Below are 55,708 nucleotides of genomic sequence, written 5' to 3'. Positions count from 1 at the left end.
AGCGTGTTTCGCGGCCATGCCCTGGTAGAGCGATTTGCGCCGGTATCGCTCGGCCGTGGCGGCGCCAGGACCCACCGTATACGCGGCGGTAACGTGACGCCGCTGGGTGAGTTTAGAATTAATCGATTTAATTTCGAAAGCCAGTGGCATATCTTCATTGGTATCGATTATCCTACGCCACCTCACGCGCGCATGGCGCTCGAAAAAGGCATCTACTCCCAGGCGGACTACGAGGCCTATTTCGACCACTATCGCCGTTACGGCTCCCCACCGCAGGATACCGCGCTGGGGGGAGCCATTGGGATTCACGGCATTGGCCGAGGAGACCCCGATATCCATGGCAACTTCCACTGGACCCAAGGGTGTGTGGCAGTGACCAATGAGCAAATCGAGCGGGTTGCCGAGCTAGTAGGAGTTGGCACACGCGTGGTGATCCGCTAGGCTTATGTTGTTGAAGGAAGTTCCAGGTTTTTGGACACGCGACTATAGACAACCGCTGTGGTCTATTATAAAACAGCGTTTGACTTGCGTACCCTACGGGTAACCCTGGTACAAGTCGGTGAAAAGAACCTGCATCGCAGGTAGACAAATCTAAGCTAATAATTTAGCTTTATTTTTTGTCATACCCTTAAACGTAGTACCCAAGGAAGACTCAAGGAGAACATCATGACTCTTAAGACTGCTCTGAAAATGACCGCCGCTGCCGCTTCTCTGGCAATCCTGGCTGGCTGTGCTTCTACCAGCGCTCTGGAAGAAGTTCGCATGACTGCTGAATCTGCACAGGCTGACGCTGCAGAAGCTCGCAGCATGGCTTCACAGGCTCTGAACACTGCAAACCAGGCTCAGCGCGACGCGCAAGCTGCCCTGCAGATGTCTGAGCAGAACCGTGAAGAAATGAACCGCATGTTCCAGCGTTCCATGCAGAAGTAATTCTGCCTGGGCCGTCAGGTTCGTCAAGAACCCAACGGCTGCTGTTGGATGTGAAAAAACCCCGCCATCTGGCGGGGTTTTTTTGCGTGATCAGCAGAGGGCTGGGCCGTCAGAGACGGCCCGTGAGGCGTTAAGCGTCGCCTTCGATGCGAACCACGGTAGACAGTTCGATATCCCCCAGAATGCCTTCCAGCTGAGGCTGCTGGGCTTCGGGCTGTGGCTCTTCAGCGGCGGCTTGCGGGCCGTAGAGCGCAACGAAGCGACCGTCAGGCTCGGCGATGGCACGCTGGATCTGGGCTTCGTCGATATCCACCTGGTCTTCCACCAGGGCGTTCAAACGCTCCATGGCCTCGCGCAGGGGCTCTGAGCCTTCGACGTTCTCCTCCAGCTGTGGGTACGACTGCACGAACAGCGTGCCGTCAGCCCCCCAGCCTGCCTTGAAGGGAGCATCCATCAGGTTGACCTGAGTGCCGCTGGGCAGACGCTCGTAGAGCGACTCGATATCTTCCGGGTACATGCGAATGCAGCCACGGCTGGCACGCATGCCGACGCCGTCAGGGCGATTGGTGCCGTGGATCAGGTAGCTCGGCATGGCCAGCAGGATGGCGTGGCGACCCAGCGGGTTATCAGGGCCAGGCGGCACGATGGCCGGGGCGGGCTCGCCACGGGCGGCGGCTTCGCGGCGCATGGAGGCGGGTGGTGCCCAGGCGGGGTCCTTGACCTTGACGGTGGTGCGGGTAATGCCGACCGGGGTGGCGAAACCGTCACGACCGACGCTGACCGGGTAGGTCTCTACGATGCCGGGGTTGTTGGCCGGATAGTAGTACAGGCGCAGTTCCGACAGGTTCACCACCACTCCTTCACGCGGCGCGGGGGGCAGGATGTACTGGGCGGGAATGACGATTTCCGTGCCTTCGCCGGGTACCCACATGCTGACGCCAGGGTTCGCCATACGGATCTCTTCGTAGCCGATGTTGTGGCGACGAGCGATGTCGATCAGGGTGTCTTCGGGGTTGTCCACCGTTACCGTGTAGTACTCACCGATGATGTCACCCTGCTCGGGCAGGCGAAAATGCCCGCGTGGCAGTTCCTGGCGTGCCTCGGCGACCTGTTCGGCACCGGCAGTGGCTTCACTGCTGACCGCAGCCTGCTCTGAAGCAGGCTGGGCATAAGCAGGGCCGGTCAAGCTGGCGGCCAGCAGGACCGCCAGACTGGTGGGGCCCCAACGGTTGATGATCTTGCGAGTCTTCATGGTCGTTCCTAATCAAGTATGCACTGCAGAGACGCCTGGCGGTGGTTGGCCATGCGTTGGCAGGGTTGTCTGCTTAATGACAAGTTTGCCCCAAGGTTCACGCCTTCGCTACTTTTTGATTAAGGGTGTTTAACAGTGTTTCAACCTTCTCAAAGCGTTGTTCGGCGGTTTCCATCGTAAATTCAAATCGTAAGGTATCGGAGCCGTCCAGGCGGTAGTGCTGCGGGGAGGTCTGGATCAGCGTCACCAGGGTCAATGGGTCGACCTGGGTAGAGCCGTCGAACAGCACTCGACCCCGGGATTCACCGGCCTCGATGCGAGCAATGCCGAGCTGTTCGGCGCGCTGGCGCAGCCGCGTCTGGCGAATCAGGTTCTTCAACGGCTGGGGCAGTAGGCCGAAACGGTCGATCAGCTCCACCTGCAGCTCTTTGAGTTCACCATCCGATTGGGTATTGGCAATACGCTTGTACATCACCAGGCGCTGCTGCACGTCGTGCAGATAGTCGTCGGGGATCAGCGCGGGTAAGTTGAGGCTGATTTCCACGCCGGTGTTGAAGGGGGCGTCGATGTTGGGCGTCTTGCCTGCCCGAATGGCCTTCACGGCGCGGTCGAGCATCTCCATATAGAGTGAGTAGCCGATGGTTTCCATCTGGCCGCTCTGCTCGTCGCCCAGCAGCTCCCCGGCACCGCGAATTTCCATGTCGTGGCTGGCCAGGGTAAAGCCCGCGCCCAGGTCGTCGGAGGCGCTGATGGCTTCCAGGCGTTTGACGGCATCCCGGGTCATTGCCTTCGGCGAAGGCGTGAGCAGATAGGCGTAGGCCTGGTGGTGGCTGCGGCCCACGCGCCCCCGCAGCTGGTGCAGCTGGGCCATGCCGAACTTGTCGGCACGCTCGATCAGAATGGTGTTGGCGCTCGGCACGTCGATGCCGGTTTCGATGATGGTCGAACACACCAGCACGTTGAAGCGCCGATGATAAAAGTCGGACATCACGCGTTCCAGGCTACGCTCTGGCAGCTGGCCGTGGGCCACCGCCACTCGCGCTTCCGGCACCAGCTCGCGAATCTGTTCGGCGGCGTTTTCGATGGTCTTGACTTCGTTGTGCAGGAAGTAGACTTGGCCGCCGCGCAGAATTTCCCGCAGCAGGGCCTCCTTGATCACGCTGTCGTCGCGCTGCTGGACGAAGGTTTTGACCGATAGGCGCCGGGCGGGTGGCGTCGCGATGATGGAGAGGTCGCGAATGCCGCTCATCGCCATGTTCAGCGTTCTCGGGATGGGCGTGGCGGTCAGCGTGAGAATGTCGATCTCGGCCCGCAGGGTCTTGAGCTTCTCCTTCTGGGCGACGCCAAAACGGTGCTCCTCATCGATGATCAGTAGCCCCATTTTGGGCAGCTCGACGCTCTTGGACAGCAGTTTGTGGGTGCCGATGACGATATCGGCCTGCCCGCTCTTGATACTTTCCAGTGTCTGCGTCATCTCTTTGCCGCCGGTAAAGCGCGAGATCAGGCTGATGTTCACCGCGGTGTCGGCAAAGCGGTCACGAAAGTTTTCGAAATGCTGGCGTGCCAGCAGGGTAGTGGGCACCAGGACCACCACCTGCCTGCCCGACTGAACGGCCAGGAACGCTGCGCGCATGGCGACTTCGGTCTTGCCGAAGCCCACGTCGCCGCACACCACGCGGTCCATGGGCTGGGGCGATACCATGTCGCTGATCACCGCTTCGATGGCGGCCTGTTGGTCGGGAGTCTCCTCGAAGGGGAAGCTGGCCGCGAAGCGCGCGTACTCCTCGCCGGGGGCTTCGTAGACCACCCCTTGCTGGGCCTCGCGCCGGGCGTAAATGTCGAGCAGTTCGGCGGCGGTATCGCGAATCTTCTCGGCGGCCTTGCGGCGGGCCTTCTCCCATTGGTCGGAGCCCAGTTTGTGCAGCGGTGCCAGCTCGTCGTCGGCACCGCTATAGCGAGAAATCAGGTGCAGGCTGTCCACCGGCACGTACAGCTTGGCGCCATCGGCATAGGAGAGCGCCAGAAACTCGTTGGCCTGGCCCCCGGCTTCCAGGGTTTCCAGGCCCAGATAGCGGCCCACCCCGTGGGCCTGGTGGACCACCGGCGCCCCCTCGCGGAGTTCCGACAGATGACGCACGGCCGGTTCGTTGTCATCGGTGGCTTTCTCGCGGCGGCGGCTCTGTCGTACTACGTCGCCGAACAGCTCGGTTTCGCTGATCACCGCCAGGTCGGGCGTTTCCAGCCACAGGCCGCTGGCCACCAGGCTTTCGGTGATGGCCAGCGGCTGGTCACCTTTCAGGAAGGCGTGGAAGTTCTCCACGTGGGGTAGCGAGAGCTTGAGCGGCGCCAGCACTTCCTCCAGTGCTTCTCGGCGACCACGAGATTCCGCCACGAACAGCAGGCGCGTACCGGGTTGCGCCGCCATGAAGCTTGCCAGCTCGGCCAGCGGCTGTTTGGCTCGCGCATTGATGGCCAGCGAGGGCAGGGCACGGGCCTGGGGTGCCAGCGCATGGCGCTGCTGCTCGTCCTCGGTGAACTCCACTCTGGGCCGTGCCTTGATGGCGGCAAACACGTCGCTGACCGGAAAGAACGCACGATGGGGCGGCAGTAGGGGGCGTGTCGGGTCGACGCCCAGATTGACGTAGCGCGCTTCGATGGCCTGCCAGTGCTGTTCGGCGGCAGCGAAGACGCCCGGCAGCAGGGCGATCCGAGTGTCGTCTGTCACGTGGTCGAACAGCGAGGCGGTTTCGTCGAAGAACAGCGGCAGGTACTGCTCCAGTCCCGGTGAAGGAATGGCCTTCAGGGCGTCGTTGTAGAGTGGGCACTGGCGCGGGTCGACGTCGAACAGGGTCTCGAACTGCTCGCGGAAGCAGGCAATGGCGCTGCGGCTCAGCGAGTACTCGTGGGCGGGCAGCAGTTCGATGCCGTCGATTTTGCCGGTAGAGCGCTGGCTGCCCGGGTCGAAGTGGCGCAGGGTGTCGATCTCGTCATCGAACAGGTCGATACGAATCGGCTCGTCCATGCCCATGGCGAACAGGTCGATGATGGCCCCGCGCATGGCGTATTCGCCCGGCTCGTAGACCGTTTCCACCGCGCGATAGCCCGCCCGTGAAAGCGATTCGCGGAAGCTCTCCCGGTCGAGCCTGGCGCCGGACTGCAAGGTCATGACGCGGCCTGCAATGTAGGACACCGGTGGCAGACGCTGCATCAGTGTATTGATGGGAACCAGCACGATGCCGCGCGCGCCGTCCTGTAGCTGCCTCAGCGTGCGCAGGCGGGCGGAGATAATATCCTGGTGCGGTGAAAAACTGTCGTAAGGCAGCGTTTCCCAGTCGGGGAGCGGCAGGACCGGCACGCTGCTGTAAAAAGCCAGGTCCTGCTCCAGGCGTTGAGCGCTGGCAGTATTGGGGGTGATCACCAGTAACGGGGCTTTGGTGGCTACCTGGGCCAGTGCCAGCGCGGTGGCGCTGCCCGGCGGCGCTTTCAGGTAGAGCGTATCGCGTATCCCTTGCGGCTGAGGCGGTTCGAGCAGAGAAAAAGAGGTCATGGAGTCGGCTTCGTTTTGCGCTGGAACGGAACCAGAATCATACACGAACGACACTTTTACGCAGCGCCTTTTGGCCCGTGGGCCGGGCGGGGTCGTCATCGCGCGTTGCATCATGGGTGTTTGTAGTCAATGCCCTATTTCTGTAATACCCCTACATCCTGTGCGACTATCCATTCATTGCGGCCACGCCGCTGGCTCCGGATAATGCCCCCTGAAAATCCCCTTCACTACCTATGAGGCCGCCCGTGAGTCAGCAAACTCTCGACAACGTTTTCCAGGATTGGCAGAGCAACGAAGCTCTGGCTGAGCAAATGATCCCGCTGGTCGGGAAGCTGTATCGCCAGAACAACGTTGTCGCCACCATGTTCGGACGTTCTCTGATCAAGCGGTCGGTGATTCGGATTCTTAAAGACCATCGTTTCGTGCGCAAGATCGAGGGCACCGAGCTGTCCGTGGAAGATACCTTCCCAATCGTCGAGGCCATGAGCGAGATGAACCTGGGGCCGGCCCACGTCGATGTAGGCAAGCTGGCGGTGATGTTCAAGCGCCAAGGCGGCGGTGACCTGAACGCCTTCCTGCGCGGTGAGCTGAGCGATATCATCGATGGCTACCAGCCCGGTGCCAGTACCGGCGAGCCCCAGGACGTGGTGCTTTACGGGTTTGGCCGCATTGGCCGTCTGCTGGCTCGTGTCATGGTCGAAAAAGCCGGTGGCGGTAACCTGTTGCGTTTGCGTGCCATCGTCGTGCGTGGTCGTGGTGATGTGAGCAAGGACCTCGAAAAGCGCGCCAGTCTGCTGCGTCGTGACTCTGTCCATGGCCCCTTCGATGGCACCATCAGCGTTGATGCCGAAGCACGCACACTGACCATCAACGGTAACGTGGTTCAGGTGATCTACGCCGATTCGCCCAGCGAGATCGACTACACCGCTTACGGTATCGATAACGCCGTGGTGGTGGACAACACTGGTATCTGGCGTGACGAAGCGGGCCTGGGCCAGCATCTGGAGTGCAAGGGCGCGGCCAAGGCGCTGCTTACGGCGCCGGGCAAAGGCGATATCAAGAACGTCGTGTTTGGCATCAACCACGAAACCATCGGCGAAAGCGACCGCATCGTATCGGCGGCGTCGTGCACCACCAACGCTATCGTGCCGGTGTTGAAAGTGCTCAACGATGAGTTCGGTGTGGTAAACGGCCATGTAGAAACCGTGCATGCCTACACCAATGACCAGAACCTGATCGACAACTACCACAAGGGTGACCGTCGCGGACGCAGCGCTGCCCTGAACATGGTATTGACCGAGACCGGTGCGGCCAAGGCCGTCGCCAAGGCGCTGCCCGAGCTGGAAGGCAAACTGACCGGCAACGCCATCCGCGTACCCACGCCCAACGTCTCCATGGCAATTCTGAATCTGACCCTGGAGAAGGGCACCGATGCGGTGGCGCTCAACGACTACCTGCGTCGTATGTCCATCGATTCGTCCTATCAGAAGCAGATCGACTTCGTCGATTCGGCCGAAGTGGTCTCGTCCGATTTCGTCGGTAACCGCCATGCCGGTATCGTGGACGCCAAGGCGACCATCGCCAACGGCAACCACGCCGTGGTCTACGTCTGGTACGACAACGAATTCGGCTATAGCTGCCAGGTCATCCGCATTCTTCAGCATATGTCCAACGTGCAGTTCCTGAAGCTGCCGCGTCAGGCCAGCTGAGCGGTCGGGCGGGGTGTTCGGCTAATACAGCGTTAGCTGAAACAGTACGCCTTGCAAGCGCCACCTTCGGGTGGCGTTTTTGTATATAGCACTTTCGGAGGCGGTCATGGATGTGGTCATTGGCCGCGCTTATCTTTATAATACGAGGGATTTTTTCGGGGTGGTCCAAGCTTGCTTGGGCCGGACTGGTAACAATCTGAACAGAAAACAAGAATTCGCTGAGCAGAAATTAAGCAATCGAACCCCTTACCTTCGTATATCCGATCCATCAACTGGGCGAGACTATGATCGAAGTCAAAAAAGGCCTGGATCTCCCCATCACGGGAGCGCCTGAGCAGCGTATTGAAGATGCGCAGCTTGTGCGTCACGTGGCAATCCTGGGCACCGACTACGTTGGCATGAAGCCAACGATGGAAGTTCAGGAAGGGGATAAGGTCAAACTAGGCCAACTGCTCTTCACCGACAAGAAAGTCGACGGCGTGCGCTTCACCGCACCCGCCGCTGGTGAAGTAGTCGCTATCAACCGTGGCGAAAAACGTCGTTTGCTGTCTGTGGTCATTAAAGTCGACGAAAATGAAGAAGCGATGACATTCGCTTCCCATGATCGTGGCACTTTAGGACAGTTGGATCGTCAGACCGTTGTCGATCAACTGGTCGAGTCGGGTCTCTGGACTGCCTTGCGCACCCGTCCCTTCTCGCGCACGCCTGCCATCGACAGCGTTCCTGCCGATATCTTCGTCACCGCCGTGGATACCCATCCGCTCAGCGCTGACCCGGCACTCATCATCAATGAGAACTCCCAGGCATTCGAAGACGGCCTCAAGGTGCTAACCCGCCTGACCGAGGGCAACGTTTTTCTGTGCACGGGTGCCAACGCATCACTGCCCGGCAGCGATGTCAGCGGCGTCAAGACCGAAAGCTTTGCCGGGCCGCACCCTGCAGGCCTAGTCGGTACGCACATTCACTACCTGTCGCCTGTCGCGCTGCACAAGAAAGTGTGGCACATCGGCTACCAGGACGTGATTGCGTTCGGCAAACTGTTCGTGGAAGGCAAGCTGGACGTCACCCGCATCGTCGCGGTCGGCGGCCCACGCGCTGAGAAACCTCGTCTGCTGCGCACCCGCGTCGGCGCCAGCACCCAGGAACTCCTGGCAGGCGAAGTGATCCAACCGGACGACACTCGTGTCATTTCCGGTTCGGTATTTTCAGGCTTTGCCGCCGAGGGCAATATCACCTATCTGGGTCGCTTCCATAACCAGCTCAGTTTGTTGGAAGAGGGTAACAAGCGCGCCTTTATGGGATGGCTCTCAATGGGTGCGAACCGTCACTCCATCATGGGCATCTACCTGTCCAAGTTCAAAGGCCTGAGCAACTACGCGCCAACCACTTCCACCAATGGCTCCGAGCGTGCCATGGTGCCGGTGGGCAACTACGAGCGCGTCATGCCGTTGGATGTCATGCCGACGCAGCTGCTGCGTTCGCTGATTGTGGGCGACATTGAGGTTGCCATGCAGCTCGGGTGTCTGGAGCTGGACGAAGAGGATCTGGCGCTGTGTACCTACGTTTGCCCCGGCAAATACGAGTACGGCCCCATCCTGCGTGACAATCTCACCATGATCGAGAAAGAGGCCTGATGATGGGTATTCGACAAACACTCGATAATCTCGAGCCGCATTTCCACAAGGGTGGCAAGTACGAGAAGTTCTATCCGCTGTACGAAGCGGTAGACACCATCTTCTACTCACCCCCGAGTGTTGCCAAGACCACTGCCCACGTTCGTGATGGCGTCGATCTGAAACGCATCATGATCACCGTGTGGATGTGTACTTTCCCGGCCATGTTCTTTGGTATGTGGAACGCTGGTTGGCAAGCCAATACCGCCATCGAAGCAGGCTATGCTTCCATGGGGGGCTGGCGCGAAGCGATCATGATGACCCTGGCGAGTGGCCATGATCCGGGTAGCCTGTGGGCCAACTTCGTCCTCGGTGCCACCTACTTCCTGCCCATCTATCTGGTGACCTTCGCGGTCGGGGGTTTCTGGGAAGTCCTGTTCGCGGTCAAGCGTGGCCATGAAGTCAACGAAGGCTTCTTCGTCACTTCCGTGCTGTTCGCACTGATCCTTCCGGCGACCATTCCGCTCTGGCAGGTGGCTCTGGGTATCACCTTCGGTGTGGTAATCGGTAAGGAAATCTTCGGCGGTACCGGCAAGAACTTCCTGAACCCCGCGCTGACCGGTCGTGCGTTCCTCTACTTCGCTTACCCGGCGCAGATATCCGGTGACGCAGTATGGGTTGCCGCCGACGGTTACACCGGTGCCACGGCGCTGTCCATCGCTTTCCAGGACGGCATGAGCGCGCTGACCAGCGCCTACACCTGGTGGGATGCCTTCATTGGCTACGTACCGGGCTCCGTGGGTGAAGTGTCGACCCTGGCAATTCTGATCGGTGCTGCGGTGCTACTGTGGACCAAGATTGCCAACTGGCGAATCATGCTGGGCGTGTTCCTGGGTATGGTGATCACCAGTACGCTGTTCAATCTGATCGGCTCCGACACCAACGCCATGTTCGCGATGCCCTGGTACTGGCACCTGGTAGTGGGTGGTTTTGCCTTCGGGATGGTGTTCATGGCAACCGACCCCGTGTCGGCAGCGATGACCAACCAAGGTCGCCTGCTGTTCGGTGCGCTGATCGGTGTCATGACCGTGCTGATCCGCGTGGTGAACCCGGCCTTCCCGGAAGGCATCATGCTGGCCATCCTGTTCGCCAACCTGTTCGCGCCGCTGATTGACCACATGTTCGTCCAGGCCAACGTCAAGCGCCGTCTCAAGCGCACTGGCACACCGGCCGAGGAGACTGCCTAATGGCACAAGGTAACAACTCCATCAAGAAAGTACTGGTCGTAGCGTTTTCGCTGTGTATCGTGTGCTCGGTCATCGTTTCGACGGCGGCCGTTGCGCTACGCCCCATGCAGCAGCTCAACCAGGAGCTCGACCGTAAGACCAACATCCTGCGTGTTGCCAATCTTTACGAAAGGGGCATGGACGTCGAAGCCGCTTTCCGTGAAGTAACACCACGTGTGGTGAGCCTCGAGACCGGTGAGTACTCCGACCAGCACGACCCTGAAACCTACGACGGTTTCGAAGCTCGTCGTGATCCGGCGGCCTCGCGCACTCTGTCAGGTCAGCGTGACCCGGCAGGCTTGTCGCGGGTCGAAAACTACGCCACCGTTTATCTGGTGGGTGACCCGGACGACCCGGAGCAGATCATCCTGCCGATCCGTGGCCAGGGCCTGTGGGGCCTAATGCGTGGCTTCCTCGCGGTTGAAGGCGACGGCAACACCATCGTGGGTATCACCTACTTCGAGCACAGCGAAACCCCAGGGCTGGGTGCTGAAGTCAACAACCCGCGTTGGCAGGCCCAGTGGGAAGGCAAGCAAATCTTCGACGAAGATGGCGAGCTGACCCCGGCGATTCGTGTCGTGCAAGGTGGTGGTAGCGGCGACTACGAAGTCGATGGTCTCTCGGGCGCTACCCTGACCGTCAACGGGGTTAACAACATGCTGCAGTTCTGGCTGAGCCCAGAAGGCTTCGGTGAATACCTGGCCAGGTTCCGCAGTGGCGTTGACCAGGAAGACGCTCAGGACGCTGACGTCGAACTCGAAGTGGAAGGAGCTTGATCATGGCGGACGTCAATGCAAAAAGCGTCTTAACGGCGCCAATTTTCAAGAATAACCCCATTGCTCTGCAGATCCTTGGTATCTGTTCGGCGCTGGCGGTAACCACCAGCATGAGCGTATCGCTGGTCATGACGCTGGCGGTCGTGTTCGTGTGTGCGTTCTCGAACCTGTTCGTTTCGTTGATTCGGAACCACATTCCGTCCTCGATCCGTATCATCGTGCAGATGACGATCATCGCCTCGCTGGTTATCGTGGTCGATCAGATTCTTCAGGCATTTGCCTACGAGATGTCCAAGCAGCTGTCGGTCTTCGTTGGTCTGATCATCACCAACTGTATCGTCATGGGGCGTGCAGAAGGCTTTGCGATGTCCAACTCGCCCGGTATGTCCTTCATGGACGGTATCGGTAACGGTTTGGGCTACGGTTTCGTCCTGATGGTCGTGGCATTCTTCCGCGAGCTGCTGGGTGCCGGTAGCGTCTTCGGCTTCACGCTGCTGCCCGCCGTGCAAGATGGTGGCTGGTACGTGCCGAACGGCTTGCTGCTGCTGCCGCCGTCTGCCTTCTTCATCATCGGTCTGTTGATCTGGGCGATTCGTGCCTACAACCCCGAGCAGGTTGAAGACAACGAGTTCAAGATGAAGCACAACACCAAGCCGAAGGAGGCTGTGTAACATGGAACACTATCTAAGCCTTTTCGTTGCTTCGGTTTTCGTCGAGAACCTGGCGCTGGCTTTCTTCCTCGGGATGTGTACTTTCCTGGCGGTTTCCAAGAAGGTCTCGGCGGCATTCGGTCTGGGTATCGCGGTTATCGTGGTATTGACCATTTCCGTACCGGTGAACAACCTGGTATTCAATCTGCTGTTGGCAGAGGGCGCGCTGACTTGGACGGGTATCAGCGGTGCAGAGAACATCGATCTCTCGTTCCTTGGCCTGCTGAGCTACATCGGCGTTATTGCTGCGCTGGTGCAGATCCTGGAGATGTTCCTGGATAAGTACGTACCTGCGCTGTACAACGCGCTGGGCGTATTCCTGCCGCTGATCACCGTAAACTGTGCCATCCTGGGTGGCGTACTGTTCATGGTGGAGCGTAACTATAACTTCGGCGAATCCGTGATGTACGGCTTCGGTTCGGGGGTAGGCTGGGCGCTGGCCATTACCGCGCTGGCCGGTATCCGCGAGAAGCTGAAGTATAGCGACGTGCCTGGCGGCCTGCAGGGTCTGGGTATCACGTTTATCACCGTTGGCTTGATGTCACTGGGCTTCATGTCCTTCTCGGGCATCCAGCTGTAATCGGAGCCGGTTTTCTCGGCAGCCCCCGGGCTGCCGAGGTACAGAAAACCTTCAGCAATAGGAAACCGACATGGTTGATACATCTGTCATCTTGCTCGGTGTTGTCATGTTCACGGTCATCGTCATCAGCTTGACGGGGATCATTCTGGCAGCGCGTAGCAAGCTAGTGAGTAGCGGGGACGTGACCATCGAAGTCAACGGCGACCCCGAGCACACTCTGAAAACTCAGGCCGGCGGTAAGCTGCTCAACACCCTGGCGGCCAACGGCATCTTCCTGTCGTCTGCCTGTGGTGGCGGTGGTTCTTGCGCCCAGTGCAAATGCCGAGTGGAAGAGGGCGGCGGCTCTATCCTGCCCACCGAAGAGTCTCACTTCACCATGCGTGAGAAGAAAGAAGGCTGGCGTCTTTCCTGTCAGGTACCTGTGAAGCAGGACATGAAAGTGGAAGTGCCGGAAGAAGTCTTCGGCGTGAAGAAGTGGGAAACCGAAGTCACCGCCAACCCCAACGTGGCGACCTTCATCAAGGAGCTGAACCTGAAGCTGCCTGAAGGTGAAGAAGTCGCCTTCCGTGCGGGTGGTTACGTGCAGCTGGTGGCACCGCCTTACGATATCAAGTTCTCCGATTTCGACATCGAAGAAGAGTATCGTGGCGACTGGGAAAAATTCGGCCTGTTCGACATTACCCACAAGAGCAACGAGGAAGTGATCCGCGCCTACTCCATGGCGAACTACCCGGAAGAGAAAGGCCTCCTCAAGTTCAACATCCGTATCGCCACGCCGCCTCCGGGCAGCAGCCATCCGCCTGGCCTGATGTCTACCTACGTCTTCAACCTGAAGCCGGGTGACAAAGTGACGGTCATGGGTCCGTTTGGTGAGTTCTTCGCCAAGGACACCGACGCGGAAATGGTCTTCATCGGTGGTGGTGCCGGTATGGCCCCGATGCGTAGCCATATCTTCGACCAGCTCAAGCGACTGAAGTCGGACCGCAAGATTTCGTTCTGGTACGGTGCGCGCTCCTGGCGCGAGACCTTCTACAACGAAGAGTACGACCAGTTGGCCGAAGAGTTCCCGAACTTCCAGTGGCATCTGGCGCTGTCCGATCCACAGCCGGAAGACAACTGGGAAGGCCCGACGGGCTTCATTCACAACGTACTGTACGAAAACTATCTGAAGGACCACCCGGCGCCTGAAGATTGTGAGTACTACATGTGTGGGCCGCCCATGATGAATGCCTCTGTTATCAAGCTGCTGCTTGATATGGGGGTAGAGCCGGAAAACATCCTGCTGGATGACTTCGGCGGCTAAGGTAGCGCAGACGCGCTCCACAGCGGGGCTGACCTTCGGGTCAGCCCCGTTGGCGTTTATGCCTGATCATTTTGTGTTGGCTGAGGTACAATAGGGCCAACTTTCAAGGCACTTATTGACCCAACCGTGGTCGGCAGGTGTGACCATTCAACGATGCTAGCAACACTGCTGGGAGAACATCATGGCAATCTGGCTACTGGTATTTGGCTTCATGGCGCTGGTAATGACCGCAATGGCGGTGGGCGTACTGATGGGACGCAAGCCCATTGCAGGCTCCTGTGGCGGGCTCAACCAGCTCGGTTTGAAGGATGGCTGCGATATCTGCGGCGGTAAGGACGAAGTATGCGAAGAAGAGAACCGCAAGCGTACCAGTGAACGCCGTCGCAGTGACGAAAGCAGTGGTGCCGACCTGGGCTACGACGCCACGCGTCGCTAGGCTCCCGTTTATTTTCAAGGAGAACGAAACCCTATGGCGGTTCACAATTATGATGTCGTGGTAATCGGTACTGGCCCGGCGGGCGAGAGCGCTGCCATCAACGCAGCCAAACATGGCATGCGCGTGGCGATTATCGAAAAGCAGGCGCAGGTAGGGGGCAACTGTACCCACTGGGGCACGATTCCTTCCAAGGCGTTGCGCCATCAGGTCAAGCAGATCATGGCCTTCAACACCAACCGCATGTTCCGCGACATCGGTGAACCCCGCTGGTTCTCGTTTCCCAAAGTGATGGAGCGCTCTCGCGGCACTATCGACAAACAGGTCGAAATGCGCACCACTTTCTATGCGCGTAACCGCATCGACCTGTTCCATGGCGTTGCCCGCTTCAAGGACGAACACACCGTGGTGGTGCGTGACCGCCAGGAAGGCATGGAAGAGCTGGTGGCCAAGAAGATCGTCATTGCCACGGGCTCTCGGCCTTACCGTCCGGCAGACATCAACTTCCGCCACCCGCGCATCTACTGCTCGGATACCATTCTCAGCCTATCGCATACGCCGCGCACGTTGGTGATTTTTGGTGCCGGGGTCATCGGCTGTGAATACGCCTCGATCTTTTCTGGTCTGGGCGTCAAGGTGGATCTGATCAACAACCGCGATAGCCTGCTGTCGTTCCTGGACGACGAGATCAGCGATGCGCTGTCGTATCATCTGCGCAAGCACGGCGTGCTGATTCGTCACAACGAAGAGTACGCCAGTGTCGAAGGCGACGAAGCCGGGGTGGTAGTGCGCCTCAAATCCGGCAAGAAAATCCGCGCCGATGCCTTCCTGTGGGCCAACGGCCGCACCGGCAACACCGATAGCCTGGGGCTGGAAAACATCGGCCTGGAGGCCAACGGTCGCGGCCAGCTGAGCGTGGATGAACACTACCGCACGGGGATTCCGCATATCTATGCCGCAGGCGACGTGATTGGTTGGCCAAGCCTGGCCAGTGCCGCCTACGATCAGGGGCTCAACTCGTGCAACGAGCTGCTTGAGAAGGAGTACCGTTTCGTCAGCGACGTGCCGACCGGTATCTATACCATTCCTGAAATCAGCTCCTTTGGCCCCAACGAGCGCGAGCTGACCGAAGCCAAAGTGCCTTACGAAGTCGGCAAAGCGTTTTTCAAGGATACCGCCCGTGCCCAGATCACCGGTGATACGGTCGGCATGCTGAAGATCCTGTTCCACCAGGACACCCTGGAAATTCTCGGTATCCACTGCTTTGGCGACCAGGCATCGGAGATCCTGCACATCGGCATGGCCATCATGCAGCAGGAGGGCAAGGCCAACACGCTCAAGTACTTCGTCAACACCACCTTCAATTACCCCACCATGGCAGAAGCCTACCGAGTGGCGGCACAAAATGGCCTGAACCGGGTGTTCTAAGCGGTCAGGACGGGCCTTTCTGCAAAGGTTGGCCCTGCCTGTCAGTATCGGTGGGAGGCCGCTTTAGCGGGCGAATGGCGTCGTCAGACGCCTCGGCCAGGCCCCTATCGCGAGCTGAAGCTCCCTCCCACGAGTGCATTTCAGGCTTCACGCTTCTGTGGGAGGCCGCTTCAGCGGGCGAATGGCGCCGTCAGGCGCCCTGGCCAGGCCACTGTCGCGAGCTGAAGCTCCCTCCCACGAGTGCATTTCAGCACCGTCGCGAGTTGAAGCTTCCTCTCACGGCTCTTCAGGGCGACGCTATAGCGTTTCCAAAAGCTGTCTAGCCCGGGGCTGCCATTCGCCTTCAAGGGAAGCGGCTTGGGTAAGCGATGCTCTGGCGTCTGCAAGGCGCGCTTGCTGAAACTGCAGGATGGCCAGGTTGAGCCACGCAGCACCCATCTCTGGGTCGAGGCTCGTGGCCGTCTCGAAGGCGGCCAGGGCGGCTTCGGGCTGGCCATCGGCATACAGGGCATTGCCTAGCGCAAACTGCCCAGTAGGATTTTGCGGGAAGCGTTCACTGAATGCCTGCCAACTGCTCAGCGTTTTCTCTGATCCGTGCTGCTCTTCAAAGGCACTAATGGCCTCTAGCGCATTGCGCGCCGTGACACCTTCGGGCAGCGTGCCGGGCTGGCTGACTACGAACCCCCAGCGCTGGCTGCGCGCCCAGGTGGCATCGAAGCGGCTGAACGACAGGCGGTGGCGCTCGATCTCGCCGCTACGCAGCAACAGCGTTTCATCGGGCAGGTCGTAGCCAATGGCCACCGCGTAGTGCCACATGGGGAAGGCGGGCAGCGCCAGGTTCTGCATGACCACCACCGGGTCACCCGCCGCCAGGTGGCCCAGAAGGGCATCCATGGTGGCGCGAATGGGGATCGCCAGCCGTTCCTGGCGACGCACCGTGGCCAGCATTTCCGGTTGCACGCTGCCATCCCGCCCCGGAATGAACACCTGGGGGATCAGCTCATCGACGCTGGTGTTTACCCCTTCATGGGTCAGCACCATGGCCAGGGTGGCGGGGCCACACTGGTATTCGGTCTGGGCGAAGAACGGCACGTCTTGCAGCTCGGTTTGCGGCGGCAGGTCGCGCTGGGTGCTTTCCAGCAGCACGGGGGCGCGGGCACAGCCACCGAGCAGCAGTACCAACGCTAAAACGCCCGCAGTGCGGGCGTTGAACAAGCGGTGGAGCAGGCCGAGGCGCTTAGCGGGTAAACGGATAGACATCGGTCAACCCAAGAATGTCGGTGATCAGCAGAATGATGAAGACCGCAAACAGGGCTCCGATCACGCCCGCACCGGCCGGCAGTTCTTCCAGCTGTTGGGCCATCTGTTGCGCTTCTGCATCACTCAGCGCCGCCACACGGGCTTCCACATCGGCGGGGTTCACACCCTGCTTTAGCAGTTGATCCTGCACATCGGCACGGGCGAGGATTTCATTGATACGCTCGCGGTCCGCACCGGCACGGTCGCCTGCTAAAACAGACTGCGTCGATACCAGATCCATACCTTGAGGGGCGGTGGGGGCCGCCACGACGGGCAGGCTGGCCAGCACTAACGCAGCAATCAAAAGGGTCGCGAGGTAAGCACGCACTGTTTTCATCGTCTTCTTCCTTAGACTGGTCGGGGAGCAAGCGTTTTTAGCGCTTGAATCAATAGTATAGAAACAAACATCATGAGATTTAAGGCAAAATGGCAAAGTGCTAATTATTTGCACTAATCCGGTAGGTCCAGGGGGTTTCCGAGAGAATGCCCCGGGCACCTGTCATGCTCATGGCCAGATCGTGAAGCCCCGCCCAAAGCGGCACCGGCGAGGCGCCTTTCACGGCCAGGTCGAGCCGCTGGGCCATCAGCAACAGCTTGTGCAGCCGCTTCATGGGCAGCCGCTGAATGGCTTTCTGGTACGCCGGGCGGCGCTTATCGAAAATCATCGGCTTCTGGCTTTTGCAGGCGTGCTCGAAGCTCTGCCCTTGATCCAGATGCTGATGCAGCGAGAGCAGGGTGCGCAGCTCTCGGGTCAGTGCCCACAGCACGATAGGCGCTTCCACGCCTTCGCTTTTCAGGCCGTTGACGATGCGCGAGGCGCGGCTGGGCTCCCCCTTCAGGCAGGCATCCGCCAGGTTGAAGACATCGAAACGCGAGCTGTCTTCCACGCCCTGGGCGATGCTCTCGACCCCCAGGCGGGCCTTGGGCGGGTGCATCAGCGCCAGTTTCTGTAGCTCCTGATCGGCGGCCAGCAGGTTACCTTCGGTACGTTCGCCCAGCAGCCTGGCGGCGTCCAGGTCCAGCTGCAGGCCATGCAGGGCCGCCCGGTCACGCAGCCAGTAGCCCAGCCGCGAGGCATCGACCGGCCAGACCGGTACGAACAGGCCGTGCTTGTCCAGCGCCTTGAACCAGGCCGACTTCTGCTGCTTTGCATCGACCTTGCCCATGCTGATCAACAGCAGGTCATCGCTGCCGTCCATCAGTTCGGCGTACTGGGCCAGCGCCTTGCTGCCATCCTGCCCTAGTTTGTGGCTGCCCAGGCGCAGCTCCAGCAACTTGTTGGATGCGAACAGCGAGAGGTTGCTGGCCGTTTCCAGCAGCCGCCCCCAGGCAAAGTTAGGCTCCACATCGAGCACTTCGCGCTCTTCGATACCGGCCTGTCGCGCCGCTGCACGCACCGCATCGCAGGCGTCGCGGTGCTGCAACGGCTCGTCTCCCGCCACGATCACCGCCTTGGGTAGCTTCTTGGCCAGGGCCGCAGGCAGCTGGTCGGCAAATACCTTCACCGCAGCGCCTCGAGGTTGGCCAACCGCTCGACGATGCGCTGGGCCAGCTGGCGAGTCATGGTCTGCTCGGCTTCCTGGAACAGCGACTCGCGGTTCAGCAGGTCGTCATCGCTGACACGAATCCGCGTGCTGGTACTCAGCGTGGCGTTGTTCAGAGCGTAGGCATTGGTTTCCCGCTGCTGCACCGATAGCGATGTGCTCAGCGTCAGCTCATGCTCACGGCTGGCACGGCCATCGGTCCCGATGCGCCGCTCCTGAAGGGAAGGGGTGCCCAGGGTGACGCGCCAGGGCGCGCCGTTTTCCACCTCGGTGCCCAGCTGCTGTAGGCGGGTGCGCAGCTGTTGGGCGAGGGTGCTGTTGGCATCCCCCTCCAGGGCCAGCGGCGGCAGGCTAGGCATGGAGTCGGTGCCGCGCAGGCGGAACCCGCAGCCGCCCAGCAGCGCCACCGCACAGGCGGCGCTGCCAAGGGTCAGGAAATGACGTCGATTCATCCGCTCACCACGATGTTGACCAGCTTGCCCGGCACCACGATCACTTTACGAACCGTCTTGCCTTCCAGATGGCGCTGGACGTTGTCGCTCTCCATCGCCAGTTTCTCGATGGCGGCTTTGTCGGCGCTGGCCGGGGCTTCCAGGCGAGCGCGCAGTTTACCGTTCACCTGTACTACCAGCTCGATGCTGTCGCGGGTGAGGGCGGCTTCATCCACCGCTGGCCACGGCGCTTCGATGGCAGGCTGGGTGTGGCCCAGCTGCTGCCACAGCGTGTGGCACAGGTGCGGGGTGATCGGGGCCAGCAGCAGTACGCAGGCTTCCAGCGCTTCACGGCTCACCGCCAGGCCCAGCTCAGAGCTGTCGTCGAACTTGGCAACCGCGTTGGAAAGCTCCATCACGGCGGCAATGGCGGTGTTGAAGGTGGTGCGGCGGCCAATGTCGTCGCTGGCTTTCTTGATGGTCTCGTGGGTCTTGCGACGCAGCGCTTTCTGGTCGTCGTTCAGCGCGTCCACGTTCAAGGTGCTAGGGGTGCCCGCCGCCAGATGCTCGGTAACCTGACGCCAGATCCGCTTCAGGAAGCGGTGCGCACCCTCGACGCCGGAATCGGACCACTCCAGCGACTGCTCGGGCGGGGCGGCAAACATCATGAACAGGCGCACGGTGTCGGCCCCGAACTTGTCGATCATCGACTGAGGATCGACGCCGTTGTTCTTCGACTTGGACATTTTCTCGATGCCGCCCATCTCCACCGGCTGGCCGTCGCTCATCAGCACGGCGCTCAGCGGGCGGCCTTTCTCGTCGCGCTGCACTTCCACATCGGCAGGGTTGAACCACTCCTTGCCGCCGTTATCCTTGATGCGGTAGAAGGTTTCGGCGATCACCATGCCCTGGGTAAGCAGCTGCTGGAACGGCTCGTCGGAATCGACCATGCCGAAATCGCGCAGCAGCTTGTGGAAGAAGCGGGCGTAGAGCAGGTGCAGAATGGCGTGCTCGATGCCGCCAATGTAGAGGTCCACCGGCAGCCAGTAGTTGGCGCGCTCGTCCAGCATGGCCTCGTGGTTATCCGCACAGCAGAAGCGAGCGAAGTACCAGGAAGACTCCATGAAGGTGTCGAAGGTGTCGGTTTCACGCACCCAGCCGTCGCCCAGCTCGGAGAACTCGGGCATCTTCTTCAGCGGCGAGCCGGAGGCATCCACGGTGACTTCCATGGGCAGGGCAACCGGCAGCTCATCATCGGAGAGCGGCACGGTCTGGCCTTCCGGGCCGTACTTCACCGGAATCGGCGCGCCCCAGTAGCGCTGGCGGGCAATACCCCAGTCGCGCAGGCGATAGTTGGTTTTCACCTCGCCACGGCCCAGCTCGGCCAGTTTGGCGGCAATGGCATCGAACGCCGCCTGGAACTCCAGACCGTCGAACTCGCCGGAATTGATCAGCGTGCCGTGCTCGGTGTAAGCGCCTTCGGAGATGTCCGGCGTGTTGCCGTGCTCGTCGGCGACCACCGGCTTCAGCTCGACGCCGTACTTGGTGGCAAACTCCCAGTCGCGCTGGTCGTGGGCGGGAACGGCCATCACCGCGCCGGTGCCGAACTCCATGAGCACGAAGTTGGCCACGAACACGGGCACTTCTTCGCCGCTCAGCGGGTGGATGGCCTTGTGGCCGGTGGCCATGCCCAGCTTCTCCTTGGTGGCCATTTCCGCCTCGGAGGTGCCGCCCTTGGCGCACTCTTCGCAGAACGCAGCCATCTCGCTGCTCTGCTCGGCGGCCTGCTTGGCCAGCGGATGGCCAGCGGCCACGGCCACGTAGGTCACGCCCATCAGCGTGTCCGGGCGGGTGGTGTACACCGCTAGCGGCTCGCAGGCGCTGCCATCGGCGGCTTTGATCTCGAAGCTCAGCTCGACGCCACGGGATTTGCCAATCCAGTTGCGCTGCATGGTCTTGACCTGCTCGGGCCACTCGACGTTGTCCAGATCCGCCAGCAGCTCATCGGCGTAGTCGGTGATCTTCAGGAACCACAGCGGGATCTCCTTGCGCTCTACCGGCGCACCGGAACGCCAGCCGCAGCCGTCGATGACCTGCTCGTTGGCCAGCACGGTCTGATCGACCGGGTCCCAGTTCACCGTGGACATCTTCTTGTAGACCAGCCCTTTCTCCACCAGCTTGGTGAAGAACCACTGCTCCCAGCGGTAGTAGCTGGTATCGCAGGTGGCGAATTCACGGCTCCAGTCGTAGGCAAACCCCAGTGCCTTCAACTGGTTGCGCATGTAATCGATGTTCTGGTAGGTCCACTTGGCAGGCGGCACCTGATTCTGGATGGCGGCATTTTCCGCTGGCATGCCGAAGGCATCCCACCCCATGGGCTGCATGACATTTTTGCCCTGCATGCGCTGGAAACGTGAGACAACGTCGCCGATAGTGTAATTACGCACGTGGCCCATGTGCAGCTTGCCGCTGGGGTAGGGGAACATGGATAGGCAGTAGAACTTCTCGCGGTTGGCGTCTTCTACGGCTTTGAAGCACTGGTGCTTTTCCCAGTACTGCTGAGCATCACGTTCGATATCACGGGGGCTGTAGTGTGCGTCCATCGGTGTTTTCAAGGCCTTGGGGTCATTCGCCCAAAAAAGGGCGCAAAGTGAATAGTGGATGACGACTGTCAGATAAGTAACGTCGATTGTATCCTATGCCGGTGTATCCTTGAACGGCTAGCCGATGATAGGCAGCACCTGTGGCAACAAAAGGAGAGGACCCATGGAAAAACATAACGATCATCGCCTTCGTGAAGGCTACGAGCGCCTGCTGGAACGCATGCAGGATGGCGCCAACGAACTCACCTGGGAAAACCTGCAAAAGGATTTGGACGACGCCGTTGCCTTTGAAGCCGAACTGGAAGAGTACACCAAAGACGAGCTGGCCCTGCTGCGCGCCTGGGTAGAGCGCGACCTGAAAGACATGCGCTACTACATGGCCGATACCGGTAAGCAGGTAGCCAGCTGGCTGGGCATCGACCTGGACCGGCTTTCCCGCCGCGTGGCAGAGTCGCTGCTTTCTATTGCCGACCGCAGCATTGTCGAGCGGGAGCGCTTCGAAGACGACCTGGAAGCCGCCCGTGCCGACTACTGCGAAGGCGAAATCGCCGCCCCCGGCCTGATGGCCTGCACCCACTGCGACGCCCAGGTGATGCTCAACGAAGTCGCCCGGCTGGAGCCCTGCCACCAGTGTGGCCACCGCTACTTCCACCGCTTCCCCAACAAGATCATCGAAACCTGAGCTACAGGCCCAACCAGGCGCTCAAGCCTGCGATCGCGCCCAGCGACAGCAGGCTCATGAGCGCCGCATAAGGCAGGTTGTTCTTCATCATCTGGTAGCCACTGACCCCATAACGCCCCTGTAACGAGAGGTTGATACCGGACAGCGGCCCCACGCTGGTACCCACCGCCCAGGCGCTCAACCCCACGAACGCAAACAGGGTTTGCTCCGCACCGCTGAGGTTGAGCACCGAGGCCAGCACCGACACCCCAATGATCGGGTGCAGCCCCACCAGCGCGCTCAGGGCAATGGCTGCAAAGCTGGCCATGGCCTGAGGCGCGCCAAACCGCGCAAACAGCGTCCAGGCATCGCCTGCCGCTGCGGCCACCAGCGTGGAAAGCCCCACGGTCAGCAAGCCCGCCGCCAGAAACAGCGAAATCTCCCCGCGCATGGCCGGTAACCGTGTGACGGTGTGCTGACGCAAACGGCGCAGGGTAAAGCGCGGCCCCGCAGGCAGGTTGCTCAGCAACGCCACGCCGGGAATCAGGAAGGTAATGATGCTGACGATGCTCAGCGCAGGCGTCAGCCAAACATGGAACAGCATGACCAGCGCCGCCATGCCCGCAGGCATGAACAGGCTACGCGGCGACAGCGAAAAGCCATCCACCTCGCGCAAATCGAACCGCCGCCGTAGCTCCCAGGTGGTAAACAGCCCCGCCAGCATGGCCAACGGAAACCCCACCACGGCAATCTGCGCGTACTGCACCTCTGGCGCCAGGGCGATGACCACCGCCATGGAGGCAAAAAACGGCGACCACAACGCCGCGCTGCTCAACCCCCGGTTCAACGCCAACAGCTGCGGCGTAGTCAGCGGCCCGCGCCGAGCCAGCCGGTCGCCCACCATCAGCACCGTGGAAAGGTTCAGAATGGTGCCCAGAAAATGCACCCCCAGCCAGGTACGCAACACGCCCGCCGCCCCCGTCAACCGCCTGCCCGGCGCACGCTTGTTGCCCTGGGTGCCGATCAGGGAAATAAAGCTCACCCCCACCAGCATGGTGGCCACGAACACATTGCCCTGCAGCATGGCAGGCCAATTCACCGCCGCGCCATACACCGAGTGCGCCACCACCAGCATCGTAGCCCCCAGCGCGCTCAACACCCCCGCCTGACGCCGCGAACGCCGAGGAATATCCCGCCACAGCAACACCACCGCCGCCCACAGCAAATAGCTCACCCCCTGCGCCGCCGCAAAAGCCCCGGTAAAGCCCACCACTTGCACCAACAGCCCCAGCAACAACAACCCACCCGCCACCCGCTGCCGCCTCGTCGTCTCTTGCATCGCACACCCTTACTGGTTGAGTTAGCAGGCTAAGCTGCTTTGCAAAAGAAGGCCAGCAGCAAGAGCGAGGGGAGAGGTGAAAGGTGAAAGGTGAAAGGTGAAAGGTGAAAGGTGAAAGGTGAAAGGGGATGCGAGGGAGAGAAGAGGGAAATGAGGGAAATGAGGGAAATGAGGGAAATGAGGGAAATGAGGGAAATGAGGGAAATGAGGGGTGTAGGATGTGTGACGTGGGAGGGCGCTTCAGCGCGCGACGATCAAGCCACCAATCCAACGATAACGCCTCCAACCCAACGATAACGCCACCAACAACGATAACGCCACCAACCCCGTAGCGCGGCGTAACGAGCAAAGCGAGGCACCCGCGAAGCACCGCAACGCGGTGCCGATAAAGCCACCCACGCCAATCACAAAGCAAGAGCCCACTTCAGCCCGCAAAGATCAAACCACCTAGCCAGCCAACCCCGTAGCGCGGCGTAACGAACGAAGTGAGGCACCCGCGAAGCACTGCAGCGCAGTGCCGATCCAGCCACCCAAACCGCGAAAAATTTTCACCAGATAGGTGACCTAAGCAGATTTTATGCATAGAGTATGATTAAGCAGGCAAAACGAGCGGGCACGATAATAGGGGATATGTAGTCTAGCCTAAGGGTGTGGTTTTTAAGATCAATGACTTGGGTGTTTTTTGGGGGCTGTATAACACCAGTGACTGTGACCGCAGAGTTATTGGTGCTGTGTGGTGGGCTATATAATCACTGTTATATTTCTTGAGAGTCACCCAGTAAATCTATGAACAAGCAAAGATTTAAAATAGTTCCAGAGCTTACAGTTAGAAGTAGGAAGTTTGCTTCGAAGCTGGACATGATAATGGGAATTGATCCCTTGACGGGGCAGTTTTATACCACAGATGTAGAGGAGGCATTGCGAGACTTGCAAAGTGCTTTGAGATGTGTCCGTAAAGATGATCACGAACATATCTTTCAAATGCCTGAATATCAAGTCTGGCTAAACCATTTTCCAGAAATACATGAAGGAATATTAGATAACAGGGAGGATGCTGAATATCTGCTTCTTAAAAGCATGCTCTCTAATGTAGATATAGAGGGAGTGCATTATATTTTTCATCCGGAATCACTTTGGGGTGAAGAATGTAGAGAGCATGAAAAAGAACTTCTTGCAAATATTTCCAATAAATATGAAAACGTACGCCAACTCGATCTAGGACTGAGGATTGCATTTCCTTTAACGCACACTATTGGACCAGGTAAGCTCATTGAAGAAGAGTTTGGTTTTTCGTCAAAAATAAAAAAAGGACTGATGATTCATGATCAATCGCCGGCATTAATCGCGAACCATTTAATTCAGAGTAATGGAAGCATTATTGATGATCTGTCACCTCGTCAATTAGAGGAATTGTGTTATACGGTTTTTAGGGAAGTCGGTTGGGATGTGGAGTTAACCCCTAAGAGTAATGATGGTGGTAAAGATGTTGTCGCTAGGAAAGATGAAAACGGGAAACAATATCTCGTATATGTAGAGGCAACGACTGCCAAGAAAGTAAAAAAGCAGAAAGTTCAGGCTTTTGCAGCTGTGTTGGGTAGCGACAGTGCAGATAAAGGATACTTCGTGTCTTCAACGTACTTTTCTAAGGGGATAGATGATTGGTGTGCAAAAAGCAGAAGTAATGTGGCGGATGTTCGTCTTGTAGACAGAGAAAAGATCCTGAAAATTATGACAAAAATCACAAAAGGAAACTCTCTTGTTCAAACATGTAAGATATAACAAGTTGCTGCACGCGGAAAAATTACTCGCTGCGCTCCCAATTTTCCGGTGAGCAAAGCGTTATGTGTTCGGCTTCGGCACAATAAACGAGAAATTCAATGAAAGAGTTATGTAAATACTGTAATGAACGGGAAGCCATAGAAAACTCCCACATTATCCCTTCTTTTGTATATAAATGGCTAAAAGACACATCCCCCACTGGCTACCTAAGAGCTACTAACGAACCAAACAAACGTGAGCAGGATGGTTCAAAATCCCCATTGTTATGTAAAGAATGTGAGGGTGACTTTTCCTCACATGAGAAACTGTTTAAGAAAGAAATTTTCTCAAAGCTGGCGAACTACATAAAGCCATGCCCTGAGGAGCTAGAAATTTCGGAATCCTCACGAATATGCATATATATAATAGCTTGGCGGGTTTTAGCTGAGGCATATTACTTTCCTAAAGATAACCAATACACAAAAGATGAGTTTGATAAGTTCCCTGATTTCCTAGATGAGATAAAGTCTCTAATTAAAGGTAATAAGAGCCAAGAGTTTCAAACCCACCTAATTCCTTGCACTAGAGAAGTTCTAACCAAATTGCAGCTTCCGAAAGTTGATTGGTTTTATTACGAAAGATCGATTGGAGCAGAGCCAAGGATATGGGATAACTGGAAAAGGTTTGTCATATATATAAAAATTCCGTTCGCAATTATATGTTTTGAGATAGTGCCTAATGATGGAGATTGTTGGAAGGGTACGCAAATTGATAGTGTAGATAGAATATTTCTTAGCGCAATAACCTCATGTGCAGGTTATGTTCCCGCTCAAGTTGAGCACTTTTTCAACGCATTCATGAAAAGTAAGGAGCTTGTTTCAGAAAAGCAGATGGAAAAAATGATAAAGGATATGGAAAAGGCTGATCCAAACTGTGGCGCGCTTAAATCAATGAATAAAGAATGGTGAATTGTCCAACACATAATAAGGCCAAGCAGCATCGCGCACTTCGTGCGCTGGACCTCGCTACGCTCGGCCGCTGTTGGCGGCGTTATGCATTCCATGGTTTCTCGGAACGGAGTATCGATGCCAGAGATTAAAATTGATCAAAACTTAGTTGAGTGGGAAGAGCTATCCGAGTTGGAGTGGAAAAACCTGCTTCTTGGAAATGGTTTCAGCATCAATATTTGGAGCCGATTTGGGTATGGAACATTGTTTGAGGTTGCTCAGAGGGAAGATATAGACCATCAACTCACCGCGCAAAGTCTTGCCCTTTTTGAGCATGTTGGCAGCGCTAACTTTGAAGACGTTTTGAGAGTCCTGTATCACGCGAAGCTAGTAGATGAGCAGCTTGGTAGTCCTCAAGATGCGGAGATTACAGCTCTGTATGAAGGCGCTAAGAATTCCTTGGGTTCAGCTGTTAACTTTGCCCATATACCGCCAGCACTTGCTGACGTCGCTGAGATTAATGTAAGGCTTAGGAGTTACAAGAACGTTTTTACCACGAACTATGATCTAATCCCATATTGGGCCATTATGGATTCTGATACATGGAGATTTAAAGATTATTTCTGGGGTGAAGATGGTTGCTTTGACTCATCTGATACAGCTGTTCCTGCAGACAGAACAAAGCTCCATTACCTGCATGGAGCTATCCACCTCGTAGAGCTTCCGAATGGGAGGACTAAAAAGCTAACCGCAAATGGTCTGAACAGGCTATCAGAACTCTTCGATTTGGATCATCCAGAGCAGTTTCCTCTATTTATCACCGAAGGCAGTTCTAAATGGAAATTATCGCGGATCAAACGGAATGACTATCTCCGATTTTGTTACGAAAAGCTTGCGAGCAGCAAGAATGGATTGGTGGTAATTGGGCACTCTTTACATAAAGATTATGACCAACACATTATTGAAGCGATCCTGCAGAGCGAGTCCAGTAAAATAGCAATCGGCGTATGGCCGCACCAAGATGGAGAGGAAATTATCGCCCTGAAATCTCGGCTAACCATCGACTTGAAAGGTAAGGAACTATATTTCTTCAATTCGGAAAGCCATCCCCTTGCTTCAGCAGGCCTCAATGTTCAAGACGAAGATGCATAACAATCGCCAGCACGGTGACAAAGTTTACGCTACGCTTCAACTTTGCCCGTGTGGCGGGCGTTGAGACTGTAGAAAAACTCCTTTGACAACCAAGTTTTGGTAGGATCGGGAAAACAGATGGGGAGTGGTATGCATGCCGCGCTGCAAGGTTTACAACTACGATCAGAACGCCATGGTGGTGATCAACTATCAGCTCAAGCCAGGCATTTTCGAGCATGCAGTGCATTACCTGATCAAGCGTAAACTCGAATTGTCGGTTTTCAAACATGGATATCGCAACGACACAACAGGATGGTCATGATCCGTCCATCCTGTTGAAAATCATACTGTTTGCTGACTTAAAAAAACATCAGCTCATCCCAAGCCCCCTTCAACCACCCACAAAGGAAGCACATGCCCTACGAACTCGATAACCGTCTGGTCATTGGCGTTGCCTCCAGTGCGGTCTTTGATCTGAGCGAATCCGATGCCGTCTTTCGCCGCGAGGGGGAGGAGCAGTACCGCGAATATCAGGAAAAGAATCTTGAGGTTCCGCTCCCCAAGGGCATCGCGTTTCCGTTTATCAAGCGGCTGCTGGCGTTGAACGACTTGAGCCCCAGCCCGGAAGACCCGCTGGTGGAGGTGGTGCTGCTGTCACGCAACGACCCGGATACCGGCTTGCGGGTCATGAAAACCATCAAGCACTACGGGCTGGGCATTACCCGGGCGATCTTCATGCAGGGGCGTTCGCCCTATGAGTACATTCCCGCGTTGAACATTGCGCTATTTTTGTCTGGCCACAAGCCGGACGTGGAGGCCGCCATTGGCAGCGGGCATCCGGCGGGGCAGGTGCTGGATTCCATGTTTGACGACGATGAAGACGACCAGACACTGCGCATCGCTTTTGACTTTGATGGCGTGCTGGCGGGTGACGAATCCGAGTCGGTCATGCAGGCATCAGGACTCACGGCCTTCCACGATCATGAAGTAAAGAACGTGATGCAGCCCCACCATCCTGGGCCACTAAAAGAGTTCCTGGTACGCATTTCAAGAATCCAGTCGGCGGAAGAAGCGTACAAGCAGCAGCACCCGGAGTATGAAAACCGTATACGCGTTTCGATTGTCACCGCCCGCAATGCGCCTTCCCATGAGCGCGCCTTGAAGACGCTGAAAAGCTGGGGCGTCATGGCCAACGATGCGTTCTTCCTCGGCGGCATCGAGAAGGGCAGAGTGCTGGGTGTGTTGAAGCCGCACATCTTCTTCGATGATCAGTCTGGCCATTTGCAGTCCGCCAGTGCGGTGGTGCCTTCTGTTCATATTCCGTTTGGTGTCACCAACCAGCCCAGGGCGAAGGCAGATGAGCCTGGTGCCGGGAGCTGACCCTATTCACTTTACAAGGTGGGAACCGACATGACCCTGATGACGCTCCTGTTATTCATACCTGCATGTTTTGCCCTGAACATGGCCCCCGGCACCAACAATCTGCTCTCCATGGCGAATGCCAAGCGGTACGGCATACGGGTGGCCTGCTATGCGGGGATGGGTCGGTTGGTGGCCTTTGTGGGCATGATTACATTGGCCGCTACCGGGTTGGCCACCGTGCTGCATACCTCCGAAAAGGTGTTTCTCGCCGTCAAAATCGCCGGTGGGCTGTACCTCCTCTGGCTGGCGTATCAGCTCTGGAACGCAGACCCGGCAGAAGGCGATAGCGAGGCGCTGGGCGGCAAGAATCTGCTTCAACTGGCGAGGCAGGAATTCCTGCTGGCAGCGGGCAACCCCAAAGCCATCCTGATCTTTACCGCGTTCCTGCCCCAGTTTGTCGACCCCGCGGGTTCCGTAGGGCTTCAGTTCCTGATACTCGGGGCGCTATTTCTGTTGCTAGAGTGGGTTGCCATCGCCGGTTACGCGTTCTTCGGCAAGGCATTGCGCCACTGGTTCTCGCGCCCCTCCATGCGGCGCCTGTTCAATCGAGTGTGTGCCGGGTTATTGGGAAGTGCGGGGGCAGGGCTGCTGTTGGCCCGCCGTGAGTGACAATGTTGCTGGGTGCATTTCGCTCAGCTCGGTGGCGCGGCCTCGCGGGTGCCTCGCTGATCGCTCGTTACCACGCGCTACAGGGGTGGCTGCCCTTGGTGGCGCGCAGTGTGCGGCTTTGTTCCGGCGCGATGCCAGGGGGGTGAGTTGACGGACTTGGTGATAGTAGCCAGCCAGTGCTAGATATGGAAATGGAGTGCTGATATTGAAAGGATTATTTTTCCCCGTGATTGAAACCGCGCGGTTGATACTTAAACCCTTGGCCATCAATGACTCGGATAGCCTGCTGGAAATCTTTTCTGATCATGAGGTCATGCGGTATTGGAACACTGCACCTTGGGCAACGATTCAGGACGCGATTGATTTCATCAATGGAAGTCATGAGTCGATGCGCCGTGAAGAGTCGCTGGTGCTCGGCGTGTATCTGAAGTCGACAGGTGAGTTGGCTGGCAAGTGTATGCTGTTCAGCTACGATCAAGCATCCAAACGGGCTGAAATCGGGTTTGGGTTGGGCCGTTCATGCTGGGGGCAGGGATATATTCATGAGGCAGGCGAGGCGTTGATTCAGTACGGGTTCAACTCATTGGGGCTCCGGCGGATTGAAGCAGAGATTGATCCAGAGAACCTGGCGTCAGCGAAAGCACTAGGTAAGCTCGGGTTTTCTCAAGAGGGGCTGCTAAGGCAGCGCTGGGAAGTCAATGGCGTTGTCTCTGACTCGGCAATGTATGGGCGCTTGGTCAGTGATCTTCCCGCATAGCGAATGGCGGTGTCCACCCGCTGGTGGAGCCTGGATGGCTGCCTACTTTTCTATTGGTGGCGCGGCCTCGCGGGTGCCTCGCTGATCGCTCGTTACCACGCGCTACATGGTGATTCGAGTTGGGGGCGTAAAATGGCTAAATATGGCGATGTTGCTTTACAGGCTGTTCGCTTGGCAGGGGAAGGTGTTTCTCCTGTAGAAGCGTGGAATTTGGCCGCCGCATCCATGTTTCCTGATCAGCATGCTGCTCGTGTTAAAGGCTGTCCACGGTCTGCATTTTTGGGGTTATGCGAAGAAGGCTATGTCGAGGGAATAGAGGCTGGTAAGTACACCACCTCTGTTTCCAACAAAAAATACGCGATTGACTTGCTTAAGCTTCTTCACGAAAAACCGCACTTGGCCGATTTGCCCAGAAAACAACTTTGGGGAATTGTCGTCCAAGGGGCACCGAAACAGCATAACCAGCAAGTCGAAGTGGTACTTGCGCTGTGGCGTGCTGGGTTGCTGAGCATTTGAACCGCGCTGATAGTGTGTTTGATCGCGCCACGTATCACAGTTTTGAGCATCGATAGCTGCTCGGTGGCGCGGCCTCGCGGGTGCCTCGCTGATCGCTCGTTACCACGCGCTACAGGGGTGGCTGCCCTTGGTGGCGCGCAGTGTGCGGCTTTGTTCCGGCGCGATGCCAGGGGGGTGAATTGACGGACTTGGTGATGGTAGCCAGCCAGTGCTAGATATGGAAATGGAGTGCTGATATTGAAAGGATTATTTTTCCCCGTGATTGAAACCGCGCGGTTGATACTCAAACCCGTGGCCATTGATGAGTCGGATAGCCTGCTGGAAATCTTTTCTGATCATGGGGTAATGCGGTATTGGAACACTGCACCTTGGGCAGCGCTTCCCGACCCGATGCAGCGGATTGTAATGGTGCGCCGTTGCCCGTAGTGTCAGGCAACCTACCCATGTCGAACGAACGTCTTCTTTCTTCAGGAGCCTATGGATAATCGGCATATCGTGATATTCGATGGTGTGTGCAACTTCTGCAATGGTGCAGTGAGTTTCATCATCCAGCGAGATCCAGAGGGCGTCTTTGCCTTCACCCCGATGCAGAGTGAGTTGGCCCAGGAGCTGACGGAGCGCTTCAACGTTCCTGATGTGGGCACGGACACTCTGGTGCTGATCAAGGAGGGTGAGTGTTATGTGCTCTCGGATGCCGCCCTTGAGATTGCCAAAGACCTGAAAGGGCCTTGGCGGCTGTGTTATGCACTCAAGGGGGTGCCCAGGCCGATCAGGGACGCGGCTTATAAACTATTCGCGCGGCATCGCTATCGGCTCTTTGGTAAGAAAAATGCCTGTATGGTGCCGTCAGCAAAGGTGAAGTCGCGGTTTGTGGGGGGCGATACCTGATCCGTGAGGCGGATGTATTCAGTCAGGTGATGGTGGGGCGTGGGTTGCTTACCTTTTCTCTCGGTGGCGCGGCCTCGCGGGTGCCTCGCTGCTCGCTCGTTACCACGTGCTACTGTCGTTTGATATCGCGGTAGAAGTTTTCGTGTGAGCCCAGTGCCATCAGCTCAAGCACAAGAACACCCTCATGGAAGCTATAACCCAGTAGGGTCAGTTGCTTGTTCATTTTGAACTTGTGTACTCGCAGGAAAGCCAGGTCGCCTTTCTTCTGTTCTCCCATATAGGGGTCGGCCATTAGCTGCCTGATGACAGAGTCCAGGTCTTTTTTTTGATTTGGCTTGAGTTTTTTGACCGCTTTCTTGAAGGAAGGCGTTTGTAATACGCTGGTAGCGCTAATCAAAATCGTAGGCCTCCAGCTTTCCAGCATCACGTTCTGCCTGTGCGATGATGGCTTGGCGGACAAAGTCGTAGGGCAAATCGGGGTTGTCTTCCATCATCTCGCCGATTTTTGCCCAGTGTTCTATTTGCTTGGGTGTTGTACGGTGTAAAGCCCTTGCCATGATGGCCGCTTTATCCACCAGTTCTTTATCTAAGCGTATGCTTGCAGTAGACATCAGTCACTCCTGTCGTTGGACTTAAAAAATTGTAGCGTGACGCTACACCAGTAGCAAACTGCTGCGTACTAGCTTGACCAGACGTTCACATTTTCAAGAGGTCAATCATGCCCACCACCGCCATCGTTCTTGGTGCCACTGGCGCCATTGGCCAGCACCTCGTGACGCAGCTTTCCCAGCGCGATGAGGTGGAGAGCGTCATCGTCGTGACCCGCCGCGAGCTGGATCTTGCTCGTGAATTTCCCCACGCTAACGCTTCCAGGCTTCAGCCTGCGCTGCTGGATTTCGAACAACTGGAAGCTGAGGTTGCCGAGCTGGTGCCCGCTGGGGCCATGGCGTTTGTAGCGCTGGGCACCACGAAAAAGCAGGCAGGGAGTAAAGAGGCGTTTCGTCGCGTGGACCATGGGTTGGTGCTGGCGTTTGCCCGTGCCTGCAAAGCGGCGGGGGTGAGCCGGTTGGCTGTGGTGACGGCGCACGGTGCCAATGCTCGCTCGTCGATATTTTATAACCGCGTGAAAGGCGAAGTGGAGCGGGATATTCAGGCGCTGGGGTTGCCCTGTGTGTTCTTTGCTCGGCCTTCGCTGTTGTTGGGGCGGCCGCAGGATGGGCGCTTGGCAGAGACGTGGGCGAGCGCGGTGCTGTCACCCGCAGTGCGGTGGCTACCGCTTACCCTGCGGCCTATTTCGGTAGAGGCCGTGGCAGCGGGTATGGTCAAGGTGGCGCTGGAGGAGGTCACGCCCTCCATCGTGCAAAGTAATGCGGCCCTGCATCGCTTGAGCATGGGTAGCTAGTCAGGCTTTCGGCTTGCAGCAAGCAGTGTAGGCAGGTTGTGTTCGATCCAATCGGTTAGCGCTTCGATGTGCTGCCCCAGCTCTTTGCCCGGCGCCGTTAATGAATACTCCACATGCGGCGGCACGACGGGGTGCGCATAGCGTGCTACCAGGCCATCCTCTTCCAGTTGCTGAAGCGTTTGTGCCAGCATTTTCTCACTGACACCCTCGATCTTGCGGCGCAGTTCGCTGAAGCGGTGGGTGCCTTTCATCAACACCAGCAGCACTAAAACCCCCCACTGGCTGGTCACGTGTTTCAAAATCTGCCGTGATGGGCAGGCTTTTGCGAGTACTTCGCCACGGCGCATGGCATTGGCGAGTGCCCCATGGCTGGCGCTTTGATCAGGGGCCGTTGGGTGACGGGTCATGGTACTTACCTTTTTGTGCGTACTTACTAAAAGTTAGTTTAAAGGGTACGCTTCATTTCACCAACCATTGCAGATGAATGAGGTGAAAACATGATCGTAGTAACGGGTGCTACCGGACAGCTAGGCGGCTTGGTGATTGATGCGCTAGTGAAGCGCGTGCCTGCCGAGCACATTGTGGCCGCCGTGCGAAATGTGGAAAAAGCCCAGCCGCTGGCCGAGCTAGGCGTACATGTACGTCAAGCCAATTACGATGACCCCGATAGCTGGCAAGCGGCTTTGCAAGGAGCCGAAAAGGTGCTGCTGATCTCGTCTAGCGAGATTGGCCAGCGTGTCAATCAGCATCGGGCGGTCATCGAGGCTGCGAAGCGTCAGGGCGTGGCACTATTGGCGTATACCAGTCTACTGCATGCCGATTCGTCGCCGCTTGGTCTAGCGCAGGAGCACCGTGAGACCGAGGCACTGATTCATGCCTCTGGTGTTCCTTATGTGCTGCTGCGCAACGGCTGGTACACCGAAAATTATACGCAGGGAGCTTCTGGGGCGGTCGCCCAGGGTGCCTTGTTTGGCTGTGCCGACGAGGGGCGGATTGCCTCGGCTGGGCGGGCTGATTACGCCGAAGCAGCGGCCATCGTGCTTGCCAGCGATCAGCACAGGGAGCCCGTGTATGAGTTGGCTGGTGACAGCGCTTATACGTTGGGCGAGCTGGCGGCCGTTATCTCGCGGCAAAGCGGACAGCGCGTCGATTACGTCAACGTAAGTGAAGCCGACTACGTAAGTGCTTTGCAGCAGGCGGGGCTGCCGAAGGAGTTCGCTAGCGTATTGGCAGATGCCGATAGGGGCGTTGCCAAGGGGGCCTTGTTGGATGAGAGCCGTCAGTTGAGCCAGTTGCTGGGTAGGCCCACGCTGTCGCTGGAGGAGGCTGTCAAACAGGCGCTGTCGTCATCGCGGTAATACATGCCCGCATTTAGGCGGGGTCTCTGTGGCGCTGGCCCACGCTTTCAAAGGCGTGGGCCAGTGTCGTTTCTGATGTTGTCCCCGCTACCAGGCCATCACGCGCGGGCATTCTCCAGCGCCTCGATCATCCTGCGCGCAGCGTTGGAGAGCGTGCGGTTGTGGTGCACCAGATAACCCAGTGGGCGGTGGATGGGGTCGGTATCCACCGGCAGTTCGACCAGTTCGCTGTCGAGCATGCTTTCCGGCAGCAGGCTCCAGCCGAGCCCGACGCTGCACATCATCTTCAGGGTTTCCAGGTAGTTGGTGGACATGCTGACCGGCAGGGTCAGGCCGGCGGCCTGGAAGCGTTGGCCGATCAGGGTGTGGGTGAAGGTCTTGGCGCCGGGCATCACGCAGTTCACCTCGCACAGTTCGGCCAGGCTCAGCGTGGCCTGGGTGCGGCTGCGCTGGGCCAGTGGGTGGTCCTTGGCGCAGACGAAGCAGAGCCGGTCGCGCCAGAGCTCGACCACCTGCAGCTGCTCCACCGGGTGGGGCGCCAGGGTGACGATGGCCATTTCCAGGGTGCCATCCACCACGCCCTGATAGGCAAGCTCGGAGTCCAGGAAGTGCAGGTCGAGGGCCACTTCCGGATGGCGCTGGGTGTAGAGCTTGAGCAGCGGCGGCAGCCGGTGCAGGCCAATGTGGTGGCTGGTGGCCAGGGTGAGCTTGCCGCCTACCTGGCCGGAAAGGTTGGCCAGCGCGCGGCGGCTGTCGTCCACGGTGAATAGGATACGCTGGGCGCGGGGCAGCAGCAGGTTGCCTGCCTCGGTAAGGGTGATTTTCCGCCCGATACGGTCGAAAAGCCGCGTGCCCAGCAGCTCTTCCAGGGTGGCAATGCGTTTACTCACCGCTGGCTGCGTAAGGTGAAGCTGCTCGGCGGCCCGGGAAAAGCTTTGGGTTTGCGCCACGGCAAGAAAGGCTTGCAGGCTTTGGGTATCCACGGCGGCTCCCTGATTATCTATTCCTGTTTGGAATCTAAAGTATGAATAACATGAATTGCTTTTATGTGCGAGTCGGGTAACACTCGGGTCATCGTCCATGACGCCCGCGACAAGAGCGGCCCGTAAAAGCCGCCAACACGACTAGCAGGGCACTGCCCAGGAGAGCCACATGTCAGGTCAAACCCTTTACGACAAACTCTGGAACCAGCACTTGGTCAAGCAGCGCGATGACGGCACGGCGCTGATCTACATCGACCGCCAACTGCTCCACGAAGTGACCTCGCCACAGGCGTTTGAAGGCCTGCGTCTGGCCAACCGCAAGCCCTGGCGCCTGGATGCCAACCTGGCCACCCCCGATCACAACGTGCCCACCACGGTGAAAGAGCGTGCCGAGGGCAACAGCGGCATCAAGGACCCGGTCTCGTTGATTCAGGTGCAGACCCTGGACGACAACTGCCAGGCCTTCGGTATCGAAGAGTTCAAGATCAACGACCCCCGCCAGGGCATCGTGCACGTGGTGGGCCCCGAGCAGGGTGCCACACTGCCCGGCATGACCGTGGTGTGCGGCGACTCGCATACCGCCACCCACGGCGCCTTTGCCGCGCTGGCCCACGGTATCGGCACCTCGGAAGTGGAGCACGTGCTGGCTACCCAGTGTTTGCTGGCGCAGAAGATGAAGAACATGCAGGTGCGCGTGGAAGGCGAGCTGGGTCTGGGCGTGACCGCCAAGGACGTGGTGCTGGCCATCATCGGCAAGATTGGTACCGCCGGCGGCACCGGCTATGCCATCGAGTTTGCTGGAAGCGCCATCGAATCGCTCTCCATGGAAGGCCGCATGACCGTGTGCAACATGGCCATCGAAGCAGGTGCTCGGGTAGGGCTGATTGCGGTCGATGACACCACCATCGATTACCTCGCCGAGCGCCCCTTTGCGCCCACCGCCGAGCAGTGGGAAGCCGCCGTGGCCGACTGGCGTCTGCTGGTCTCCGATGCCGATGCCCACTTCGATAAAGTGGTCACCCTGAAGGCCGAAGAGATCGAACCGCAGGTGAGCTGGGGCACCAGCCCGGAAATGGTCACCGGTATTTCAGGCCAAGTACCCGACCCGCAAGCCGCCGATGACGAAACCGTCCAGCGCAGCCACGCCCGCGCGCTGGAGTACATGGGCCTGCAGGCCAACCAGAAGATTACCGATATCAAGCTGGACAAGGTGTTCATCGGCTCCTGCACCAACTCGCGTATCGAAGACCTGCGTGAAGCCGCCAAGGTGGCCAAGGGCAACAAGGTAGCCGATACCATCAAGCTGGCCATGGTGGTGCCGGGTTCTGGCCTGGTGAAGCGCCAGGCGGAAGCCGAAGGCCTCGACAAGATCTTCATCGAAGCGGGCTTCGAGTGGCGCGAGCCGGGTTGCTCCATGTGCTTGGCCATGAATGCCGACAAGCTGGGCGCTGGCGAGCACTGCGCCTCGACCTCCAACCGTAACTTCGAAGGTCGTCAGGGCTACGGCGGGCGTACGCATCTGGTGAGCCCGGCCATGGCCGCTGCGGCCGCCATTGCTGGTCACTTCGTCGATGTCCGTACCTTGCCTGCCAACGATGCCACCCACGCCCAGGAGGCCTGAGCCATGAAAAAGTTCGAACGTTTTGAAGGCATCGTCGCGCCTCTGGACCGTGCCAATGTCGATACCGATCTGATCATTCCGAAGCAGTTCCTGAAGTCCATCAAGCGGACCGGCTTTGGCGTGAACCTGTTCGATGAGCTGCGCTACCTGGACGAAGGCCAACCCGGTCAGGACTGCTCCCAGCGCCCGCTGAATCCGGATTTCGTGCTGAACCAGCCGCGCTTCCAAGGCGCCGAGGTGCTGCTGGCACGGCGTAACTTTGGCTGCGGCAGCTCCCGCGAGCACGCGCCCTGGGCGCTGGAAGATTTTGGCTTCAAGGTAGTGATTGCCCCCAGCTTTGCCGATATCTTCTACAACAACGCGTTCAAGAACGGCATCCTGCTGGTGACGCTGGCCGAAGAGCAGGTGGATCGCCTGTTTGCCGAGGTGGATGCCAACGAAGGCTACCAGCTGGACGTCGACCTGGAGCACCAGCGCGTGATCACGCCCAGCGGCGAGATTCTGGAATTCGAGGTCGACGAATTCCGCAAGCACTGCTTGCTGAACGGCCTGGACGATATTGGCATTACCCTGCAAGACGAAGAGGCCATTCGCAGCTTCGAAGCGCAGCATCGTCAGCAGCGCCCGTGGCTGTTCCGTCAGCCCGCGTAAGTCTTCCATTTTTTGTGCTAAGGATTGAGCATGACTCATAAGGTGTTACTGCTGCCCGGTGACGGTATCGGCCCGGAAATTGCCGCCCAGGCGGCGCGTTTGTTGAAAGCCTGCCAGGATGCTGGCCTGGACATCGACGTGGAAGAGGGTCTGGTGGGCGGCTCGGCCTACGACGTACACGGCGAGCCGCTGCCCGCTGAAACGTTGGAAAAAGCCAAGGCTGCCAGCGCGATTTTGCTGGGTGCCGTGGGTGGCCCCAAATGGGACAAGATCGACGACCTCTCCAGGCGTCCTGAGAAAGGCTTGCTGGGCCTGCGCAAGAACCTGGGCCTGTTTGGCAACCTGCGTCCGGCCATGCTTTACCCGCAGCTGGCCAGCGCTTCCAGCTTGAAGCCCGAGCTGGTGGCCGGGCTGGATATCATGATCGTGCGTGAACTCACCGGCGGCATCTACTTCGGCCAGCCCCGGGGTATCGAAGTGCGCGACGGCGAGCGGGTCGGCTTCAATACCTATATCTACTCTGAAAGCGAAATCGAGCGTATTGGTCGTGTCGCCTTCGAGATGGCCCAGAAGCGCGGCAAGAAGCTCTGCTCGGTGGACAAGGCCAACGTGCTGGAAGTGACGATTCTGTGGCGTGAGGTCATGGAGCGGCTGGCACCGGAATACCCGGATGTAGAGCTGTCGCACATGTACGTGGACAACGCCGCCATGCAGCTGGTGCGTGCACCGAAGCAGTTCGATGTGGTGGTCACCGGCAACATGTTTGGCGACATTCTCTCCGATGCCGCCGCCATGCTGACCGGCTCCATCGGCATGTTGCCTTCTGCATCGCTCAACGAGAGCGGGCAGGGCATGTACGAGCCTTGCCACGGCAGCGCGCCGGACATCGCAGGCCAGAACGTCGCCAACCCGCTGGCCATGATGCTCTCGGTGGCCATGATGCTGCGCTACTCGCTCAATGAGCCCACCATGGCCGAGCGCATCGAAGCGGCGGTGGGCAGCGTGCTGGACGACGGCCTGCGCACGGCGGATATCGCTTCCGAAGGCACCCGTCGGGTCTCCACGGTGGAGATGGGTGATGCAGTGCTGGCGGCCTTTGCACAACGCTCAGCCTAAGGCTTGCAAAAAGAGCTTCGCTTCGACTCGTCGCAAAGCAACCAACGTCGGCTGCCCCAAGGGGTGGCCGACGTCGTGTCGGATATTTGTGTATAATACTTATCTCATTCTTGGTTGGAGGACTTCACATGTTGAAAGTCGGTTTCGTGGGATGGCGTGGCATGGTGGGTTCTGTGCTGATGCAGCGCATGCAGGAAGATGGTGATTTCAACGGTATCGAGCCGATTTTTTTCACCACTTCTCAAGTTGGCCAGCCCGGCCCCGACATCGGCGTGGACGTGCCTCCGCTGAAAGATGCGTTTGCACTGGATGACCTGAAAGCGTTGGACGTGATCATCACCTGCCAGGGCGGTGACTACACCAAGAAGGTCTACGGCGACCTGCGCAACGGCGGTTGGCAAGGCTACTGGATCGATGCCGCCAGCACCCTGCGGATGGAAGACGAAGCCACCATCATCCTCGACCCGGTGAACCGTAAGGTCATCGATGCGCAACTGGCGAAAGGTGCCAAAACCTTCGTGGGCGGCAACTGCACCGTCAGCCTGATGCTAATGGGCCTGGGCGGCCTGTTCGAGGCCGATATGGTCGAGTGGATGACCTCCATGACCTATCAGGCGGCGTCCGGCTCCGGTGCCAAGCACATGCGCGAGCTGCTCAACCAGATGGGCCACCTGCGTGATAGCGTGGCCAGCGAATTGGCCGACCCGGCCAGCGCCATTCTGGATATCGACCGCAAGGTCACTGCGGCCATGCGTGGCGGCGACTTCCCCACGGAAAACTTCACTGCGCCGCTGGCGGGCAGCCTGCTGCCGTGGATCGACACCAAGCTGGAGAGCGGCCAGAGCCGCGAAGAGTGGAAAGGCAGCGTCGAGACCAACAAGATTCTGGGACTGCAGAACAACCCGATTCCCATCGATGGCCTTTGCGTGCGTATCGGTGCCATGCGCTCCCACAGCCAAGCGTTCACCATCAAGCTGAAGCAGGATGTGCCGCTGGACGAGATCGAAGAGCGCATTGCCAAGCACAACGAGTGGGTGCGCCTGATTCCCAACGATAAGGACGCCACCGTAGCGGGCCTGACCCCGGCAGCAGCCACGGGCACGCTGCAAGTACCGGTAGGTCGGCTGCGCAAGCTGAACATGGGCGGTGAATACCTCTCGGCCTTCAGCGTGGGCGACCAGCTGCTGTGGGGGGCCGCCGAGCCGCTCAAGCGCATGCTGAAGATCCTGCGCGAGCAGTAATCCAGCGCGGGCCGTCAGGTAAACCAGTGGGAAGCTGTTCGCAGCTTCCCATTTTTTTGCCCGTCAGGCGTGTCGAGGGTGCATTGGCCCAAGCGGCATGTTAAATACGTTATGATAAAAACGAATTAAGTCATTGTGATGGGTGAATGTTTCCGCACAATGTAACGCAGGGAACCGCAGGCAGTAGGGGCCGCAATGAAAAACAAGCTGGCATGGTGGTCATGGCTGCCGCTGGGCGTCGTAAGCCCGTTGGCGTTGGCCGTGGGGCTGGGGCAGGTGACGGTCAACTCACCGCTCCAGGCACCGCTGAATGCCTCCGCACCCATCGTGGATGTCTCCGAGACTGCGCTGGGCGAGTTACGGGTGGAGGTCGCTGACGAAGCGGCCTTTACCGCCCGGGGGCTGGAGTGGACCCCGCTGGCGGCCAGCGTGCGCGCCGAGATCGAGCGCCTTCCCGGCGGTGCTCGGGTGGTGCTGCGCACCGAGCAGGAGGTGCTGGAGCCCTGGCTGGATCTGCTGTTGACCATCAGCGGCCCCGATGGGCGTAGCGCCGAGGCGTTCACGCTACTGTTCGACCTGCCGGAGAGCGCCGCCAGTGCGCCGGTGGCGGCACCTGCCAGCCATGTCAGCCCGTCCGCGACGGCTGCGCAAGCCCCGCCACAGGCAGTCTCTTCTTCGCCATCGCCCGCATCCGTGGCCAGTGCGGCCCAGGCGCCTGGCGGAACGGCCTATGTGGCCAGCGGCGATTCACTGTGGGGGGTGGCGGCGCGGGTCAAGCCCGCCGAGGTCAGCGTCCAGCAGATGATGCTGGCCCTGGTCGAAGCCAACCCGTCGGCGTTCCCTTCCGGTAACCCGGATGAACTTCGCGCCGGGCAAACCCTGGTGGTGCCAGGTCGCGAGCAAATCATGGCACGTAGCCCCAGCCAGGCATCCCAGGCGGTGCAGGCCATGCGCCAAACGGCGGCGGCGCCATCGTCAGGCGAGGAGCCGGTGCTGGTCGACGAGGCGCTGGCCGCGAGCGAGCAGTTGCCACAGGGCGCGCCAGAAGGCCCATTGGCCGAGGGTGATGCCGAGAGCGAGACAGAGAGCGAGCTGGCAGGGCTGACCCTCAACGACCTGGCAGAACAGCTGCGCGAAAGCCAGGCCATGCTGCAAACCGTCCTCGAAGAGCGTGACCTGATGCAGGCGGAAATGGCTGCGCTGCGTCAGGAGGTGGCCTCGTTGACGGAGGCGCTGCAGGCGTCTCAACAGGAAACCCAGCATGCCCTGGCTGTCGCAGAAGCCATGGCGGCCAGCGCGGGTCAGGCGGCCGGTGCGCGAGCGTCCGGGCCGGGGGTGATCGCACGGCTGGAGGCCTATCAGTGGCCGCTGGCCAGTGCCGCCCTGGCGCTGTTGCTGGGGGCGCTGGTGTGGTCACGCAAACGCCGCGAGCGCCAGTGGGAGGACGTGCCCGCGCCCGCCGCTGCCGTGGAAACGCCCCCACGGCGCGCCGAGCCTGTCATGGAAAGCACCGGCACCGCTGGCGCACCTTTGGCCGAGCCGCCCCTTGCCGAACCACCGCCTTTCGATATCCCGAAAGCGCCGCCACAGGTAGCCGAGCGCTATGAGCAGGTGTCTGCTGCTGACGAGCCGGTGACCGACGAGCTTGCTGTCCAAACGCCTGTTGCTCAAGCGCCTGGTGAGCATAGCCCCTTGGAGGAGGCTACAGAGCTGTCGACGCCCCAGGCACCTGCGCAACCGGTGCCGGACGATCATCGGGCGCACTGTATCGATTATCATCCGCCCTCGCTGCAGGCTAACGAGTCAGACGCGGCCGAGACCTCCTTGTCAGGAAACGCGGACGCGCCACCGCTGCGCACCCGCTATACCCCTGAAGAGGAGTGGGAAATCGAAGAGGTGGCATTCGAGCCGCGACGTCGGGATAATAGCGACTCTTCCAAATCCTCCAAATGACGTGGCTTGATGACGCTGTTCTACCACTTTGATGAAACACAACCGCTGGCTGGCCGACTGGCCATGGGCGTCGAATATGACGGCACACGTTTTTGTGGCTTTCAGCGCCTGAAGCATGCCGCCTCCGTGCAACAGGCCATCGAAGATGCGCTGGGCAAGGTGGCGGGGGCGCCCGTGCATATCTACGCCAGCGGCCGCACCGATTCCGGTGTGCACGCCACGCGCCAAGTGATTCACTTCGACCCGCCGGTACAGCGCACTGAAAAAGCGTGGATTTTCGGCGCCAATACCCATCTGCCCCGAGACGTGGCGGTGCGTTGGGTGAAGCCGGTATCCGACGATTTTCATTCGCGCCTTGGCGCGCTGGCACGCCGTTACCGCTACCTCTTTCTGAATCAGATCAGCCGCCCGGTCATGGAGCGCCACAACGTCACCTGGTGTCGCGACCCGCTGGATGCCGATGCCATGCATCGTGCGGCCCAGGTGCTGGTGGGCGAGCACGATTTCAGCAGCTTCCGCGCGGCGGGCTGCCAGTCGAAATCCCCCTGGCGCCAGATGCACTTCGTCGAAGTGAAGCGTTACGGCCCGCTGGTGGTGATCGATATCCAGGGCAATGCCTTCCTGCATCACATGATCCGTAACATTGCCGGAGCGCTGGCCAGCGTTGGCCGGGGGGCGCAGGACGAAGGGCATATCGCCCGCCTGCTGGCGATGAAGAATCGCCAGAAGGGCGATGTCACGGCGCCTGCCTGCGGCCTGCATTTCGTCGACTCCCTCTACGACGAACGTTTCGAGATTCCCAGGGAGCCGCTGGGGCCCAATCTGCTGGCCTTCACCGGCGAGTGGACCGGCGAGCGGGCGCTGCCGGAGACGCCTAGAGTGGCCGCCCGGCGCCAGCTCACCTTTACCCAGCAAACCAGCCCTGAACAGCAGGAGAGCGCCTCATGACCGCACCTGGTCGCACGCGTATCAAGTTTTGTGGCTTTACTCGCCACGAGGACGTGGCCGAGGCCGTGGTGCTGGGGGTCGATGCGCTGGGGTTCGTCATGTGGCCCAGGAGCGCGCGGGGGATCGACCCTGCCACGTTGGCAGCGCTGGCAGCACCGGTACCGGCTTTTGTGACGCGGGTGGGGCTGTTCGTCAACCCTGACGTGGCGCTGGTGGAGGCGTGTTTGCCGCACCTGGATTTGATCCAGTTCCACGGTGACGAGTCCGCCGACTTCTGCGCCCAGTTCGATCGCCCCTGGATCAAGGCGCTGCGCATGCGTGACGACCTCGACCTGCATCAGGCAGCGCAGCAGTATGCGGCCGCCCAGGCACTGCTGCTGGACGCCTATCGGCCGGGCGTGCCTGGCGGAACCGGAGAAACCTTCGACTGGTCTAGAATCCCCGCAGCCCTGCAAAAACCTGTTATTCTGGCGGGTGGGCTGACGGTCGAGAACATTGCCGCCGCGGTGGCGCAGGTGGCTCCCTATGCGGTTGATGTATCAGGGGGAATCGAAGCCGCCCCAGGCCAAAAGGATGCTCGGCGAATGGCCGACTTCGTGGCTCAGGTCGGGCGGGCCGATCAGCGCTGACGAGGGGCGTAAAACCCTTCTTCCACCTTTATGTATTCATTCATCTTTGCCTTTCTGGCAATCCTGTGAGGTATGCCTGTGACAGTCTCAGCAACTGAAACCAAGTTCAGCGACCTGACCCGAATGCCGGATGCCCGTGGTCACTTTGGCCCCTATGGCGGCCGATTCGTGTCGGAAACCCTGAGTTACGCTCTTGAAGAGCTGGAGCAGGCCTACTTCAGCCTGCGCGACGACCCGGCCTTTCAGGCGGAGTTCGACCGCGACCTGGCGCACTATGTGGGTCGCCCCTCGCCGCTGTATCACGCCGAGCGCTGGTCCAACTCGCTGGGTGGCGCGCAAATCTGGTTGAAGCGCGAAGACCTCAACCACACCGGCGCCCACAAGGTGAACAACACCATCGGTCAGGCGCTGCTGGCCAAGAAGGCCGGCAAGCCTCGGGTCATCGCTGAAACCGGCGCGGGTCAGCACGGTGTGGCCACGGCCACGGTTGCCGCGCGGCTGGGGCTGGAGTGCGATGTCTACATGGGCGCCGCCGATGTCCAGCGCCAGAAGCTGAACGTGTACCGCATGCGGCTGCTGGGCGCTCGGGTCATTCCGGTGGAGTCCGGCACCCGCACGCTCAAGGACGCCATGAACGAGGCGTTGCGTGACTGGGTCACCAACGTGGACAACACCTTCTACATCATCGGTACCGTGGCCGGGCCGCATCCGTACCCGCTGCTGGTGCGCGATTTCAATGCGGTGGTGGGGCGCGAGGCGCGCCGTCAGTCGCTGGAGCAGATCGGCCGCCTGCCGGATGCGCTGGTAGCATGCGTGGGCGGTGGCTCCAATGCCATTGGCCTGTTCTACCCGTTCGTCGAAGATGACGCCGTGGCCATGTACGGTGTCGAGGCAGGGGGCGACGGGGTGGAAACCGGCCGTCACGCCGCGCCGCTGTCTTCCAATGCACCGCGTGGCGTGCTGCACGGCAACCGCACCTACCTGATGTCCGACGAAGCGGGCCAGGTGATGGACACTCACTCCATCTCCGCAGGCCTCGATTATCCTGGCGTTGGCCCCGAGCACGCGCTGTGGAAAGACGCCGGTCGCGTGCAGTACGTGGCCGCCAACGACCAGCAGGTGCTGGAAGCGTTCCGCGAGCTGACCCGCATGGAAGGCATCATGCCTGCGCTGGAGTCTGCCCATGCCTTGGCCCATGCCAAAGTGCTGGCGCCCACCATGCGGCCTGATCAGCATATCGTGGTGAACCTTTCAGGGCGTGGTGACAAGGACATCATGACCGTGGCTAACATCGACGGCATCGAGTTTTAAGGGCTAGCATGAATCGAATCGACCAGCGTTTTTCCGAATTGAAGCAGCAAGGCCGCAAGGCTCTGATCCCTTACATCACCGCCGGGGACCCTGCGCCCCAGTACACGGTAGGCTTCATGCACGCCCTGGTGGATGCCGGGGCCGATGTGATCGAGCTTGGCGTGCCGTTCTCCGACCCGATGGCGGATGGCCCGGTCATCCAGAAGGCCTGCGAGCGGGCTCTGAAACAGGGCACCCGGCTGGTGGACCTGCTGGACATGGTGGCCGAGTTTCGCCAGACCGATACCCAGACCCCCATCGTGCTGATGGGCTACCTGAATCCTATCGAACGCATCGGTTACACGGCCTTTGCCGATAAAGCCGCCAGCGTCGGTGTGGACGGCGTGCTGGTGGTGGACATGCCGCCGGAAGAGGCGGACGAGTTCGGCCCGCTGCTCAAAGCGCGCGGCTTGGCAGCGATTTTCCTGGTTGCGCCTACCACTTCCCATGCCCGTGCCGCTACAATATGCGCCCACGGTGAGGGGTATCTTTACTATGTGTCGCTCAAAGGCGTGACCGGGGCGGCCACATTGAACGCAGCCGATGTCGCTGAACACCTGGCGCCGCTGCGTGACATGACCGATTTGCCGCTGTGCGTTGGGTTCGGTATTCGCGATGGGGTGACGGCCGCCGAGGTGGCGAAAGTCGCCGATGGCGTGATCGTCGGCAGCGCGCTGGTCAACCGCATTGCGGACAGCGTGGATGCCCCTGAAACCATCACCGGACAGTTGAAGAGCGTGTTGGCTGAGATGCGGACCGCCATGGACGCCTGAGTGCGTCCTCTCATCGTCTACACTGAATCTTGAATTGACGACACTCATCAAGCTTGGCTTGACCAAGCGTTGACGTATACGGAAGCCTTTTTGATATGAGCTGGTTAGACAAGATCGTGCCCTCCATGGGGCGTATCCAGCGGAAGGACCGTCGTGCCAGCGTGCCCGATGGCCTCTGGCGTAAATGTCCCAAATGCGAGGCGGTGCTGTACCTGCCGGAGCTGGAAAAGCACCACAGCGTCTGCCCCAAGTGTGACCACCACTTGCGTCTGACCGCCCGCAAGCGCCTTGACTGGTTCCTGGACAAGCAGGGGCGCGAAGAGGTGGGGGCCGAGATCGAGCCCAATGACCGCCTCAAATTCCGCGACTCCAAGAAGTACAAGGACCGCCTGACGGCTGCCCAGAAAGAGACCGGTGAAAAAGACGCGCTGGTTGCCATGCGTGGCGAGCTGGATGGCCTGCCGGTCGTGGCCGTGGCCTTCGAGTTCACCTTCATGGGCGGCTCCATGGGGGCCGTAGTCGGTGAGAAGTTCGTCCGCGCGGCCACCATTGCGCTGGACGAGGGTATTCCGCTGATCTGCTTTGCTGCCTCGGGTGGCGCGCGGATGCAGGAAGCGCTGTTCTCGCTGATGCAGATGGCCAAGACCTCGGCAGCCCTGGAGAAGCTCAAACAGGCGGGTGTCCCCTATATTTCCGTGCTGACCGACCCGGTGTTTGGTGGCGTTTCCGCGTCGCTGGCCATGCTGGGTGACCTGAACATTGCCGAACCCAACGCACTGATCGGTTTTGCAGGCCCTCGGGTCATCGAGCAGACCGTGCGCGAAACCCTGCCGGAAGGTTTCCAGCGCAGCGAGTTTCTGCTCGAACACGGCACGGTCGACATGATCGTACATCGTCATGACATGCGTGCGCGTGTCGGTGGTGTGCTGCGCAAGCTGACCCATCAGCCCGCCGTGGAAACCAGCGCTGAACCGGTGGTCGAAGGTGAAATCACCGAACCTGTGGTGGAAGAAGCCGCATTGGCGGATGCTGCAGAGAGCAGTGCTCAGGCAGAGCCTGCCCAGCCTGCGAGCGATGACGCGTCGCGCAATGCCTAGCACGTTAGCCGAATGGCTGAATCATCTTGAGACGCTGCACCCGGTAGGCATCGACATGGGCCTGGAGCGGGTGTCGCAGGTGGCCCGGCGTATGGGACTGATGGACCGCCCCCTGGCTCGCCAGGTGATTACCGTGGCAGGCACCAATGGCAAGGGCTCGACCCTTGCCATGATCGATGCGGTGGCGCGGGCGCATGGCCTGCGCACCGGTACCTACACGTCTCCTCATCTGCTGCGCTATAACGAGCGGGTCACGCTGGAAGGGCGCGAAGCCAGTGACCAAACCCTGGTCGAAGGCTTCATTCAGGTGGAGGATGCTCGCCTGGAAGCGCCCGCCATCAGTCTGACCTACTTCGAGGCGGGCACGCTGTGTGCGCTCTGGTGCCTGGCCAATGCCGAGCTGGATCTGGCGGTATTGGAGGTAGGGCTGGGCGGGCGGCTGGATGCCGTCAACATCATCGATGCCGATGTGGCCATCGTGACTACCATCGCGCAGGATCATGCCAATTTCCTGGGGACCGATCTGGCTCAGATCGGGCGCGAAAAAGCAGGTATCTTTCGCCCCCTGAAACCCGCCGTGCTGGGAAGCTTGACGCTGCCCACGAGCGTGCTGGACACGGCCATTGCGGTGGCTGCGCCCAGCTACGTGCTGGGCGTGGGTTTCAGCCATAGCGCGGGTGACGAGCCGCCAGGCACGCCCTGGTGCTGGCATGGGCTCAACCGTGAAGGGGATACTCTTTCCCTTGACGCGCTGCCAGACCCGGGCTTGCCCATCGACAATGCGGCCACGGCGCTGCAGGCGCTGGCGCTGGCAGGTGTGCCGTTGAAGGTGCGGCCGGTCAGTGAAGCGCTGGCTGGCGTGACGCTGCCGGGGCGCCTGCAGTGGAGCGGGCAGTGGTGCCTGGACGTGGGGCATAATCCGCATGCGGCCAGCTATCTGGCGCGCAGGCTTCCCGCGCCGCCTGCCGGTGGTCGCCAGTGGGGGCTGCTGGGCATGCTCAATGACAAGGATGCCGACGGTGTGATCGAGGCACTGTTGCCGCGTATCCGTGACTGGGTCTGCGTCAGCCTGGAAGGCGAACGTGGCCGCTCGGCCAGCGAGCTTGCCGAGCGTATTACGTCGCTGGGCGGGCGCGTGTATCATTGCGCCGATTCCCCCGAGGCCGGGGCAGAGTGGCTGGCTCAACGGCTGACGCCAGAGGATCGGGTATTGGCAACGGGGTCATTCTTTACCGTGGCAGCGCTACTGGCGATGCCACTGCCTCAAGCATCGCCGCAGGCACGTTAAGCTGGAGGGAGAGGGATATGAAATACGGTAAAACGGAACGCATTAGCGGTCTCGTGATTCTGCTGGCCGTGCTGGCGATCATCGTGCCGTGGTTGATGAGTGACCCGGCTCCCCGGGAGGAGCGTCCGCAGCCCACCTTCGTGATCGAACAGCCGGTGAATGTGGTGCGTCAGGACGTTCCTGTGCCCGAGATGCCTGCTTCCATCAACGCGCCGTCTCCCCTCGAGCCGCTGGAGAATGCCGAGGTAGTGGACGAGCCCATCGAGGTTGTGCCGCTGGAACCGCAGACCGAGGCCGTTGCCAGTGCGCCCGCTGAAACGCCTCCGCCAGCGGCACCCGCCGAAGCGCCGCGCAGCGAACCGACGCCCGCTCCCGCCAATGACCCGATTGCCGAGCTGGTGGCCGCCAACCAGAACCGAGGCAGCGGTAGTAGCAGCGGCAGCAGCAATGGTTCTGCTCCCCAGGCGCAGCAGCAGGGCGAATGGGCCGTTCAGGTAGGCAGTTTTGGCGATGCCGCCAATGCCCAGCGAATTAGCGACCAACTCACCAATCAAGGTTTCCGCGTTTTCCAGCGCCCGCGTGACAACAACCTCACCACCGTGCTGGTGGGCCCGTACGGCTCTTCGGAAGATGGCGAGGCGGCGTTGGCGCTGGTGAAAGAGCGCGCCAATGTTCAAGGCCTGCTGGTGCGGGTAAGAGACTGATCATGGCGCTGACATGGATTGATGCCGTTTTTCTGGCCGTGCTGGCGCTATCGATGCTGGCAGGCTTCGTACGGGGCTTCGTGCGTGAATCACTGGGGCTGGCTGCCTGGCTCGTCGCGCTGATGGTGGCGCGGGTGCTGGCCGAGCCGGTGGCCGAGCTGATGGCTGGCTTCATCGAGAGTTTCGATGCTCGCCTGGTGCTGGCCTTTGCGCTGGTCATCTTTGCGGTGATTCTGCTGTGCGGCATCGTGATACGTGTCGTTCACGCCGCCGTGGAGTGGGTGGGCATGGGGCTGTTGAACCGTTTTGCGGGCGCTGCGTTCGGGCTTGCCCGTGGCGCGGTCATCCTGCTGGTGGTAACCGTGCTGATCACCTTGACACCGTTGGCAGACCTTCAGGCATGGCAGGAAGCCTCACTGCGCCCCACCTTCATCGAGTTGCGGGACTGGGCCGTGAGCCAACTGGACCAGTGGGAGCGTGAGCTGCCGACGCCACCGGCGTCGCTGCGCGATGTCTCGCTCCCCGAATTGCGCGTACCCGTTCAGCAATAGCCGAGCGGTGGATGTCGTGCCGCTGTCTGGCAGCGGCACGAGTAAGTTGGATGATCATACGGGTTTGCACCAGCAAGCCGTGGTACTAAAGCGAGGTAACTGGAATGTGCGGTATAGTGGGCCTTCTGGCCAAGCAGGCGGTAAATCAGGGAATCTACGATGCCCTGACCGTACTTCAGCATCGCGGCCAGGACGCTGCCGGCATGATGACCTGGAGCGAGGGACGCTTCCTACTGCGCAAGAGTAACGGCCTGGTCCGTGACGTTTTCCATACTCGCCACATGGCGCGCCTGAAAGGCAACCTGGGCATTGGCCACGTGCGCTACCCCACGGCGGGCTCCTCCAGTGAGGCCGAGTCTCAGCCGTTCTACGTCAACTCTCCCTACGGCATTGCGCTGGCCCACAACGGCAACCTGACCAACTCCGAGCAGTTGAAGCAGGAGCTGTTCTCCACGGACCTGCGCCATATCAATACCAGCTCAGACTCCGAAGTGCTGCTCAACGTCTTCGCCCACGAGCTGGGCAAACAAGGCCTTCACCTGGAAGCCGAGGACATCTTCGATGCGGTGCGTCGCGTGCATCGTCGCTGCAAGGGTGGCTACGCGGCCGTGGCGATCATCAACGGGTTCGGTATGGTCGCTTTCCGTGATCCCCACGGCATTCGCCCGGTGGTGTTCGGCACGCGCCAGGACCCCAACGGCCAGGAAGTGATGATCGCTTCCGAGTCGGTGGCGCTGGACGTGGGTGGTTTCGAACTGGAGCGTGACCTGGCGCCGGGTGAGGCCATCTTCGTCGACATGCAGGGCCAGATTCATACCCAGGTATGTGCTGACCGCCCCGAGCTGTATCCGTGTATCTTCGAGCACGTCTATCTGGCGCGCCCCGACTCCATTCTGGATGGTGCTTATGTCTACGGCACGCGCATGCAGATGGGCCGTAAGCTGGGCGACCGTATCATGAGCGAGTGGCCCGACCACGATATCGATGTGGTGATTCCGATTCCGGACACTTCGCGTACCTCGGCACTGGAGATGGCCCAGCACCTTGGCGTCACCTACCGCGAAGGCTTCATGAAGAACCGCTACATTGGCCGTACCTTCATCATGCCAGGGCAGACCCAGCGCAAGAAATCGGTGCGCCAGAAGCTGAATGCCATCGATGTCGAGTTCAAGGGCAAGAACGTACTGCTGGTGGATGACTCCATCGTGCGCGGCACCACCTGCAAGCAGATCATCCAGATGGCCCGGGATGCCGGTGCCCGGAAGGTCTATTTCGCCTCGGCGGCGCCCCCGGTTCGCTACCCCAACGTCTACGGCATCGACATGCCCGCGGCCACCGAGTTGATTGCTCATGGCCGCACGGAAGAGGAAGTCGGCCAGCTGATTGGCGCCGACCGCATCTTCTATCAGGATCTGGAAGACCTGAAGAGCGCCTGCCGCGAGGTCAACCCCGAGATGGAATCCTTCGACTGCTCGGTGTTCGATGGCAACTATGTTACCGGCGATATCGACGAGGCTTACCTGGCGGTACTGGAGGCTAGCCGTAACGATGCGGCCAAGGACAATAGCGCGGGTGACCATGCGCTGGTTGACATGCACAATCAGGACGATGACCTGGACGACTGAGCGCGAATACGCTGGCAACTTTCCTCGGGGGAGTTGCCAGTGGATTGAGCGTTATGGAAGCTGGACGTTTTGGAAAAGAGGGCGCTGCCATGCACGATGATCATCACCAGGAGGAGTGGTCGCTCGAAACGCTCGCCATTCGCGCGGGGCATCACCGCACGTTTGAGCAGGAGCATGCCGAGCCGATTTTTCCCACCTCGAGCTTTGTTTACGAGAGTGCTGCCGAAGCTGCCCGTAAGTTCGGTGGTCAAGAGCCGGGTAACGTCTACTCGCGTTTCACCAATCCGACGGTACACACCTTCGAGCGCCGACTGGCGGCCCTGGAAGGTGGTGAGCGCTGCGTCGCCACCAGCTCTGGCATGGCCGCCATTCTTTCGACTGCCCTGGCACTGCTGTCGGCAGGGGATGAGATCGTCGCCTCGCGTTCGCTGTTTGGCTCTACGGTCAGCCTGTTCGACAAGTATCTGGGCAAGTTTGGTATTACCACGCGCTATGTGGAGCTTTCCAATCTGGCAGCCTGGGAAGCCGCGGTGACGCCCGCAACTCGGCTGATGTTTGCCGAAACGCCGTCCAATCCGCTCTCCGAAGTGGCCGATATTCCGGCCCTGGCAGCGTTGGCGAAGCGCAGCGGGGCCTTGCTGGCCATCGATAACTGTTTCCTTACGCCTGCCCTGCAACAGCCGCTGGCACTGGGGGCCGATCTGGTGATCCACTCGGCCACCAAGTATCTGGATGGCCAAGGGCGCGCCGTGGGTGGCGCGGTGGTAGGGCGTCATGACCTGCTGGAAGAGGTGTTTGGCGTCGTGCGGACCTGCGGCCCCTGCCTGAGTCCGTTCAACGCGTGGATCTTCACCAAGGGGCTCGAGACCCTGTCGCTGCGCATGAGGGCCCACTGCGAGAACGCCTTGAGCCTGGCCCGCTGGCTCGACCAGCACCCCGCCGTCAGTCGGGTGTATTACAGCGGTCTGGAAGCACACCCTCAGCACGCGTTGGCCAAGCGCCAGCAGCAGGGCTTTGGGGCCGTGCTGGGGTTCGAGGTGCTGGGTGGACAAGAGGGCGCCTGGCAGGTGATCGACGCTACGCGCATGCTGTCGATTACCGGCAATCTGGGCGATGTCAAAACCACCATCACCCACCCGGCCACCACGACCCACGGGCGTCTTTCCGAGGAACAAAAGGCCGCCGCAGGTATTGCGCCGGGTTTGATTCGGGTAGCTGTCGGGCTCGAAAGTCAGGCGGATATCCAGCGTGACCTGGCGCGTGGCCTGGATGCGCTGGCTGCTCGTTGAAGTACCATGACGACTGACCGGCCATGAGGCCGGTTTTTTATGGGTATCCGGATTATCTGGTTGGTATGCGAGAGCGAAAGGTGGCCGACAAACTCAACCCACAACGGATTAGCTGGTTGATGGCTCGCTGAGTACGCTCACTTGCTAGAGAGCAGATACTTCACCAAACAGGCGATGCCCAGGACCAGTAGCAATAGTAGGGCAATTCCGATCACTGGCATTATCCAGCCCATCGCCCCCATCATCCCGCAATCTGGTAGTGTCGTGTTCATCGTGACAGGGCTCCCTGTGGTGTCCATGCCCAAAACCCGTGGTGCCGCCGCCCAGTGGCACCACGGTCGCGCTCATATCGTTCACCCGGCACAGCAGGACAACTGCGTCACATCCTTGGTGAAAGTCTGGGCACAGAGCTTGAGCCCTTCCACCATGGTCAGGTAGGGAAACAGCTCATTGGCGATGTCGTGTACGGTCATGCGTGCGCGTAGCGCCATCACCGCCGTCTGGATCAGCTCACCGGCTTCCCCCGCCACCGCCTGCACCCCCAGCAACCGGCCCGAGTCGCGTTCGGCCACCAGCTTGATGAAACCACCGGTGTCGAAATTCACCAGCGCACGCGGCACGTTTTCCAGGTCCAGCTCACGGGTATCGACGCTGAAGCCTTGCTCGATGGCCTCGGCTTCCGTCAGGCCGACGGTGGCCACCTGGGGGTCGGTGAAGATCACCGCCGGCATGGCGCTCAGGTCCAGGGTGGCTTCGCCCCCGGTCATGTTGACGGCAGCCCGGCTGCCCCCGGCGGCGGCGACATAGACGAACTCCGGCTGATCGGTGCAGTCACCGGCGGCATAGAGCCCCGGCACCGTGGTGTGCAGATGCTCATCGACCAGAATAGCCCCATGTGCGGTTTCCACGCCGAGGCTCGCCAGGTTCAGGGCCTCGGTATTGGGTGTCCGTCCGGTGGCCACCAGCAGTTGATCCGCCCGCAAGGTGCCGGCGTTGGTGTCGACAATGAATTCATTGTCGGTGTAGTCCACACGGCTCGCCTGGGTCTGCTTGAGGACCTCGATGCCCTCGCGGCGAAACGCCGCCTCCACCGCATTCCCTACCGCCGGGTCTTCCTGGGAGAGCAGGCGGCTGCGGGCCAGCACCGTGACCCGGCTGCCCAGCCTGGCGAAGGCCTGGGCCAGTTCCAGGGCCACCACCGAGGCGCCGATCACAATCAGCCGCTCGGGAAGAGTGTCCAGGGCCAGAGCACTGGTAGAGGTCAGGTAGGGGGTGTCGGCAAGACCCGGGATCGGCGGTACTGCCGGTCGGGCGCCAGTACCGATGAAGGCGCGGTCGAAGTGGACGACCTGCTCGCCGCCCTCGTTCAGCTTGACCATCAGGCTATGGGCATCGATAAACCGGGCCTCGCCGTGCAGGACAGTGATGGCCGGGTGGTCGCGCAGAATCCCCTCGTACTTGGCGTCACGCAGTTCCTCGACACGTCGCTGCTGCTGCTCGAGCAGCTTGGCCCGATCCACCACCGGCGCCTGGGCGCTCAGGCCTGCATCGAAGGGACTTTCCGTACGCAAGTGGGCAATATGGGCCGCGCGAATCATGATCTTCGAAGGCACACAGCCTGTATTGACACAGGTACCGCCGACGGTGCCGCGTTCGATCAGGGTGATCCGGGCGCCGCGCTCGGCGGCCTTCAGGGCCGCCGCCATGGCGGCGCCGCCGCTGCCGATCACGCTCACGCGCAGCAGGGTCTTGGGATTCTTCATGATCACTCTCGATCCGCTTGCGAGGATGTCGGGGTTGATGGATACCCAGCGTTGGTGGTGGCCTCGGTCAATGCCTCCACCGACGTTCGGGCGTCGTCAAAGGTGACCACGGCCTCGAGATCCGCGTAGCTCACGTCGACTTGCGAGACGCCGTCCACCTTGTTGAGGGCGGCCTTGACGGTGATCGGGCAGGCGGCACAGGTCATGCCCGGCACCGACAGCTTCACGGTCTGCAAGGCCGCTAAGGCGGGCGTGCTGAGCAGGGCGAGTAGCGCGATGAAGGCGAAACGAGCTTTCATGGTAGATCTCCTTTTAATAGAACAAGGGCAAGACGTAGGGGAATACCAGGGCGATTAGCACCAGCAGCGATACGAGCCAGAAGATCGCCTTGTAGCCCGTCCTGACCCGTGGCACGGCACACACCTCTCCCGGCTGGCACTTTTCCACTGGCCGAAAGACGCGACGCCAGGCGAAGAGCATCGCCACCAGCGCGACGCCGATAAAGAGCGGGCGATAGGGCTCCAGCGACGCCAGATTGCTGATCCAGGCGCCGGAAACGCCCAGCGTGATCAGAACCAGCGGGCCGAGGCAACACGCCGAGGCCAGGAGGGCCGCGACTCCTCCGGCGGCCAGGGGCCCTCGCCCCGTTTTAGGTGTCCGCATTGACGATTCTCCTTTCGGGATGGGGGGAGCTACGATAAGGTTACTTCCGTAGCTTGGTACGGAGTCAAGCATCATGAAGAGACATGCAGATAAAGTGGCGGACACCATGACCATTGGCGGCCTGGCCAAGGCGGCCGGCGTCAATGTCGAGACAATCCGCTATTACCAGCGACGAGGGCTATTATCGGAGCCCGAACGACCTCCCGGAGGTATTCGACGCTATAGTGCCGCCGATATCGACAGGTTGACGTTCGTGAAAACGGCGCAGCAGCTGGGCTTTAGTCTGGATGAGATCAGTGACCTACTTCGGCTGGAAGATGGCGCCCACTGTCAAGAAGCCAGTGCTCTCGCAGAGCACAAGTTAGGGGACGTTCGCGAGAAGATCGACAGGCTTGAAAGAATTGAGAAGGTGCTGAGCGAAATGGTCGACCGATGCCATGCACAACAAGGCAATATCACTTGCCCGCTAATTGCGTCATTGCATGAAGGGCTCAGAGAAGCAGAAGACCCAAGGGAGTAAATCACCTTCAGTTCGTAGAAAACAACGCGGTCAAAGAGTCGCAATCATCTATGGACCATGTCGACAAGGAAAGTTTGCATGACCAGCTTGCCTGACAACATCCTGCACCTTCCCGAGTACCACGTCCTAGCCACCAAGATGGAAGAGCATGATCTCCACTACCAGGTCGAAGCTCCTGAGCCTCTAGCTTGCGAGGAATGCGGCGTTGAGAGTGAGTTTGTCAGGTTCGGCAAGCGCGATGTGGCCTATCGCGACCTACCCATCCACGGAAGGCGGGTCACCCTCTGGGTGGTCCGTCGCCGCTACACCTGCCGGGCGTGTGGAAGGACGTTCCGGCCAGCTCTTCCGGAAATGGTAGACGATCACCGCATGACGCGGAGGCTTTACAACCACGTCGAGAAGGAAGCCTTCAATCACCCCTACGCCTACGTGGCTGATACCACGGGCCTCGACGAGAAGACTGTCCGCGAGATATTCAAGAAGAAGGCTGAGTTCCTGGCAGCCTGGCATCGCTTCGAGACACCCCGCTGCCTGGGGATCGACGAGCTGTACCTGAACCGCCGCTACCGCTGCATCCTGACCAACCTGGAGGAGCGTACCCTACTGGACCTGCTGCCCGGTCGCCAGCAGGACGCGGTGACGAGGCGCCTCATGAGCATGACCGAGCGCCACCAGGTCGAGATCGTCAGCATGGATATGTGGAAACCCTAC

Annotated in this window: 56 protein-coding genes (1 of these 56 cut by a window edge); 41 read left to right on the top strand and 15 right to left on the bottom strand. The window is 59.8% G+C overall.

Annotated elements, in window-relative coordinates:
• Together HSS18214_RS0104405 and HSS18214_RS0104400 are read left to right on the top strand one after the other, a co-directional pair.
• Nucleotides 1–441: the 3' portion of a L,D-transpeptidase family protein gene (locus HSS18214_RS0104405; RefSeq protein ID WP_016914088.1), read on the top strand. Its footprint begins 192 nt before the window's first position; 441 of the gene's 633 nt are visible here — the last part of the coding sequence; its start codon lies beyond the left edge, outside the window; it ends in the stop codon at nt 439–441.
• Nucleotides 442–666: 225 nt separating this feature from the next.
• Nucleotides 667–930, top strand: coding sequence for an Lpp/OprI family alanine-zipper lipoprotein (locus HSS18214_RS0104400; RefSeq protein WP_016914087.1), 264 nt, complete (start codon nt 667–669; stop codon nt 928–930).
• A 130-nt stretch (nt 931–1,060) separates the two neighbouring features.
• Here the strand turns inward: HSS18214_RS0104400 and HSS18214_RS0104395 are convergent, their stop codons facing one another.
• Entirely contained in the window at nt 1,061–2,182 is a 1,122-nt protein-coding gene (locus HSS18214_RS0104395) for a L,D-transpeptidase family protein (RefSeq protein ID WP_016914086.1), read from the bottom strand.
• Nucleotides 2,183–2,279: 97 nt separating this feature from the next.
• Nucleotides 2,280–5,729: a transcription-repair coupling factor gene (gene mfd, locus HSS18214_RS0104390; RefSeq protein ID WP_016914085.1), complete on the bottom strand. Its 3,450-nt coding sequence runs from the start codon at nt 5,727–5,729 to the stop codon at nt 2,280–2,282.
• A gap of 245 nt (nt 5,730–5,974) precedes the next feature.
• Here mfd and HSS18214_RS0104385 point away from each other — a divergent pair, with 245 nt between their 5' ends.
• The 9 genes from HSS18214_RS0104385 to sthA all read left to right on the top strand — a co-directional run bounded on the left by HSS18214_RS0104385 (nt 5,975) and on the right by sthA (nt 15,567).
• Nucleotides 5,975–7,438, top strand: coding sequence for a glyceraldehyde-3-phosphate dehydrogenase (locus HSS18214_RS0104385; protein WP_016914084.1), 1,464 nt, complete (start codon nt 5,975–5,977; stop codon nt 7,436–7,438).
• Between the two features lie 284 nt (nt 7,439–7,722).
• The gene (locus tag HSS18214_RS0104380; RefSeq protein WP_016914083.1) at nt 7,723–9,072 is read left to right on the top strand and encodes a Na(+)-translocating NADH-quinone reductase subunit A; all 1,350 of its coding nucleotides are present in this window, start codon (nt 7,723–7,725) and stop codon (nt 9,070–9,072) included.
• Nucleotides 9,072–10,298, top strand: coding sequence for an NADH:ubiquinone reductase (Na(+)-transporting) subunit B (locus tag HSS18214_RS0104375; protein WP_016914082.1), 1,227 nt, complete (start codon nt 9,072–9,074; stop codon nt 10,296–10,298). The genes HSS18214_RS0104380 and HSS18214_RS0104375 overlap by 1 nt, the downstream gene beginning before the upstream one ends.
• The gene (locus HSS18214_RS0104370; protein ID WP_016914081.1) at nt 10,298–11,113 is read left to right on the top strand and encodes a Na(+)-translocating NADH-quinone reductase subunit C; all 816 of its coding nucleotides are present in this window, start codon (nt 10,298–10,300) and stop codon (nt 11,111–11,113) included. Before HSS18214_RS0104375 ends, HSS18214_RS0104370 begins: the two co-directional genes overlap by 1 nt.
• A 2-nt stretch (nt 11,114–11,115) precedes the next feature.
• Nucleotides 11,116–11,784 carry an NADH:ubiquinone reductase (Na(+)-transporting) subunit D gene (locus HSS18214_RS0104365; RefSeq protein ID WP_016914080.1) on the top strand — a complete coding sequence of 223 codons (669 nt, stop codon included), beginning with the start codon at nt 11,116–11,118 and terminating at the stop codon, nt 11,782–11,784.
• A gap of 1 nt (nt 11,785) precedes the next feature.
• On the top strand, nt 11,786–12,403 hold the full coding sequence (nqrE, locus tag HSS18214_RS0104360) for an NADH:ubiquinone reductase (Na(+)-transporting) subunit E (protein ID WP_016914079.1): 618 nt from the start codon (nt 11,786–11,788) through the stop codon (nt 12,401–12,403).
• Between the two features lie 70 nt (nt 12,404–12,473).
• The gene (gene nqrF, locus HSS18214_RS0104355; protein ID WP_016914078.1) at nt 12,474–13,706 is read left to right on the top strand and encodes an NADH:ubiquinone reductase (Na(+)-transporting) subunit F; all 1,233 of its coding nucleotides are present in this window, start codon (nt 12,474–12,476) and stop codon (nt 13,704–13,706) included.
• 181 nt (nt 13,707–13,887) lie between these two features.
• A complete protein-coding gene (gene nqrM, locus HSS18214_RS0104350) occupies nt 13,888–14,142 on the top strand; it encodes a (Na+)-NQR maturation NqrM (RefSeq protein ID WP_016914077.1) in 255 nt (84 codons plus the stop codon).
• Nucleotides 14,143–14,175: 33 nt separating this feature from the next.
• Entirely contained in the window at nt 14,176–15,567 is a 1,392-nt protein-coding gene (gene sthA, locus HSS18214_RS0104345) for a Si-specific NAD(P)(+) transhydrogenase (protein WP_016914076.1), read from the top strand.
• Nucleotides 15,568–15,864: 297 nt separating this feature from the next.
• Here sthA and HSS18214_RS0104340 read toward each other — a convergent pair whose 3' ends face one another.
• The 5 genes from HSS18214_RS0104340 to leuS form a co-directional block, all read right to left on the bottom strand.
• The gene (locus HSS18214_RS0104340) at nt 15,865–16,827 is read right to left on the bottom strand and encodes a PA2778 family cysteine peptidase (RefSeq protein ID WP_050980287.1); all 963 of its coding nucleotides are present in this window, start codon (nt 16,825–16,827) and stop codon (nt 15,865–15,867) included.
• Nucleotides 16,805–17,203, bottom strand: coding sequence for a PA2779 family protein (locus HSS18214_RS0104335; protein ID WP_016914074.1), 399 nt, complete (start codon nt 17,201–17,203; stop codon nt 16,805–16,807). The genes HSS18214_RS0104340 and HSS18214_RS0104335 overlap by 23 nt, the downstream gene beginning before the upstream one ends.
• 100 nt (nt 17,204–17,303) lie before the next feature.
• Nucleotides 17,304–18,371, bottom strand: a complete 1,068-nt coding sequence (gene holA, locus HSS18214_RS0104330) for a DNA polymerase III subunit delta (protein WP_016914073.1) — start codon at nt 18,369–18,371, stop codon at nt 17,304–17,306.
• On the bottom strand, nt 18,368–18,862 hold the full coding sequence (locus HSS18214_RS0104325) for an LPS-assembly lipoprotein LptE (RefSeq protein WP_016914072.1): 495 nt from the start codon (nt 18,860–18,862) through the stop codon (nt 18,368–18,370). The genes holA and HSS18214_RS0104325 overlap by 4 nt, the downstream gene beginning before the upstream one ends.
• Nucleotides 18,859–21,444 carry a leucine--tRNA ligase gene (gene leuS, locus HSS18214_RS0104320; protein ID WP_016914071.1) on the bottom strand — a complete coding sequence of 862 codons (2,586 nt, stop codon included), beginning with the start codon at nt 21,442–21,444 and terminating at the stop codon, nt 18,859–18,861. Before leuS ends, HSS18214_RS0104325 begins: the two co-directional genes overlap by 4 nt.
• A 163-nt stretch (nt 21,445–21,607) precedes the next feature.
• Between leuS and HSS18214_RS0104315 the strand changes: the two genes are divergently transcribed.
• The gene (locus tag HSS18214_RS0104315; RefSeq protein WP_016914070.1) at nt 21,608–22,126 is read left to right on the top strand and encodes a zinc ribbon-containing protein; all 519 of its coding nucleotides are present in this window, start codon (nt 21,608–21,610) and stop codon (nt 22,124–22,126) included.
• Between the two features lies 1 nt (nt 22,127).
• On the opposite strand, the gene HSS18214_RS0104310 is transcribed toward HSS18214_RS0104315, so the two are convergent.
• Nucleotides 22,128–23,444 carry a hypothetical protein gene (locus HSS18214_RS0104310; RefSeq protein ID WP_026001716.1) on the bottom strand — a complete coding sequence of 439 codons (1,317 nt, stop codon included), beginning with the start codon at nt 23,442–23,444 and terminating at the stop codon, nt 22,128–22,130.
• A gap of 864 nt (nt 23,445–24,308) precedes the next feature.
• On the opposite strand from HSS18214_RS0104310, the gene HSS18214_RS0104305 reads away from it, so the two are divergent.
• The 10 genes from HSS18214_RS0104305 to HSS18214_RS0104265 all read left to right on the top strand — a co-directional run bounded on the left by HSS18214_RS0104305 (nt 24,309) and on the right by HSS18214_RS0104265 (nt 31,472).
• Nucleotides 24,309–25,223 (top strand): restriction endonuclease, encoded by a 915-nt coding sequence (locus HSS18214_RS0104305; RefSeq protein WP_162129516.1) that lies wholly within the window; start codon nt 24,309–24,311, stop codon nt 25,221–25,223.
• Nucleotides 25,224–25,321: 98 nt separating this feature from the next.
• Nucleotides 25,322–26,170, top strand: coding sequence for a hypothetical protein (locus tag HSS18214_RS0104300; protein WP_016914067.1), 849 nt, complete (start codon nt 25,322–25,324; stop codon nt 26,168–26,170).
• 117 nt (nt 26,171–26,287) lie between these two features.
• Entirely contained in the window at nt 26,288–27,301 is a 1,014-nt protein-coding gene (locus HSS18214_RS0104295) for a DUF4917 family protein (RefSeq protein WP_016914066.1), read from the top strand.
• A gap of 133 nt (nt 27,302–27,434) precedes the next feature.
• Nucleotides 27,435–27,602, top strand: a complete 168-nt coding sequence (locus tag HSS18214_RS0104290) for a hypothetical protein (protein WP_016914065.1) — start codon at nt 27,435–27,437, stop codon at nt 27,600–27,602.
• Between the two features lie 92 nt (nt 27,603–27,694).
• Complete coding sequence (locus HSS18214_RS0104285) at nt 27,695–28,660, top strand: 5'-nucleotidase (RefSeq protein ID WP_016914064.1); 966 nt, start codon at nt 27,695–27,697, stop codon at nt 28,658–28,660.
• A 30-nt stretch (nt 28,661–28,690) separates the two neighbouring features.
• Nucleotides 28,691–29,311: a LysE family translocator gene (locus tag HSS18214_RS0104280; protein ID WP_016914063.1), complete on the top strand. Its 621-nt coding sequence runs from the start codon at nt 28,691–28,693 to the stop codon at nt 29,309–29,311.
• Nucleotides 29,312–29,507: 196 nt separating this feature from the next.
• Nucleotides 29,508–30,068, top strand: a complete 561-nt coding sequence (locus HSS18214_RS0104275; protein ID WP_016914062.1) for a GNAT family N-acetyltransferase — start codon at nt 29,508–29,510, stop codon at nt 30,066–30,068.
• 9 nt (nt 30,069–30,077) lie between these two features.
• Complete coding sequence (locus HSS18214_RS0104270; RefSeq protein WP_202801272.1) at nt 30,078–30,584, top strand: DUF6979 family protein; 507 nt, start codon at nt 30,078–30,080, stop codon at nt 30,582–30,584.
• Between the two features lie 228 nt (nt 30,585–30,812).
• Nucleotides 30,813–31,010, top strand: a complete 198-nt coding sequence (locus tag HSS18214_RS19015; RefSeq protein ID WP_202801271.1) for a GNAT family N-acetyltransferase — start codon at nt 30,813–30,815, stop codon at nt 31,008–31,010.
• A gap of 51 nt (nt 31,011–31,061) precedes the next feature.
• Nucleotides 31,062–31,472, top strand: coding sequence for a thiol-disulfide oxidoreductase DCC family protein (locus HSS18214_RS0104265; protein ID WP_016914060.1), 411 nt, complete (start codon nt 31,062–31,064; stop codon nt 31,470–31,472).
• A 109-nt stretch (nt 31,473–31,581) separates the two neighbouring features.
• Here HSS18214_RS0104265 and HSS18214_RS0104260 read toward each other — a convergent pair whose 3' ends face one another.
• Together HSS18214_RS0104260 and HSS18214_RS0104255 are read right to left on the bottom strand one after the other, a co-directional pair.
• Entirely contained in the window at nt 31,582–31,869 is a 288-nt protein-coding gene (locus HSS18214_RS0104260) for a type II toxin-antitoxin system RelE/ParE family toxin (RefSeq protein WP_016914059.1), read from the bottom strand.
• Nucleotides 31,862–32,083 carry a TA system antitoxin ParD family protein gene (locus HSS18214_RS0104255; protein ID WP_016914058.1) on the bottom strand — a complete coding sequence of 74 codons (222 nt, stop codon included), beginning with the start codon at nt 32,081–32,083 and terminating at the stop codon, nt 31,862–31,864. Before HSS18214_RS0104255 ends, HSS18214_RS0104260 begins: the two co-directional genes overlap by 8 nt.
• Before the next feature lie 107 nt (nt 32,084–32,190).
• On the opposite strand from HSS18214_RS0104255, the gene HSS18214_RS0104250 reads away from it, so the two are divergent.
• On the top strand, nt 32,191–32,874 hold the full coding sequence (locus HSS18214_RS0104250) for an NAD(P)H-binding protein (protein ID WP_016914057.1): 684 nt from the start codon (nt 32,191–32,193) through the stop codon (nt 32,872–32,874).
• Here the strand turns inward: HSS18214_RS0104250 and HSS18214_RS0104245 are convergent.
• On the bottom strand, nt 32,871–33,281 hold the full coding sequence (locus HSS18214_RS0104245) for a winged helix-turn-helix transcriptional regulator (RefSeq protein WP_016914056.1): 411 nt from the start codon (nt 33,279–33,281) through the stop codon (nt 32,871–32,873). The two genes, HSS18214_RS0104250 and HSS18214_RS0104245, sit on opposite strands and share 4 nt — an antisense overlap.
• Before the next feature lie 90 nt (nt 33,282–33,371).
• Between HSS18214_RS0104245 and HSS18214_RS0104240 the strand changes: the two genes are divergently transcribed.
• The gene (locus tag HSS18214_RS0104240; RefSeq protein WP_016914055.1) at nt 33,372–34,232 is read left to right on the top strand and encodes an SDR family oxidoreductase; all 861 of its coding nucleotides are present in this window, start codon (nt 33,372–33,374) and stop codon (nt 34,230–34,232) included.
• A gap of 98 nt (nt 34,233–34,330) precedes the next feature.
• Here the strand turns inward: HSS18214_RS0104240 and HSS18214_RS0104235 are convergent, their stop codons facing one another.
• Nucleotides 34,331–35,215, bottom strand: a complete 885-nt coding sequence (locus HSS18214_RS0104235; RefSeq protein WP_016914054.1) for a LysR family transcriptional regulator — start codon at nt 35,213–35,215, stop codon at nt 34,331–34,333.
• Between the two features lie 169 nt (nt 35,216–35,384).
• On the opposite strand from HSS18214_RS0104235, the gene leuC reads away from it, so the two are divergent.
• The 15 genes from leuC (at nt 35,385) to HSS18214_RS0104160 (ending at nt 52,051) form a co-directional block, all read left to right on the top strand.
• A complete protein-coding gene (gene leuC, locus HSS18214_RS0104230; protein ID WP_016914053.1) occupies nt 35,385–36,836 on the top strand; it encodes a 3-isopropylmalate dehydratase large subunit in 1,452 nt (483 codons plus the stop codon).
• A 3-nt stretch (nt 36,837–36,839) separates the two neighbouring features.
• Nucleotides 36,840–37,487: a 3-isopropylmalate dehydratase small subunit gene (gene leuD / locus HSS18214_RS0104225; protein WP_016914052.1), complete on the top strand. Its 648-nt coding sequence runs from the start codon at nt 36,840–36,842 to the stop codon at nt 37,485–37,487.
• A 30-nt stretch (nt 37,488–37,517) separates the two neighbouring features.
• Nucleotides 37,518–38,603, top strand: coding sequence for a 3-isopropylmalate dehydrogenase (gene leuB, locus HSS18214_RS0104220; protein WP_016914051.1), 1,086 nt, complete (start codon nt 37,518–37,520; stop codon nt 38,601–38,603).
• A gap of 128 nt (nt 38,604–38,731) precedes the next feature.
• On the top strand, nt 38,732–39,844 hold the full coding sequence (gene asd, locus HSS18214_RS0104215; RefSeq protein WP_016914050.1) for an aspartate-semialdehyde dehydrogenase: 1,113 nt from the start codon (nt 38,732–38,734) through the stop codon (nt 39,842–39,844).
• A 195-nt stretch (nt 39,845–40,039) separates the two neighbouring features.
• Nucleotides 40,040–41,797 (top strand): type IV pilus assembly protein FimV, encoded by a 1,758-nt coding sequence (locus tag HSS18214_RS0104210; protein ID WP_016914049.1) that lies wholly within the window; start codon nt 40,040–40,042, stop codon nt 41,795–41,797.
• Between the two features lie 9 nt (nt 41,798–41,806).
• Nucleotides 41,807–42,745 carry a tRNA pseudouridine(38-40) synthase TruA gene (gene truA / locus HSS18214_RS0104205; protein WP_016914048.1) on the top strand — a complete coding sequence of 313 codons (939 nt, stop codon included), beginning with the start codon at nt 41,807–41,809 and terminating at the stop codon, nt 42,743–42,745.
• Nucleotides 42,742–43,374 (top strand): phosphoribosylanthranilate isomerase, encoded by a 633-nt coding sequence (locus HSS18214_RS0104200; protein WP_016914047.1) that lies wholly within the window; start codon nt 42,742–42,744, stop codon nt 43,372–43,374. Before truA ends, HSS18214_RS0104200 begins: the two co-directional genes overlap by 4 nt.
• 72 nt (nt 43,375–43,446) lie before the next feature.
• Nucleotides 43,447–44,685, top strand: a complete 1,239-nt coding sequence (gene trpB, locus HSS18214_RS0104195) for a tryptophan synthase subunit beta (protein ID WP_026001714.1) — start codon at nt 43,447–43,449, stop codon at nt 44,683–44,685.
• Between the two features lie 8 nt (nt 44,686–44,693).
• Complete coding sequence (gene trpA / locus HSS18214_RS0104190; RefSeq protein ID WP_016914045.1) at nt 44,694–45,497, top strand: tryptophan synthase subunit alpha; 804 nt, start codon at nt 44,694–44,696, stop codon at nt 45,495–45,497.
• Nucleotides 45,498–45,592: 95 nt separating this feature from the next.
• A complete protein-coding gene (gene accD, locus HSS18214_RS0104185; RefSeq protein ID WP_016914044.1) occupies nt 45,593–46,594 on the top strand; it encodes an acetyl-CoA carboxylase, carboxyltransferase subunit beta in 1,002 nt (333 codons plus the stop codon).
• Complete coding sequence (folC, locus tag HSS18214_RS0104180; protein WP_016914043.1) at nt 46,587–47,882, top strand: bifunctional tetrahydrofolate synthase/dihydrofolate synthase; 1,296 nt, start codon at nt 46,587–46,589, stop codon at nt 47,880–47,882. Before accD ends, folC begins: the two co-directional genes overlap by 8 nt.
• A gap of 17 nt (nt 47,883–47,899) precedes the next feature.
• Nucleotides 47,900–48,586, top strand: a complete 687-nt coding sequence (locus tag HSS18214_RS0104175) for an SPOR domain-containing protein (protein WP_016914042.1) — start codon at nt 47,900–47,902, stop codon at nt 48,584–48,586.
• A gap of 2 nt (nt 48,587–48,588) precedes the next feature.
• The gene (locus tag HSS18214_RS0104170; protein WP_016914041.1) at nt 48,589–49,137 is read left to right on the top strand and encodes a CvpA family protein; all 549 of its coding nucleotides are present in this window, start codon (nt 48,589–48,591) and stop codon (nt 49,135–49,137) included.
• A gap of 104 nt (nt 49,138–49,241) precedes the next feature.
• Nucleotides 49,242–50,762 carry an amidophosphoribosyltransferase gene (gene purF / locus HSS18214_RS0104165; RefSeq protein ID WP_026001713.1) on the top strand — a complete coding sequence of 507 codons (1,521 nt, stop codon included), beginning with the start codon at nt 49,242–49,244 and terminating at the stop codon, nt 50,760–50,762.
• A gap of 89 nt (nt 50,763–50,851) precedes the next feature.
• Nucleotides 50,852–52,051 (top strand): O-succinylhomoserine sulfhydrylase, encoded by a 1,200-nt coding sequence (locus HSS18214_RS0104160; protein ID WP_016914039.1) that lies wholly within the window; start codon nt 50,852–50,854, stop codon nt 52,049–52,051.
• Between the two features lie 353 nt (nt 52,052–52,404).
• Here the strand turns inward: HSS18214_RS0104160 and merA are convergent, their stop codons facing one another.
• The 3 genes from merA to merT are packed head-to-tail and all read right to left on the bottom strand — an operon-like array spanning nt 52,405 to nt 54,477.
• Nucleotides 52,405–53,814 (bottom strand): mercury(II) reductase, encoded by a 1,410-nt coding sequence (gene merA, locus HSS18214_RS0104150; RefSeq protein ID WP_016914038.1) that lies wholly within the window; start codon nt 53,812–53,814, stop codon nt 52,405–52,407.
• Between the two features lie 2 nt (nt 53,815–53,816).
• A complete protein-coding gene (gene merP, locus HSS18214_RS0104145; protein ID WP_006911918.1) occupies nt 53,817–54,113 on the bottom strand; it encodes a mercury resistance system periplasmic binding protein MerP in 297 nt (98 codons plus the stop codon).
• A 13-nt stretch (nt 54,114–54,126) separates the two neighbouring features.
• Nucleotides 54,127–54,477: a mercuric ion transporter MerT gene (gene merT, locus HSS18214_RS0104140; RefSeq protein ID WP_016914037.1), complete on the bottom strand. Its 351-nt coding sequence runs from the start codon at nt 54,475–54,477 to the stop codon at nt 54,127–54,129.
• Between the two features lie 73 nt (nt 54,478–54,550).
• Here merT and merR point away from each other — a divergent pair, with 73 nt between their 5' ends.
• Entirely contained in the window at nt 54,551–54,997 is a 447-nt protein-coding gene (gene merR / locus HSS18214_RS0104135; RefSeq protein WP_006911920.1) for a mercury resistance transcriptional regulator MerR, read from the top strand.
• A 78-nt stretch (nt 54,998–55,075) separates the two neighbouring features.
• Nucleotides 55,076–55,708, top strand: a 633-nt coding sequence (locus HSS18214_RS0104130) for an ISL3 family transposase (RefSeq protein ID WP_016914036.1), incomplete at its 3' end; no start/stop codon positions are given.

The organism is Vreelandella stevensii S18214, assembly GCF_000275725.1.
In the GTDB taxonomy this organism is placed as follows: domain Bacteria; phylum Pseudomonadota; class Gammaproteobacteria; order Pseudomonadales; family Halomonadaceae; genus Vreelandella; species Vreelandella stevensii.
This window is presented reverse-complemented; position numbering and strand designations above follow the sequence as displayed.

Excerpts from the sequence above, each read along its gene's own strand:
- merT (WP_016914037.1), bottom strand. The coding sequence starts at position 54,477 with ATGCGGACACCTAAAACGGGGCGAGGGCCCCTGGCCGCCGGAGGAGTC.
- HSS18214_RS0104375 (WP_016914082.1), top strand. The coding sequence starts at position 9,072 with ATGATGGGTATTCGACAAACACTCGATAATCTCGAGCCGCATTTCCAC.
- HSS18214_RS0104200 (WP_016914047.1), top strand. The coding sequence starts at position 42,742 with ATGACCGCACCTGGTCGCACGCGTATCAAGTTTTGTGGCTTTACTCGC.
- sthA (WP_016914076.1), top strand. The coding sequence starts at position 14,176 with ATGGCGGTTCACAATTATGATGTCGTGGTAATCGGTACTGGCCCGGCG.
- HSS18214_RS0104285 (WP_016914064.1), top strand. The coding sequence starts at position 27,695 with ATGCCCTACGAACTCGATAACCGTCTGGTCATTGGCGTTGCCTCCAGT.
- HSS18214_RS0104250 (WP_016914057.1), top strand. The coding sequence starts at position 32,191 with ATGCCCACCACCGCCATCGTTCTTGGTGCCACTGGCGCCATTGGCCAG.
- HSS18214_RS0104255 (WP_016914058.1), bottom strand. The coding sequence starts at position 32,083 with ATGTCTACTGCAAGCATACGCTTAGATAAAGAACTGGTGGATAAAGCG.
- HSS18214_RS0104380 (WP_016914083.1), top strand. The coding sequence starts at position 7,723 with ATGATCGAAGTCAAAAAAGGCCTGGATCTCCCCATCACGGGAGCGCCT.
- HSS18214_RS0104365 (WP_016914080.1), top strand. The coding sequence starts at position 11,116 with ATGGCGGACGTCAATGCAAAAAGCGTCTTAACGGCGCCAATTTTCAAG.
- asd (WP_016914050.1), top strand. The coding sequence starts at position 38,732 with ATGTTGAAAGTCGGTTTCGTGGGATGGCGTGGCATGGTGGGTTCTGTG.
- mfd (WP_016914085.1), bottom strand. The coding sequence starts at position 5,729 with ATGACCTCTTTTTCTCTGCTCGAACCGCCTCAGCCGCAAGGGATACGC.
- HSS18214_RS0104305 (WP_162129516.1), top strand. The coding sequence starts at position 24,309 with ATGGGAATTGATCCCTTGACGGGGCAGTTTTATACCACAGATGTAGAG.
- trpB (WP_026001714.1), top strand. The coding sequence starts at position 43,447 with ATGCCTGTGACAGTCTCAGCAACTGAAACCAAGTTCAGCGACCTGACC.
- nqrE (WP_016914079.1), top strand. The coding sequence starts at position 11,786 with ATGGAACACTATCTAAGCCTTTTCGTTGCTTCGGTTTTCGTCGAGAAC.
- trpA (WP_016914045.1), top strand. The coding sequence starts at position 44,694 with ATGAATCGAATCGACCAGCGTTTTTCCGAATTGAAGCAGCAAGGCCGC.
- HSS18214_RS0104240 (WP_016914055.1), top strand. The coding sequence starts at position 33,372 with ATGATCGTAGTAACGGGTGCTACCGGACAGCTAGGCGGCTTGGTGATT.
- HSS18214_RS0104280 (WP_016914063.1), top strand. The coding sequence starts at position 28,691 with ATGACCCTGATGACGCTCCTGTTATTCATACCTGCATGTTTTGCCCTG.
- HSS18214_RS0104340 (WP_050980287.1), bottom strand. The coding sequence starts at position 16,827 with ATGTCTATCCGTTTACCCGCTAAGCGCCTCGGCCTGCTCCACCGCTTG.
- leuB (WP_016914051.1), top strand. The coding sequence starts at position 37,518 with ATGACTCATAAGGTGTTACTGCTGCCCGGTGACGGTATCGGCCCGGAA.
- HSS18214_RS0104170 (WP_016914041.1), top strand. The coding sequence starts at position 48,589 with ATGGCGCTGACATGGATTGATGCCGTTTTTCTGGCCGTGCTGGCGCTA.
- HSS18214_RS0104245 (WP_016914056.1), bottom strand. The coding sequence starts at position 33,281 with ATGACCCGTCACCCAACGGCCCCTGATCAAAGCGCCAGCCATGGGGCA.
- purF (WP_026001713.1), top strand. The coding sequence starts at position 49,242 with ATGTGCGGTATAGTGGGCCTTCTGGCCAAGCAGGCGGTAAATCAGGGA.
- truA (WP_016914048.1), top strand. The coding sequence starts at position 41,807 with ATGACGCTGTTCTACCACTTTGATGAAACACAACCGCTGGCTGGCCGA.
- merP (WP_006911918.1), bottom strand. The coding sequence starts at position 54,113 with ATGAAAGCTCGTTTCGCCTTCATCGCGCTACTCGCCCTGCTCAGCACG.
- HSS18214_RS0104400 (WP_016914087.1), top strand. The coding sequence starts at position 667 with ATGACTCTTAAGACTGCTCTGAAAATGACCGCCGCTGCCGCTTCTCTG.
- HSS18214_RS0104175 (WP_016914042.1), top strand. The coding sequence starts at position 47,900 with ATGAAATACGGTAAAACGGAACGCATTAGCGGTCTCGTGATTCTGCTG.
- leuD (WP_016914052.1), top strand. The coding sequence starts at position 36,840 with ATGAAAAAGTTCGAACGTTTTGAAGGCATCGTCGCGCCTCTGGACCGT.
- HSS18214_RS0104300 (WP_016914067.1), top strand. The coding sequence starts at position 25,322 with ATGAAAGAGTTATGTAAATACTGTAATGAACGGGAAGCCATAGAAAAC.
- folC (WP_016914043.1), top strand. The coding sequence starts at position 46,587 with ATGCCTAGCACGTTAGCCGAATGGCTGAATCATCTTGAGACGCTGCAC.
- HSS18214_RS0104265 (WP_016914060.1), top strand. The coding sequence starts at position 31,062 with ATGGATAATCGGCATATCGTGATATTCGATGGTGTGTGCAACTTCTGC.
- HSS18214_RS0104370 (WP_016914081.1), top strand. The coding sequence starts at position 10,298 with ATGGCACAAGGTAACAACTCCATCAAGAAAGTACTGGTCGTAGCGTTT.
- HSS18214_RS0104210 (WP_016914049.1), top strand. The coding sequence starts at position 40,040 with ATGAAAAACAAGCTGGCATGGTGGTCATGGCTGCCGCTGGGCGTCGTA.
- HSS18214_RS0104295 (WP_016914066.1), top strand. The coding sequence starts at position 26,288 with ATGCCAGAGATTAAAATTGATCAAAACTTAGTTGAGTGGGAAGAGCTA.
- nqrM (WP_016914077.1), top strand. The coding sequence starts at position 13,888 with ATGGCAATCTGGCTACTGGTATTTGGCTTCATGGCGCTGGTAATGACC.
- nqrF (WP_016914078.1), top strand. The coding sequence starts at position 12,474 with ATGGTTGATACATCTGTCATCTTGCTCGGTGTTGTCATGTTCACGGTC.
- HSS18214_RS0104310 (WP_026001716.1), bottom strand. The coding sequence starts at position 23,444 with ATGCAAGAGACGACGAGGCGGCAGCGGGTGGCGGGTGGGTTGTTGTTG.
- merR (WP_006911920.1), top strand. The coding sequence starts at position 54,551 with ATGAAGAGACATGCAGATAAAGTGGCGGACACCATGACCATTGGCGGC.
- HSS18214_RS0104325 (WP_016914072.1), bottom strand. The coding sequence starts at position 18,862 with ATGAATCGACGTCATTTCCTGACCCTTGGCAGCGCCGCCTGTGCGGTG.
- HSS18214_RS0104160 (WP_016914039.1), top strand. The coding sequence starts at position 50,852 with ATGCACGATGATCATCACCAGGAGGAGTGGTCGCTCGAAACGCTCGCC.
- HSS18214_RS0104290 (WP_016914065.1), top strand. The coding sequence starts at position 27,435 with ATGCCGCGCTGCAAGGTTTACAACTACGATCAGAACGCCATGGTGGTG.
- merA (WP_016914038.1), bottom strand. The coding sequence starts at position 53,814 with ATGAAGAATCCCAAGACCCTGCTGCGCGTGAGCGTGATCGGCAGCGGC.
- leuC (WP_016914053.1), top strand. The coding sequence starts at position 35,385 with ATGTCAGGTCAAACCCTTTACGACAAACTCTGGAACCAGCACTTGGTC.
- HSS18214_RS0104335 (WP_016914074.1), bottom strand. The coding sequence starts at position 17,203 with ATGAAAACAGTGCGTGCTTACCTCGCGACCCTTTTGATTGCTGCGTTA.
- accD (WP_016914044.1), top strand. The coding sequence starts at position 45,593 with ATGAGCTGGTTAGACAAGATCGTGCCCTCCATGGGGCGTATCCAGCGG.
- HSS18214_RS0104315 (WP_016914070.1), top strand. The coding sequence starts at position 21,608 with ATGGAAAAACATAACGATCATCGCCTTCGTGAAGGCTACGAGCGCCTG.
- HSS18214_RS0104395 (WP_016914086.1), bottom strand. The coding sequence starts at position 2,182 with ATGAAGACTCGCAAGATCATCAACCGTTGGGGCCCCACCAGTCTGGCG.
- leuS (WP_016914071.1), bottom strand. The coding sequence starts at position 21,444 with ATGGACGCACACTACAGCCCCCGTGATATCGAACGTGATGCTCAGCAG.